Source organism: Paenibacillus sp. FSL P2-0322, assembly GCF_037975315.1.
GTDB classification, from domain to species: Bacteria; Bacillota; Bacilli; order Paenibacillales; family Paenibacillaceae; genus Paenibacillus; species Paenibacillus polymyxa_B.
Genome location: NZ_CP150243.1, coordinates 1373186 through 1430856 on the forward strand (window position 1 = coordinate 1373186; position 57671 = coordinate 1430856).

General features: G+C 48.4%; 32 protein-coding genes (1 of these 32 cut by a window edge). 31 read left to right on the forward strand and 1 reads right to left on the reverse strand.

What is annotated here, in order from left to right; genetic code table 11:
* The 10 genes from MKY24_RS06115 to MKY24_RS06160 all read left to right on the forward strand — a co-directional run.
* A protein-coding gene (locus MKY24_RS06115; RefSeq protein WP_339201617.1) for an amino acid adenylation domain-containing protein crosses the window boundary here: on the forward strand, positions 1-6741 show its 3' portion. 393 nt of this gene lie to the left of the window's left edge; the window shows 6741 of its 7134 coding nt (coding positions 394-7134); the start codon falls outside the window, past its left edge; its stop codon occupies positions 6739-6741.
* Positions 6742-6754: 13 nt separating this feature from the next.
* Positions 6755-8002, forward strand: a complete 1248-nt coding sequence (gene fabD / locus MKY24_RS06120) for an ACP S-malonyltransferase (RefSeq protein ID WP_339201618.1) — start codon at positions 6755-6757, stop codon at positions 8000-8002.
* 33 nt (positions 8003-8035) lie between these two features.
* Positions 8036-19348, forward strand: coding sequence for an amino acid adenylation domain-containing protein (locus tag MKY24_RS06125; protein WP_339201619.1), 11313 nt, complete (start codon positions 8036-8038; stop codon positions 19346-19348).
* A gap of 4 nt (positions 19349-19352) precedes the next feature.
* The gene (locus MKY24_RS06130; RefSeq protein WP_339201620.1) at positions 19353-23222 is read left to right on the forward strand and encodes an amino acid adenylation domain-containing protein; all 3870 of its coding nucleotides are present in this window, start codon (positions 19353-19355) and stop codon (positions 23220-23222) included.
* A 452-nt stretch (positions 23223-23674) separates the two neighbouring features.
* On the forward strand, positions 23675-25330 hold the full coding sequence (locus MKY24_RS06135; protein WP_023987405.1) for an ABC transporter substrate-binding protein: 1656 nt from the start codon (positions 23675-23677) through the stop codon (positions 25328-25330).
* A 29-nt stretch (positions 25331-25359) separates the two neighbouring features.
* Entirely contained in the window at positions 25360-26364 is a 1005-nt protein-coding gene (locus MKY24_RS06140; protein WP_023987406.1) for an ABC transporter permease, read from the forward strand.
* Between the two features lie 35 nt (positions 26365-26399).
* Positions 26400-27311 (forward strand): nickel transporter permease, encoded by a 912-nt coding sequence (gene nikC / locus MKY24_RS06145; RefSeq protein WP_023987407.1) that lies wholly within the window; start codon positions 26400-26402, stop codon positions 27309-27311.
* A 242-nt stretch (positions 27312-27553) separates the two neighbouring features.
* Positions 27554-28969 carry a dGTP triphosphohydrolase gene (gene dgt, locus MKY24_RS06150; RefSeq protein ID WP_028543119.1) on the forward strand — a complete coding sequence of 472 codons (1416 nt, stop codon included), beginning with the start codon at positions 27554-27556 and terminating at the stop codon, positions 28967-28969.
* A gap of 69 nt (positions 28970-29038) precedes the next feature.
* Positions 29039-29983, forward strand: a complete 945-nt coding sequence (locus MKY24_RS06155) for an MsnO8 family LLM class oxidoreductase (RefSeq protein WP_339202277.1) — start codon at positions 29039-29041, stop codon at positions 29981-29983.
* Between the two features lie 13 nt (positions 29984-29996).
* Positions 29997-30983, forward strand: coding sequence for a methyltransferase domain-containing protein (locus MKY24_RS06160; protein ID WP_028543117.1), 987 nt, complete (start codon positions 29997-29999; stop codon positions 30981-30983).
* A 4-nt stretch (positions 30984-30987) separates the two neighbouring features.
* Here the strand turns inward: MKY24_RS06160 and MKY24_RS06165 are convergent, their stop codons facing one another.
* Positions 30988-31944: a D-2-hydroxyacid dehydrogenase gene (locus MKY24_RS06165; RefSeq protein WP_339201621.1), complete on the reverse strand. Its 957-nt coding sequence runs from the start codon at positions 31942-31944 to the stop codon at positions 30988-30990.
* A 217-nt stretch (positions 31945-32161) separates the two neighbouring features.
* Here MKY24_RS06165 and thpR point away from each other — a divergent pair, with 217 nt between their 5' ends.
* The 21 genes from thpR to MKY24_RS06270 all read left to right on the forward strand — a co-directional run bounded on the left by thpR (position 32162) and on the right by MKY24_RS06270 (position 57569).
* The gene (gene thpR, locus MKY24_RS06170) at positions 32162-32728 is read left to right on the forward strand and encodes an RNA 2',3'-cyclic phosphodiesterase (RefSeq protein WP_075153885.1); all 567 of its coding nucleotides are present in this window, start codon (positions 32162-32164) and stop codon (positions 32726-32728) included.
* Positions 32729-32839: 111 nt separating this feature from the next.
* Positions 32840-33652 (forward strand): cell wall hydrolase, encoded by an 813-nt coding sequence (locus MKY24_RS06175; protein WP_053324848.1) that lies wholly within the window; start codon positions 32840-32842, stop codon positions 33650-33652.
* A gap of 217 nt (positions 33653-33869) precedes the next feature.
* Positions 33870-34553 (forward strand): metal-dependent hydrolase, encoded by a 684-nt coding sequence (locus MKY24_RS06180; RefSeq protein ID WP_339201622.1) that lies wholly within the window; start codon positions 33870-33872, stop codon positions 34551-34553.
* Positions 34554-35016: 463 nt separating this feature from the next.
* A complete protein-coding gene (gltB, locus tag MKY24_RS06185) occupies positions 35017-39615 on the forward strand; it encodes a glutamate synthase large subunit (RefSeq protein ID WP_339201623.1) in 4599 nt (1532 codons plus the stop codon).
* Between the two features lie 321 nt (positions 39616-39936).
* Positions 39937-41574: an ATP-binding protein gene (locus tag MKY24_RS06190; protein WP_028543112.1), complete on the forward strand. Its 1638-nt coding sequence runs from the start codon at positions 39937-39939 to the stop codon at positions 41572-41574.
* 116 nt (positions 41575-41690) lie between these two features.
* A complete protein-coding gene (locus MKY24_RS06195) occupies positions 41691-42329 on the forward strand; it encodes a response regulator transcription factor (protein WP_013309148.1) in 639 nt (212 codons plus the stop codon).
* Between the two features lie 281 nt (positions 42330-42610).
* Positions 42611-43354, forward strand: a complete 744-nt coding sequence (locus MKY24_RS06200; protein ID WP_023987416.1) for a Wzz/FepE/Etk N-terminal domain-containing protein — start codon at positions 42611-42613, stop codon at positions 43352-43354.
* A complete protein-coding gene (locus MKY24_RS06205; protein WP_028543111.1) occupies positions 43338-43976 on the forward strand; it encodes a CpsD/CapB family tyrosine-protein kinase in 639 nt (212 codons plus the stop codon). Before MKY24_RS06200 ends, MKY24_RS06205 begins: the two co-directional genes overlap by 17 nt.
* A gap of 39 nt (positions 43977-44015) precedes the next feature.
* Positions 44016-44909 carry a UTP--glucose-1-phosphate uridylyltransferase GalU gene (gene galU / locus MKY24_RS06210; RefSeq protein WP_013309151.1) on the forward strand — a complete coding sequence of 298 codons (894 nt, stop codon included), beginning with the start codon at positions 44016-44018 and terminating at the stop codon, positions 44907-44909.
* Between the two features lie 16 nt (positions 44910-44925).
* On the forward strand, positions 44926-45624 hold the full coding sequence (locus tag MKY24_RS06215) for a sugar transferase (RefSeq protein ID WP_013309152.1): 699 nt from the start codon (positions 44926-44928) through the stop codon (positions 45622-45624).
* Positions 45624-46559, forward strand: a complete 936-nt coding sequence (locus tag MKY24_RS06220; RefSeq protein WP_013309153.1) for a glycosyltransferase — start codon at positions 45624-45626, stop codon at positions 46557-46559. Before MKY24_RS06215 ends, MKY24_RS06220 begins: the two co-directional genes overlap by 1 nt.
* A 10-nt stretch (positions 46560-46569) precedes the next feature.
* Positions 46570-47907, forward strand: a complete 1338-nt coding sequence (locus MKY24_RS06225) for an O-antigen ligase family protein (RefSeq protein ID WP_023987419.1) — start codon at positions 46570-46572, stop codon at positions 47905-47907.
* A 4-nt stretch (positions 47908-47911) separates the two neighbouring features.
* Positions 47912-48682, forward strand: coding sequence for a WecB/TagA/CpsF family glycosyltransferase (locus MKY24_RS06230; RefSeq protein ID WP_028543109.1), 771 nt, complete (start codon positions 47912-47914; stop codon positions 48680-48682).
* A 5-nt stretch (positions 48683-48687) separates the two neighbouring features.
* Entirely contained in the window at positions 48688-50130 is a 1443-nt protein-coding gene (locus tag MKY24_RS06235) for an O-antigen ligase family protein (protein WP_023987420.1), read from the forward strand.
* 5 nt (positions 50131-50135) lie between these two features.
* Positions 50136-51515 carry an oligosaccharide flippase family protein gene (locus MKY24_RS06240; RefSeq protein WP_013309157.1) on the forward strand — a complete coding sequence of 460 codons (1380 nt, stop codon included), beginning with the start codon at positions 50136-50138 and terminating at the stop codon, positions 51513-51515.
* Positions 51516-51537: 22 nt separating this feature from the next.
* Positions 51538-52377 carry a glycosyltransferase family 2 protein gene (locus MKY24_RS06245; protein WP_023987421.1) on the forward strand — a complete coding sequence of 280 codons (840 nt, stop codon included), beginning with the start codon at positions 51538-51540 and terminating at the stop codon, positions 52375-52377.
* Positions 52364-53551 (forward strand): glycosyltransferase family 4 protein, encoded by a 1188-nt coding sequence (locus tag MKY24_RS06250; protein ID WP_023987422.1) that lies wholly within the window; start codon positions 52364-52366, stop codon positions 53549-53551. Before MKY24_RS06245 ends, MKY24_RS06250 begins: the two co-directional genes overlap by 14 nt.
* The gene (locus MKY24_RS06255) at positions 53548-54696 is read left to right on the forward strand and encodes a glycosyltransferase family 4 protein (RefSeq protein WP_028543108.1); all 1149 of its coding nucleotides are present in this window, start codon (positions 53548-53550) and stop codon (positions 54694-54696) included. Before MKY24_RS06250 ends, MKY24_RS06255 begins: the two co-directional genes overlap by 4 nt.
* A 28-nt stretch (positions 54697-54724) precedes the next feature.
* Entirely contained in the window at positions 54725-55825 is a 1101-nt protein-coding gene (locus MKY24_RS06260; protein ID WP_023987424.1) for a glycosyltransferase, read from the forward strand.
* A gap of 5 nt (positions 55826-55830) precedes the next feature.
* On the forward strand, positions 55831-57159 hold the full coding sequence (locus MKY24_RS06265) for a UDP-glucose/GDP-mannose dehydrogenase family protein (RefSeq protein WP_028543107.1): 1329 nt from the start codon (positions 55831-55833) through the stop codon (positions 57157-57159).
* A gap of 263 nt (positions 57160-57422) precedes the next feature.
* Positions 57423-57569, forward strand: coding sequence for a hypothetical protein (locus tag MKY24_RS06270; protein WP_155613653.1), 147 nt, complete (start codon positions 57423-57425; stop codon positions 57567-57569).
* Positions 57570-57671: the final 102 nt, after the last annotated feature.

Consider the following 57671-nt stretch of genomic DNA (forward strand, 5'->3'; position numbering starts at 1 on the left):
TATGTTTTTCATATTTGTATGCACCACATCATTGAAGATGGTTGGTCTATGGATCTGTTTTTTCAAGAACTGTTTCATATTTATCAGGCGTTGGAGCAAGGAACAAGCCCCCATTTGCCAGAATTGCCGATCCAGTATATTGATTATGCACATTGGCAAAATCAGCAGGTGCTTACTGGAAAACTAAGCTCGCAGGAGCAATACTGGAAATCCCGATTGGATGGTGAATTGCCAAGTCTTCAATTGCCTTTGGATTTTCCGCGTCCGACCATCCGAAATGCTCCGGCGGCGGTGGAAAAGGTCATTCTGGATGCGGAATTATGCGCGGGCTTGGAGCGGTTGAACCGCACGTACGGAACCACCATGTTCATGTCGATCGTTGCCAGTCTAAATGTGTTATTAGCCCGGCTTACTCAGCAAGAGGACATTATTATTGGTACTCCTGTGGCGGGACGGAATCAAAAGCAGGTTCGAAACCTGATGGGTTTTTTTGTGAATACTCTCGTGCTGCGGAATCGACTTTCCCGAGACATTTCTTTTTCCCGATTGTTACAACAAGTTAAAGATGAGTGCGCAGGAGCATACGCCCATCAGGACTATCCTTTTGACAAGCTATTGCAGGTATTGAACCGTCCACGCCGCCTAAATCGTGCCCCACTGTTTGACGTTCTAATTAATTTTGCAGCCGGCTCCAAAAATGAGGAGAACTTCGGGGGAATCCCGATGGAAAGAATCAAGCTGGGAAATGGTGCCGACGCGAACGAGTTTGACTTGACCGTAATTGTGGAATCCGTAAATGACGAATTGGTCATATCGCTTAGCTATGGAACAGATTTGTTTACAGCCTTAACGATGTCCAGGATCGGAGCGTATTTCCGTAACATTATTGCGGGTGCCATTCAGGACCCGGAGCAGTCTGTGTGGAAAATGGATTACATGGGGGCAGAGGAACGCGCGGTCATCCATCGTGTTAATGATACGCAGAAGGTTTATCCGGCTGGAGTCACAATTACGTCTCGTATTCAGGAGCAGACGCTCCGTACCCCTGATGCAGTGGGGGTTCTGGACGGCGACATGGCTGTCACCTATAAGGAGCTGCACCTTCGCTCCAACCAATTGGGACAGCTTTTCAGTCGCTATGGAGTTCGTCCGAACTCGCTGGTTGCCATTATGGGGGATAGGAATGTCCCATTGCTTACCGCTATTTTAGGGATTATGAAGGCTGGTGGTGCCTATGTACCGATTGATCCTGATTATCCGCAATCCCGAATCCAATATATGCTTGACGACAGTTCGTGCCGCGTGCTTGTTACGAATTTACGTTATTTCGGACGGACGTTAGATCATTTGCCAGACTGTATTGAAACTGTCATTTGTCTGGATGAAACGGTATGGGGAGAGTCGGAATGGATCGTTAGACTGCGGGAGATGCGAGGGGATGAGTCTTATTTTATTCCTGTCAAAGCACATGGGATGTCTACGGATGAGCTGAGTCTGCAAAATATTCCCAATGAAAAAGATCTGGCGTATATCATGTACACATCTGGCTCCACGGGACAGCCCAAAGGGGTGATGATGACCCATAAGGCTGTGCTGAATACGTTATTTTGGTTGCAGGATACCTTTGCTCTGGGAGCAGACGATGTCATCGCGCAGAAGACGTCTACCAGCTTTACAGACTCGGTGTGGGAATGGTTCTGGCCGCTGATGGAGGGAGCCAAATTAACGATTGTACCTGCGGATATCGTCAAAGACCCTGCACAGCTATACCCATTTATGGAGCGGGAAAAAGTGACGGTTACTCAATTTGTTCCTGCGCTCATGAATGTTTTCCTAAGTGCTGTACGAAATGCGGGGGAATCTCATCCATTGCCTGATCTAAAGTGGATTTTTAACGGGGGCGAAGCGCTTCCGGTGAATATCGTGCAGGAATGGTACACTCTTTTTCGCACAGCGAAAATCGCCAATCTATACGGCATGACCGAATCGGCCATCTATGCGACCCAGCATATCATTCAGCACAAGCCGGATGCAGGAACGTTACGTATTCCTCTGGGGCTGCCGATTGCGAATACTCATGTGTATGTGCTGGATCAGGATGGACAGCTTGCCGGATTCCAAGTGCAAGGCGAAATTTGTATCGGCGGGACAGGACTGGCGAGCGGATATTGGGCCAAGCCGGATTTGACAGCCAGAGCCTTCACTACGCATCCGTTGACTGGAGAAAGGCTTTATCGAACGGGAGACTTAGGCTGTCAGACCCCGGATGGGCAATTTCAGTATCTTGGGCGAAAGGACGATCAGGTTCAGGTGCGGGGATTTCGCGTCGAAATGAAGGAAGTTGAGCAGGCGCTGGTCAGTCTTCCATCTATTCGTGAGGCAGCGGTGATTGCACATATCGAGGCAACGGGATTAACCGGGCTGATCGGCTACTACACATTGCAGTCGCCGGAAATGACGTCAGAAGGGGTACGCGAACATCTAAAAGAACGGCTTCCCGACTATATGGTTCCCGGTCTGTTGGTCCCTCTCGAAGCCATGCCTTTGACCCCACACGGTAAAATCGACCGTAAACATATGCCAAAACCTGAGGGAAGAAGTCTTGCAGGAACAGAATATGTACCTCCAAGGGACGGTATGGAGCAGGAGCTATCGACTATTTGGGCAGAAATTTTGGATATAGCGCAAGTGGGTGTACAGGACCCCTTTTTTGCATTGGGTGGACATTCACTCAAGATGGCAAAAATGATTTACCGGATTCAGGAGCGCTTGCAGGTGAAAGTGACGTTCAAAGAACTTTTTGATCATCAAACCATTCGTGAGCTGGCAGATTTGCTTCGTCAAAAGACCTCTGTTCATGCAGCTTCTATCGAACCGTTGCCTGAGCAGGAGTATTACCCAGTTTCCGCCGCTCAAAGACGATTATTTGTTTTGCATCAATTGGAAGGAGAAAGCCTGAGCAATCACGTGTTCACTGCATGGCATTTGGAAGGCAGTATCCAACGAGAGCAGCTTGAACGTCTGTTTCGAACATTACTGCTCCGGCATGAAGTATTTCGAACGGGCTTTACCCTGCTGGAGGATGAGGTAGTACAGCAGATTCATTCGGATGTAGCTTGGAAAATGGAATATACCGAAGGGACGGCGGCCGATATGCCGCAGATTCAGCAATCATTTTTGCGTCCTTTTGATTTGCAACAGCCCCCGCTTTTACGGGTAATGCTGGTTCGATTAGCGGAGCAGAGCCATGTTCTACTGCTGGATGTGCATCATATTATTTTTGATGGAATTTCTGCGACAGTGCTTATTGATGAGTTTATCTCCCTAATGGAAGGAAGCGCTTTGGAAAAGCCGCACATTCAGTATAAAGACTTTGCTGCCTGGCAGCATACACAGCTCAGCGGGGAACATCTGAAAGAACAGGAAGCGTTCTGGCTGAAGATGTTCGACGAACAGCACACTGGAAAGGAAATTCCGCTTCTGAATCTGCCGGGAGATTATCCAAGACCAAGACAACGGAGCTTTGCCGGGGGCTCGCTGGAATTTAGTCTGTCGTCAGACTGTGCAACAAGTTTGCGGAAGCTGGCAACGGAGAGTGGTGCCACGTTATTCATGGTTTTGCTTGCAGCATACAATGTATTCTTGTCACGCTACAGTGGGCAGGAGGACATCGTGGTGGGTACGCCAGTAGCCGGAAGATCGCATGCTCAGCTGGAGCGGATGCTCGGTATGTTCGTAAATACACTTACGTTACGAAATGCTCCCGTACAGGAGAAGACCTTCCGACAGTTTCTGGACGAGGTCAAAGACAATGCGTTGAATGCGTTTGAGCATCAGGATTACCCCTTTGATATGCTCGTTAATCGCTTGCATCTCCAGCGGGATTTGAGTCGTAATCCGCTGTTTGACACGATGTTTCGGCTGCAAAATTTTATGGATGGCAGCAGGGAAGTGCCGGGTTTACAGGTGAAGCCTTATCCGTTGGAAAGCCCTTTTGCTTCATTTGATTTGATGCTGACCGTGGTTGAGATGCCGACTGAGAAAGGTGCAAGTAATATTAGCCGTAATGGGCTGCATTGTACCTTTGAATACAGCACGGAACTGTTCCGCGAGCATACGGTTCGCCAGATGGCGCAGCATTTCATAGAGCTGGTGGCCCAACTGGCTTCACAGCCAGATCGTCCCCTGTATGCTGCCAGCCTGCTGACTCCTGCGGAGCAATCACGCATCCTTGTCGACCGCAATGTGACTGAGCTTGCGCTTCCGGCTGACAAGCTGATGCACCACCTGTTCGAAGAACAGGCTGCACGGATGCCGGACGCCATAGCGGTAGAATGTGGGAGCCAGTGTTTGACCTATGGCGAGCTGGATGTCCTGTCCAATCGGGTGGCGAGAACATTGCGCAGCAAAGGAGCGGACGTGAATACGGTGGTTGCCTTGCTGCTGGAACGGTCGGTAGATTTGCTGACGGCGATGCTCGGCATTTTAAAGGCAGGTGCTGCCTATTTGCCGATCGACCCCGACTATCCTGCGGCGCGTATTTCCTACATGCTGGAAGAGAGTGAAGCGCAATGGCTTATTAGTCGGGACACACTGCTGGATGGACTGGATTTTAGAGGCGAAGTCATTTCGTTGAATGACGCGAGTATATACCGTCAGGATGGAAAAAGGCTGGAGATCACACAGCCGGGACCCCATGATTTGGCGTATATGATTTTCACCTCAGGCTCGACCGGACATCCGAAAGGCGTGATGATCCGTCAGGAAGCCATCGTTAACCTGATCTACGGGATTACCGAGCGAATACCGTTTCCTGAAGGTCAAACCTTCTTCTCAGTAACTACTGCCGCATTTGATATTTTTGTATTGGAAACGCTACTGCCTTTGGCGAAGGGGCTACGGGTAGTGTTATCTACGGGAGAAGAGCAGGCGAATGCTGAACTGCTGTTGGAGGCAATTCACCGAACAGGTCCGCACTTGCTGCAAATGACGCCCTCGCGGCTTCAGCTTTTGCTTATGCACCCGGAAGCAAAAGAGAGTATGCGCACGTTGCAGGTCGTGATGGTGGGAGGCGAGGCTTTACCAGAACCATTGCTTCGTCAGACGCAGGAGATGACCACTGCGCGTATTTTTAATATGTACGGCCCAACCGAAACTACAGTCTGGTCAACTGTGCAGGAGCTTACCCAGCACGAGCGGGTGACAGTAGGTACGCCGATAGCGAATACACAAGTATATATTCTGGATGGGCAGCTCCAGCCTGTACCGGATCTTGTAGCGGGTGATCTCTGGATTGGAGGCAAGGGACTTGCATCCGGTTATGACAAGCGCCCTGAGCTAACATCCGAGAAGTTCAAAGCCAATCCGTTCCGGTCCGGTGAGCGAATGTTTAAGACCGGAGATTTGGCACGGTGGCTGCATAACGGCGAGATTGAAGTGTTGGGCCGGATGGATGATCAGATCAAGGTCCGTGGCTATCGGGTGGAACTGGGGGAAATTGAACAGGCGCTGCTGGCTCATCCTGCCATTCGGGAAGCTGTGGTGGTACAGGACCGATCAGATGAACAGGAGAACCACTCCCTTTGCGCTTATTGGGTAGGCCAGCAGACTTTATCAGTGAGTGAGCTACGTAATCATTTGCTTGCCCGACTGCCAGAATATATGGTTCCCTCGCATTTTATTACCTTGTCGGAGATGCCCTTAACGCCGAACGGAAAAGTAAACCGTCGAATGCTGCCCAAGCCGGATCATAGTCGTCCTCTTCTTGGAGTGGAGTATACAGCACCTGCTACAGAGGTGGAAATGCAGGTCAGCCAAATTTGGGAAGAGGTATTGCACAGAAGTGAGCTTGGCATTCACGATAATTTCTTTGAGCTGGGGGGCAATTCGGTTCTGCTCATTCAAATGAATGTTCGTCTTCAGCAAATCTTTCCAGGGAAAATCAGCGTTGCAGACTGCTTTGCCTATCCGACGATTGCGAGACTTTCCGGTTTTCTGGAGCAGCAGCAAGGAGAACAAGCATGGACGGATGCGGAACAGGAACGATATGAGCGTCAGGAGCAATACTGGCGTCTTTACTTGGCTGAACCGCTATCTTTTATTCCGTGGAATGAGGCGATGCGGACAGATGGAGGAGCCGAAGGGCAGGCTACGTTCACCTTTACCTTACCTGCGGACCTGCTGACCACGTTACAGAAAGCAGTCTGGAGTCAGGATTTTGCCCTAACAGACTTGTTACTAGCCGTTTATACGTATGTTTTGTCACAAATGACAGGTCAGTCCGAACTGGTATTGCTCATCGGTGAAGGACACCCATTACCACATAAACAGTTCATACACCATGGACAGTCCTCTTTCCTCGCATCACAACTGACAGGGGAGAGCTTGTATCCGCTGCGTGTACGATTGACGGAAAATGATGATTTTAGCGCCCTGTGCATAGAGGTTGCTGGTCATCGTCAAAAAGCGAAAGAGACCGACCTTTACCCGATCCCAGTTATGTTGCCAAATGGGACAGGAAACGCCAATCCATCTGCTTTTCTCCCTTGTGTGTTTTTGAATCATACGCCGGCGGGACATGAGGTGACCCGACAATTTGACTGGGTGCTTCATATGGATGTGCGCGCGGAGCAGGTACGGTTCCTATGCGAATATCAAGCTGGAAAACTGAAGAAGACTTGGGCGGAACAGATGATGAAGGCCTATGTCCACGTACTGCACAAGATTGCAGACCTACTATAAGGAGGATGGAACGATGAAAAAATTAGGATTTTTATTCCCGGGGCAAGGCTCTCAATATGTAGGCATGGGTCAAAGCTTATACGATGAATATTCAGTAGCAAGAGAAACCTTTGAAGAGGCCGAGGATGCGCTAGGGTTTGATCTAAAGACGCTTTGTTTCACAGGTTCCATGGATGAGCTGACTCTGACCGCTAATGCCCAGCCTGCCATTTTGACCGTGAGCATCGCAGCTTTTCGTGTGCTGATGCAGGAATTGAAGCTTGCTCCATCTCTGGTAGCGGGTCACAGTCTGGGAGAATTCTCGGCATTGGTCAGTACAGGAGCGCTTGCTTTTTCGGATGCGGTGAAAATAGTACGTCAGCGGGGCATTCTGATGCAGGAAGCTGTTGCTCCCGGTACAGGAGCGATGCTGGCGGTAGTCGGGAGTCATGAGCGTGAGGTGGATGAGGTGTGCCAGAAAGCCTCGACAGCCGGCGTATCGGTCGGCATTGCGAATTATAATTCCTCTGAGCAGCTCGTCATTTCGGGTCATACTCCTGCACTGGAGAAGGCAGAAGAGGAACTGAACCATAGAGGAATCAAGACGATTCGCCTCAAGGTGGGCTTTCCGTTCCATACGAATTTAATGCGGAGCGCTGCGGGCAAATTTCGGGAGGAGCTGGAGAAATATGATTATGGCCGTTTTCAATGGCCTGTGCTCTCTAATGTTACAGCGACACCCTATGCGGATCGTCGTTATATCCTATTTAACCTGACGTCCCAGATGGCACGGCCTGTGCAATGGCACAGAAGCGTTCAATACATGCTGAATCAGGGTGTGAATCATTTTATAGAAATCGGCCCCAAAACCGTATTGAGAAATTTAATGGCTGGTATCACCTCTACGGCTCATTCCTTTGCTTTTGAGCATCCCTCCACTCTGGAATTGCTGCGGAATGCTGATATCGAGAGCAAACCAGATGGTTTGGGTCTGGTGACCTCCTGTATTGCGATTGCGGTTTCAACCCAGAACCGGAACTGGAATAACGATGAGTATGAGCAGGGTGTAGTCGTTCCATACAAAGAATTGCAAAACCTGCGCGAACAATTGATCACAACCGGAACAGAACCAACGTTGGAACAAATGCAGCAAGCTCTGGACAAGCTAAAGTCCATTTTTGCAACCAAATTAACACCAACGGAACTACGGGCTGAACGGTTTGAGCAGATTTTCAGCAATACGCATACACGCGAATTATTTCCCGCGTTTCAGGTCAGCTAATCGCAGCGAACACGAGGAACGGAAGGGAGTACGATGATGACAAAAACAGGATTCAATCTGGCGGCTCTTCAATTCAATGAACAGGATTTTCAGGACGCGGGTCCGATCGCGGTTAATGAGCTGCGAGATTCGGATATTGCAGTCATCGGGATTAGCTGTGAAATTGCCGAAAGTGAAAATGCGGCTCAGTTTTGGGATCTTCTGCGGGCGGGGCAGGACGCTATACGCCCTTTTCCTGCCCGACGAAAAAGGGAGCTGGAGAGCCTCTTCCAAGCCGGGCTGTTGAATGAACAAACGGCATTAAATGAAGGTGGATTTCTAGAAGAAATTGATAAGTTCGACTATCCCTTTTTTCAACTTTCTCCGGCTGAAGCGCGATTGATGGACCCAAACCAGCGACTGTTTTTGGAGTCTGCCTGGGCGGCAGTTGAAGATGCGGGGTACGGTGGTAAAAAGCTTTCCGGTAGTCGGACAGGAGTCTATGTCGGCTACAGCAGTGATTTTGGTGAGGAGTACAAGCGGTTTATAGCAGAAATGGCTCCTTCATCAGCTTCTTCGGCGATTCCAGGTAATATTCATTCCATGATTGCCAGTCGGATCGCCTATCTGCTGGATTTAAAAGGGCCCAGTCTGTTGGTGGATACCGCATGTTCTTCATCTTTGGTGGCCATTCACCTGGCCTGCCGGGATTTGCGGCACGGCGATTGCGATACGGCGATTGCCGGCGGGGTAAAGGTCACACTCGTACCTATAAAAGAGGGAAAGGGCGGGGGGCTGGGTGTAGGCTCCTCGGATGACCGGACGAGAACGTTCGATAGCGTTTCAGATGGCACAGGCGGAGGAGAAGGTGTAGCCGCTGTTCTGCTCAAACCCTTGAAGCGGGCCATTCAGGATCAGGACCATATTTATGCTGTCATTAAAGGCAGTGCTGTGAACAATGACGGGACTTCAGCCGGGATTACGGCTCCCAATTCGCTGGCAGGAGAGGATGTCATTGTACGGGCCTGGAAGGATGCTGGGATTGACCCGGATACCATTACATATATTGAAGCTCATGGGACAGGCACCAAGCTGGGTGATCCAGTGGAGATTGATGGTATACGGAGAGCCTTTCGGCAGTATACCGACCGGAATCAATTTTGTGCCATAGGCTCGGTCAAAACCAATGTAGGTCACCTGGATAACAGTGCGGGAATCACGGGCTTTTTAAAGGCAGTGCTCGCTTTGGAGCATGCAGAAATTCCGGCGAGCCTACATTTTACCTGCCCAAACCCGGATATTAGCTTTATTGATTCGCCTGTATATGTGAATGACAAGCTGCAGCCTTGGCCCAAGGAGGATTTTCCGCGACGCTGCGGAGTCAGTTCCTTCGGGCTCAGCGGTACGAACTGCCATGTCGTTCTGGAAGAGGCCCCGGTGTGGGCCGAAATGCAGGATGGTGGCCAGTTGGAGCAGGAAACACCGGAAACGGTTCAGCTTTTTACGTTATCTGCTAAAAATGAAACAGTGCTTGCAGCCTATGTGAAGCAATATCAGCAATATGTCATGGAACCCAAAACCTATCCGTTACGCGATCTTTGTTATACCGCCAATACCGGACGAGGGCAGTACGGCTTTCGTCTAGCGATTTTGTGCCGGGATTGGGATGATCTAGGAGCAAAGCTGACTCAAATTCAGACCTCAGGCTTCAGCGGACAAGCGAAACAAGAAGAGTTCATACCGGGTGTGTATTTTGGATGTCATAAGGTTGTATCTGCACAGAAGGAAAAAGAAGCAGGGGAGCTTACGCTGGAGGAATCCAGAAGACTGACAGCATCAGCCAAAGAGAAACTGACCCAGTCTTCATTCGAGTTCGATACGCTGGATTCTCTGTGCCGTATGTATGTTGAGGGAGCAGATGTGGAATGGGAGAGCTTGTATGAAGGCAAAGCGTGCCGCAGACGAAGCCTTCCCACCTATCCTTTTGAGCCTAAGCGATGCTGGGTGGAGGTAGAGGAGAAGGCAGTCGTTTCTCAGGCTTCCCATGTTCGAAAATTCACAGAGATGGAAACAACACATCCGCTTTTGGACTATTGTTTGGCAGAAACCGAGGATCAGGATATTTACCTGACCCGTTTCTCTGTTGGGCGTCATTGGGTACTAAGCGAGCATAAGATTATGGAAAACTGTATTGTACCAGGAACCACTTATCTGGAAATGGTTAGGGCAGGGTTGGAAAAATACAAGCGTCCAGGCAAGGTGCTGGAGCTATATGATATCCAGTTTATTTCTCCGCTCATCGTGGATGCAGAGGAAGAAAGAGAAGTACACACCGTTTTGCAACGGGAGGGTGAGACGTTTTCGTTTAAGGTATTAAGCCGGACGGGACCCTCAGTTCAGCCGTGGGAGCAGAATTGGGTAAGGCATGCACAGGGGCGCGCGGTATTTGTAAAGGCAGCCCATCCTGTTATGAGTCTGGGCGATATTCGGACTGAGTGCAACGATCAGGAAGTAGTAGTCGGTGAGAATCATGCCGAAGCTGCTCCTGCATTTTCATTCGGGCCGCGGTGGGAGACGCTACGGACGATTGCGATTGGAACAGATCAAGTGCTGGCTAAGCTGGAGTTGCCTGCAGCCTATCATATGGATGTAAGCCAATATGTGCTTCATCCCGCTTTATTGGATGTGGCCGTCGGGGTAGCAAGCCAGAGTTTGGGAAATGGCCTGTTCCTGCCATTTTCATATCACAAGCTGCGCATTTACGACTCCCTCCCACGGCTTTGCTACAGCTATCTGCGCAAAAAAAACAAGGTCAGGGAAAGTGGAGAAATTTTAACGGTAGATGTGCTCATTCTGGGTGCCGAAGGTCAGGTACTGGTAGAAATTGAAGATTATGCAGTCAAACGTGTACACGAGGCGGATCTTAAACGAACCCGCTATACAGAACATCATAAATATCATCAGATTGTATGGAAAAAGCAAGAACAAGCACCCTCCGAATATGAAGAAGATACAGTAACCCGGACCGCAAATGATTCAGTGTTATCCACACCGCTGGAAACAGTTTTATTATTCACAGATAACCGTCCGATCGGTGTAACGCTGCGTGGATTGTTAGCGCACGAAGGGTATGATGTGGTTGAAGTGAAGCGGGGAGTCACCTTTACTAAAATGTCAGCCCATGCTTACTTCTCTACGGGTTCCGAGGAAGATCATAGACGCTTGTTGACAGAGATGCAATGTCAGAATGCTAAGAAACTGATATACCTCTGGAACGGGCAGTCTATGGTTCAGCTATTTCATCTGGCTAAGGCAATCGCAGAGACCAAGTCAGCTGTTAAGGAACTGACGGTGATCGCTGAGCAGGCTTATAAAGTGAATGAATTGGAAAATGAATTAAAACCAGAACATGCGGGCTTGTTTGGGCTGGCCCGGGTCATCGGTCAGGAATACCCTGATCTGAGCTGCCGTTGTCTCGATATAGATACAAGCACCCAGCCTTCAGGACTCATTCATTCCCTACGGCACGATGATGATACATTTCTGGTCGCTTGGCGTAACGGCGAACGTTATGTAGAGCAGATTGAACCTGTGGATCTGACGGAAAGCGAAGTTGACCCGATTACGATCAGACCGCAGGGAACCTATGTCATAACTGGTGGTACTGGCGGGCTGGGATTGGCAATCGGTAAATGGCTTGCTTCTAAAGGTCAGGTCACACTGGGATTGATAGGTCGCAAGCCTTTGCCACCCAAGGAGCAATGGGAGGCCATTGCAAACGCTGATTCGAACGGAAGCCGTAACGTAAGACAGAACTTAAAGCCAGATATGAATACAAGGATGCTGAATATGGTTACCGCCTTACTGGAATTGGAGCAGCAGGGAGCGCAGGTAGAATATTATGCTGTCGATGTAGCTGACGAGACCGCTATGAAGCAAGCCTTGAATGAACTTCGCCACAAGTATGGGGCTATTCACGGTATCATCCATGCTGCGGGTGTGGCTGGAGACGGTTTTATGGCTCTCAAGAGCCAGGACCGCTTTACCGAGGTACTGGCTCCGAAGGTAACAGGCACACATGTGCTTGACCGAATCACCACTGCGGATACACTGGACTTTTTTATTCTTTTTTCATCTGTGACTTCACTGATGGGTGGACCAGGCCAAAGCGACTACACGGCAGCCAACGCCTATCTGGATGCCTTTGCCGAGTGGCGGAATCACTCCGGCCGACGTACGCTTGCCATCAACTGGGCTCCTTGGCAGGAAGTTGGGATGGCTTTTGAGCATGAGGTTGATTTCCAAGAGAGCTTATTTCAGGCTCTGTCCACACAAGAGGGACTGGCCGCTCTTGAACAATTATTGCTTCATCCCGTTCCGCGTGTCATTGTGGGTGGCTTGAATTACGCTCAGGTGGCCGCGCTGGATTCCGCTGCCATTCCTTTCGGATTTTCTCATGAAATGCGGGCTATTCTGGACCGTCATCGTCGGCTTCTGCATGACCATGCGGTCACGTCATCTGCTGCCGTGCGCCGTCCTGTGCAGTTGCGTGGTCGGGCAACAGAACAATATAGCTCATCTGAAAAGGTGATCGCAAGCATATGGGCGGAAGTGCTGGGGCTTGATGAGCTGAACATCTATGACAGTTTTTATGAGCTGGGAGGAGACTCCCTGATTGCTAGTAAAATGGTGGGGCAGATGAATCAAAGCTTGTCCAAAAAAGTGGATATGAGCGATATTTTCAACTATATGACGGTCAGCGAATTAGCCCTGTATACGGATGGAGAAGCGAAGCAGCCTCTTCTGACGGAAACGGAGCTGCCTGCACCCCAATCAGCTGACAAAAATCTGATCATTCATCCGGTGGAACAACGTGAGGTGTACCCAGCTTCCTCGACGCAGCGTCGATTTTATATGATGCGTCAAATGGCAGGACATAGCACCTTGAACAATCTATGCAGTGCGATGACCATCACTGGTAATCTGGATCATCATCGGTTGGAGAAAGCCATATATGCGGTAATTCGTCGTCATAGCTCGCTGCGCACCGCTTTTGAGTTGCGGGATAACGAACTGGTACAGAGAGTGTACCCGGAGGTAGATTTTTCGCTGGAATATAGCGAAGGGGACGAGCGCGAGCTCGAAGCGTATGTGAATGAATTTATCCGTCCTTTTGACCTGAATCGTGCCCCGCTGTTAAAGGCGAAGCTGATCCGGCTGAAGGATGATTCCCACCTCTTTCTGTGCGATGTTGACCATATTGCAGCCGATGGAGCCTCGATTGGTATTTTATTAAGTGAAATGATACAGGGCTATTCTGGACAGGATCTACCGCAACTGCCTATGCAATATACCGATTTTACATTGTGGCAAAATCAGCGTCTGGACAGTGCCGAAATGAAAAAGCAGGAGGCATACTGGCTGGACGTATTTAAGGGGACGCTGCCTGTACTTGATTTGCCTACAGATGAGCCGCGGGCAGCGCAAATGAGCAATGCCGGGGATGTCTATACATTTGATCTGAGTGAGGAATTAACAGCTTTGGCTAAAAAAACAGCGGTACAGCATGGGGTTACGCTCTTTATGCTTCTGTACGCTGTCTATAGCACTTTATTGGCCAAATATGCGAATCAGGAAGAGATCATTATTGGCATTCCAAGCGCAGGTCGCCAGTCGGAAGAGGTCCAGCACATGATTGGGCTGTTCATCAATACGCTGGCCCTACGAACTGCGCCAGCTGAAGATAAGCCTTTCGCAGCATATTTGCAGGAGGTTAAGAAGCACGCGCTTGAAGCCTATAAGCATGAGGATTATCCCTTTGAAATGCTGCTGAATCAGCTTGACGTACCGAGAGACCGGAGCCGGAACCCACTTTTTGATGTTCAGTTTATTTCCCAGAACTTTCGGGGGGAGCCGATGAGCATCAACGGGCTTCGCTTTACTCCGTTGGAAGCTAAGATGGAGGCTGTACAAGTCGATCTGACAGTCATATGGGTTGAAAATGAAGGCAAGCTGCGTTTTCACTTTGAGTATGCGACCCAACTGTTCAAGGGAGAGACCATACGTCGGCTTGCGAGCTATTACAAGAATCTTTTACAAGAAGTTTGTGCTGATGCTTCGCGGCCGATTGGCCTCATTTCCATGAATCAGGCGGAAGAACAGCAGCGAACCCTGTACGAGTGGAATGAAACCCGGGTGAATTACCCACAGGAAAAGCTGGTTCACCAGTGGTTTGAAGAGCAGGCTGAACAGCATCCTGAGCGGATTGCTGCCGTCTACGGAGAGCATTCGCTGACTTACAGCCAATTGAATATCAGAGCTAATCAGCTTGCCCGGCACTTGCTAACTTATCATTTGGTACCGGACCAAGCTGTCGGTATCCTGGTTCCCCGTTCGCTGGATATGCTGACCAGCATGCTTGCCGTACTCAAAGTAGGAGCAGCCTATGTCCCTATGGACCCGGAACATCCGACGGAGCGGGTGGCCTACATGCTGGAGGACAGCGGCGTGTCTCTGCTCCTAACTTCTGCGGGTACCGTCAGCATCGACACGCTTCGCTTTACAGGGTCTGTCATGGATGTAAGTGATCCGGCCTTGTACAGCGTAGATGCTGATAATCTAGCTTTTGCATTTGCAGGCAAGGAGTCTCTGGCATCTCACCATTTGGCTTATATTTTGTACACGTCAGGATCATCCGGTAAGCCCAAAGGAGTCATGGTTGAGCATAGAAATGTAACGAATTACATCACGGCTTTCCAGCATAAATTCCACTTAACGGCTGAGGACGTAGTGCTCCAGCAGGCAGCCATTACCTTTGATGCATCCGTGGAGGAAATATACCCTACATTGGCAGCAGGGGGAACGCTGGCTATGGTTTCACGGGATGAACTGAAGGACATTCAATGGCTGAACCAATTCATTCGCCAGCAGCAAGTGACCGTGGTCAGCGCCTCGCCGTTTATTTTAAATGAGCTAAATCAACTGCCCCCTTTCCCGCATATTCGCACTTACATTAGCGGGGGGGATGTGCTGAAAAGCGAATATGTCACCCAGTTGTTGCGTTCCGCAAAGGTCTACAATACGTACGGACCGACAGAAGCGACTGTCTGTGCTACCTATTATTGTGTGCCGGATATTCCAGCTGTCCATCCATTGCCTGTCGGACGGCCTGTAGCCAATGCTGAGGTATACATCATGAATCGCAGGGGTACGGATGTTATGCCTATCGGGGTACCCGGTGAAATATGCATTTCAGGCTGGGGTGTTGCACGCGGCTATATGAACCGCCCCGAACTGACGCAGCAGCAGTTTGTAGCAAATCCGTGGATACCGGGCGAGCGGATGTACAAAACGGGTGATCTGGGCAGATATCTTGAAGATGGGCAAATTCAATTTTTAGGAAGAGTCGATCAGCAGGTTAAAGTGCGGGGTTACCGCATTGAGCCGGGCGAGGTTGAAAAATCGTTGCTCCAGCACCCACATATACAGGATGGAGTGGTGTTAGTTCAGGAAGTCCAGCCTGGTATGCATGAGCTATGCGCCTATATCGTTACAGATCAGGAATTGTCGGTGGCAGAACTGAAGACCCATCTGTCGGTAACCTTGCCTGAATATATGATTCCGTCTTACTTTGTTCGAGTCGATGAGATCCCGTTAACACATCACGGAAAAATCGACCGTCATGCTTTACCGCAGGTTAATGAAAGTATCAAGGTCGGTACGGCCTATGTACATCCAGCTTCACCCCTGGAAGAGCGCTTGGTTGAGCTTTGGTCGGAAATCCTGCACCGGGAGCAGATTGGCACACAGGATGACTTCTTCCTGCTGGGAGGGCAATCCTTGCTGGCAACCAAGCTGGTCTACCTTATTAACAAGGAATGGAATGTAAATCTGACACTGCGCGATTTCTTCCGGGCAGGGACGGTTCAAGGGTTAGCGACATGGATAGAAGAAATTCAATCGGGCCGTGAACGTGGAATATTAGTGGAACAGGAGGGATTAATCAAGCCCTTTAATCTCCGGCAAAAGCCATTGTTCCGCGTTCAGGTTATTCATCAGCCTGCCAACCGTCATTTGCTGTTCATTGATATGCATCATATTATTACGGACGGTCTTTCCCAGGAGATAATCGTCGAGGAATTTGCTCGTTTATACGGGGGCATGAACTTACCGGAATTGACGATCCAGTATAAAGACTATGCCGTGTGGCAGCGTGAGTTTTTGAACAGTGTGGAATTCCGTCAGCAGGAGCAGTTTTGGCTGGAGCTTTTTCAAGGGGAAATTACAGAGCTGGAATTGCCTACGGATTTTTCACGCCCCGATGTGAGAAGAGGTGAAGGGCAAGCCATTCATTTTGAGCTGGATCAGGAATGGACGTGGAAGTTAAAACGCTTTGCCCTGCAACAAAATGTCACGGTATTTATGGTTCTATTGGCGGCCTATAACCTATTGCTGGCCAAAGCCAGTGGGCAGGAAGATATTATCGTCGGCATTCCGGTATCCGGCAGAACTCATGCGAGCCTGAGTCCTCTTGTCGGCATGTTCGTCAATACGTTGGCCCTTCGCAACACACCGGAGAAGGACATGACTGTACACGAATTTTTAATGCAGGTAAAGGAACGTTCTTTTCAGGCTTTTGAGCATCAGGACTATCCGTTTGAGCAACTGGTTGAGAAGTTGAATTTGGCTGGCAAAACAAGTCGCAATCCGCTGTTCGATACCATGTTTGCATTATTGAACGAGTCTTCCCGTACCATCGTAGAATTACCCGGTCTGAAACTGACTCCATGTGATGAAGCGGAGTATACAGGAGCACAATTCGATTTAACATTTACTGCAGCCATGACCGACGAGCATATCGAATGTATCCTTCAATACGATGTAGATCTCTTTACCGGGGAGACGGTGGAACGCTTGAGCCGGGAATTCCTTCAAATCTTACACACTGTCCTTGTCAATCCACAGCAAAAGATTGGAGAGCTTCGGATAGAAAAGGTGGCAGTTGACCCGAATCAGCGGGACAGAGAGGAAATACTTGAGTCAGCAAGCGTCCACAAGGAAGAGGACTGGGTGAGTGAGCTTGCCATAGCGGCTTCGGAATCGGTGAGCGAGGCGGAATGGAAGACACTTGTCCATGATTTCAATCAGACAGACATGGGTCCGGGGTCCGTAAAGCTGTTACATCAATATTTCGAGGGTCAAGCAAGCCGAAACCCTGAGCATATCGCTCTCATTTCCGGTCAACAGGAGATCAGCTACGGAGAAGTAAATCGAAGGGCGAATCTGGTCGCACATAGCCTACTGGACTCCGGTACCCGGCCAGAGCAAGTAGTAGCTATTGTCATGGAGCGCTCACCGGAAATGATTGTTGCTTTATTGGGTGTGTTAAAAGCAGGGGCGGCGTACCTCCCCATTCATCCAGCCGATCCAAAGGAACGGATTCGCTACATCCTGGCAGACGCTGGGGCCGAATGGATTCTGACCCATCAGCAATGCCACGCCAACTGGATAGATGAAGAAATCCAGCAGGTCATCGACGTCGACTTACTGTGTCAGGATCAGCAAGAACGAGACAATCCAGAGCTTGTCATCCAGCCTGATCATCTGGCTTATGTCATCTTCACCTCCGGCTCAACCGGGCAGCCCAAAGGGGTGATGGTGGAGCATCACGCCTTTAGTGCGCGAGTGGTATGGCTGGCACAACAGCTTGGTTTAAGGGAGCAGGATACGGTGCTGCAAAAAGCATCCTATACCTTTGATGGTTCCATCGTCGAGCTTTTCAGCTGGTTCATGGGCGGAGGACGATTGGTGTTATTGGAGGCAGGTGCAGAAACGGATACCCGTCAAATGCTGGATACCATTCACAGGCATCAGGTTACAGTGGCTTTCTTCATTCCTACCGTGCTGCAAATGTTTTTGTCAGAGCTTTCAGTCGAGGATACGATCCAAGCAGCCACTTTGCGTTGGGTCATGTCGGGTGGCGAACAGATAGGCCAGGAGCAGGTGCGAAGTTTTAATCTGAAGTTCCCGGAAGCGAGATTACTTAATCTGTATGGGCCTACTGAAGCCAGTGTGTTTGCAACAGCCTATACGTGTACGTCTGTATCTTCCGAAGGTCCGATTCCGATCGGACGGCCTGTGGGCAACACCCGGGCGTATATTTTAAATCAGGAGCTGGCGTTGGTTGGTTTGGGGCAGGTAGGAGAGCTTTGTCTGGGAGGGTGCCATCTGGCACGCGGGTATGTACATCTGGATGGACTTACGGCAGAGCGTTTTATCCCCAATCCTTTTGTACCAGGTGAGCGAATCTATCGGACAGGCGATCTTGCCCGGATGTTGCCTAGCGGCGAGATTGTTTACTTGGGACGGTTGGATCAAATGGTGAAAATCGGGGGCTACCGAATTGAGATAGGTGAAATTGAAACAGCCCTCTTGCAAAATAACGACATACAGCAGGCGGCTGTACTTGATTTGACAGATGAGCAGGGCAACAAGTATTTGTGTGCTTATCTGGTTGTGCAAACCGACTGTACAGTTCGAGAACTGCGGGCATTTTTGCTGGAACGATTACCGGAATATATGATTCCTTTACGTTTTGTGAAGGTGGAGACGATGCCTCTAGGTTCAAGCGGAAAGCTGGACCGTAAGGCGTTAAATACCTTGGGGGTAGAGTTGCCTTCCGGCAAAGAACATACACCGCCCCGCAACGAAATGGAACAGCAACTGCTCCTGTTGTGGGCGGACATTTTCAAAACAGGCGCAGTAGGTATAGATGATCATTTCTTTGAGTTTGGCGGAGATTCGTTGCTCGCTTACCAGTTCATTTTGCGTGTGCGTCAAATGTTGGCCATCGAGATTACTTTAAAGGAACTTTTTGCAGCTCCGACTATTCGACAACTTTCAGATCACATAAGCTCCAGAAGAGTTGAGTGTCATCACGAGGATGAAGCGACAGTCCGTTCCTTGATCCCTGCTGCGACTCCAAGCGCCCATTATCCGGCCTCGTCTGCTCAAATGCGTCTTTTTATGATGCACGAGCTGAATCCAGAGGATCTAAGCTATAATCTACCGGGCGCCATGATGCTGGAAGGAGAACTGGACCTGGCCAGACTTGAGGGAGCCTTCCAAGCGCTTATTCAGCGTCACGACGCTTTTAGGACCACATTTGATGTGATCAACGGCGAGATTGTTCAGCTTATTCATGATTCTGTTCCGTTTGCCATTGAGTTTTTCAGAACAGAGGAAACCGAGATTAGCAACATACTTCGGGGCGATGGAAAGCTTATGAGAGAAGTCATCCCAGTTCAGCAGCATGCACTGTCATCAGTAAAAGTAGAGAAAAAAGAACGCCGACGGAGGGAGATTTAGCATCATGCATTATGAAGGATATGAAACATCTTCGGCGCAAAAACGGCTATATCTGATTCATGATCTTCTCGGACCTAACATCATCTATAACATGCCCAGCATTCGAATCATCAAAGGAGCGCTGGAGCCAGAGCGGCTGTACAGAGCATGGTGTAGGCTGACAGAACGTCATGAGGGCTTGCGAACGTCCTTTATTCAAAAGGACGGCGAGGTTTTACAACTCGTCCATGAATCCATCGATGTATCGATTCCCTATAGAGAACTTTCGGATCAGAGTACGGATAAGCTTGTTAACGAGTTTATCCGTCCGTTCAATCTGAACGAGGCCCCTCTATGGCGGGCTGAGCTTGTACCTTTGGTTGATGGGGAGATTCTGTTCCTGTTTGATATCCACCATATCATCGCGGATGCGGTAACCATCAACATTATATTTGAAGAGCTGATGGCTCTATATCAGGGACAGGAGCTTGCTCCATTAGAGTTTCAGTATGTCGATTATACGATCTGGCAAAACGATCAATTAAGCGATATTCATATTCAGAAACAGGGTGAATTTTGGCTGAACCAATTTACAGAGGATGTTCCTCTGCTGTCGTTGCCTACGGATGAAAAAGGCTTAAGGTCTGATTACAGCGGTGGGATCGTATCGTACTCGATTGAAGCTAACACGGCTCACTCCTTGCGTGCATTATGCTTGCAGCACAATGTTACGTTGTATATGGTTCTACTCGCCGCGTACAGCATCCTTCTGTCCAAATATGCCGGACAGGAGGATCTGGTCATCGGAACACCTGTCGCCGGAAGGACTCATTCCGAGTTTGAAGGGATTGTGGGCATGTTCGTGAACACGCTCGCCTTGCGTCAGAAACCGCAGAGAACCAAGCGGTTCTCTGATTTTCTGGAAGAAGTGGCAGACCGAACTTTTGCTGCGTTTGAGCATCAGGACTACCCCTTTGATATGCTGGTGGAGCAGGTCAATCCTGAACGAATCAGTGGTCGTAATCCCTTATTTGATGCTTGCTTTGTATTGGAAAATGTACCGCAGCCTGTCGTGCAGGCAACAGAGGTCACGTTTTCTCCTTATACTTTTGAACATAAAATCGCTAAATTTGATATCACCTTGTATGCATACGAAATGCAGGAGGGTATCGGGCTGGAACTGGAATATCGCAAAGCGTTGTTTACGGAGGAAAGCGCCCGCCGGATGCTACGACATTTTGCCAGAATTGTCGAAATCATTGGCGAACAACCCGATATTCGGATTGAAGACATTGATATGGTTACAGAAGAAGAGCGCACCGTTTTACTTCATACTTTTAATCAGACCCACAGCAAAAATGCATACGAAAAAAATTCGCATGGGGTAACCATCCATCGACTGTTCGAACAGCAAGTGATACGGACGCCTGACCATCCAGCCGTGAGGTGGAAAGAAAAGCAACTAACGTATGATGAATTAAATGAACGTGCCAATCAATTGGCGCGGGTTTTACGGCAAAAGGGAGTTCAGGCAGAAGATGTCGTCGGTATTTTAGCTACGCCTGCGTTGGAGATGATTGTTGGTATTTTAGCTATTTTGAAGGCCGGGGCCGCTTATTTACCGATTGATCCGCTCTACCCAGATGAACGGATTCAATATCTATTACAGGATAGTCAGGCGAAAATATGCCTTCTACCGACTGCCAGCACTAGACGCTTTCCTGGAGTGGACATGTTACTGCTCACAGACCCGAGTCTCTATACGGGAGAACCCCGTAATCTGGAGGACAGCAATCAGGCGCACAATGTGATGTACATTATTTATACTTCAGGGTCTACAGGACAACCAAAGGGTGTAATGATTGAGCATCAATCCTTTGCTCGCCTAGTGTTAGAGCCAGGGCCGTTGGCTATTACGCAAGAGGATCGAATATTGCAGACGTGTTCCCTGGCCTTTGATGTGTCGGTTTTTGAACTGTGGGGAACACTGCTGAGCGGGGCAACCTTGTATCTCATTGAAAAAGAAGAGCTTTTATCTGCCGACATACTCGGCAAGAGGATGGCACAGTATGGAATCACGATGGCATGGTTCACGGCTCCTTTGCTAAATCAGCTGATTGATGAGAAACCTTCCATCTTTACTGGACTTCGATTGATCATGACCGGGGGAGACGCCTTGTCTCCGCAGCATATGAAGCTCCTTCGCGCCGCCCAGCCGGATTTAACGATTGTCAATGCCTACGGTCCTTCGGAGAATACTATTTTTACGTCGTTCCATACGATTCAGGAGGACTATGACCATAACGTGCCGATTGGCAAGCCTGTCGCCAATACACAGGTCTATATCCTGAGCGCGTCCAATCAACTTCAGCCCATTGGAGTACCGGGTGAGCTGTGCATTGGAGGTGAAGGATTGGCGCGTGGCTATTTGGCTCGGGAGGAATTAACGGCAGCCAAATTTGTTTCTCATCCCTGGCTCCCAGAAGAGCGTATGTACCGTTCTGGAGATTGTGCCCGATGGCTGGCTGACGGAACGCTTGAATTTTTGGGTCGCATGGATCACCAGGTCAAAATTCGGGGCTTTCGTATTGAAACCGGCGAAATTGAGGCTCGGCTTGCACATATAGAGGGGATTCAGGAAGCAGTCGTGCTTGTTCGTCAGCACAGCGACGGGATCAAATACCTCTGTGCTTACTTTGTTTCCGACGTAGAAATGTCACAGGCAGAAGTCCGGCTGGAGCTGGCTACATATTTGCCGGATTATATGATTCCTGCCTGTCTGATCCGACTTCCGCGTTTGCCACTGAATGTGAATGGCAAAGTTGATCGGAACGCGTTGCCAGAGCCTGATCTTGAAGCACTGCGGGAGAATGAATATGTCCCTCCTTGCAATGAACTGGAACAGGAGCTGGTTCGCATCTGGTCGATGGTTCTGCCCACGAACCTGCCGACGGATCGCATTGGTGTAACGGACAATTTTTTCACCCTGGGAGGAAGCTCGCTCAAGGCTACCAAGCTGGTTTCACTAGTTTTGCGTGAGTTAGGGATAGACCTACCGCTTACCAAATTATTTACTTTTCCTACTATCCGCCTACTGGCAAGTGCATTGCAGGGAAAGGAAAGAAGTGTGTTTCCAGCCAGAGCAGACACGCTTGTTCTCTTAAAGCCCGGCACAGCGCAGGATAAGCACCTTTTTTTCATCCATGATGGAAGCTTGGATGTCAGTTGCTACATGGAATTGGTCAACGGACTTACAGCTACTTGGAATTATTGGGGCATAAAAATGGATGCTTCGATTCTTGCTGAAAATAAAACAGCCGGGATGAAGGAAGCGGCACACCGATATGTGAATCAATTGAAAAGTATTCAGAAAACAGGCCCGTATTATGTTGCGGGGTGGAGTATGGGGGGAACGCTTGCTTTCGAAATGACCCGACAATTGGAAGAACAAGAAGAACGTGTCGAACTTTTGGCCATTCTGGACACACTGCCACCTTTGAAGTATGGCAAGGAAGATCACTGGGACCACCATATTCAGGAACTGGAGAGGATGGAAGAAACGTTGGATTTTTCGCAGTGGAAGCGAGCATTTCCAGCCAGTGTACTCCCCTTGCTACCAGAATTTAATGAGTTGGGACGAAGTGAATTACTAGAACGCTTTAAAAGTGTGAATCATTGGGTGAAAATGCAGCATGTCTACCAGCCCGATCGAGCTGTAAAGGCCCCTGTATGTTTGTTTATTTCAGAACATACCTGGGAATTAGGATATAAAGGATGGGAATTGTATTGTAAGGGGGAAATGTTCACGCATAAAGTGCCTGGCGATCATTTCTCTATCGTAAAAGGAGCCCAAGCCGTGTCTGTAGGTTTGGTGCTGAATACATTTTTGAGGTAAGATTATGCTCCTGCTTGGAGGTTGAAGACCCCAAGCAGGAGTATTTATTTGATATGATCGTGTAAGTTGGTTTGTAATATTAATTGACATGATGTATAAAAACATATCGTAATGTATGAAAAACCCCCTTGTATGCTTCCAGATTTTATAGTAAAGTATCCAATAATCAACTTTGTTTGAACATAATATTCACTGTTTGTGAGTATATATCACACTTTCATCACGACCTCACATACTCCTCTTTCTATTTATTACATCACATCTATTCATTACCCTACAGCATCTCTTACACCACTAGATTATGAACACTTCTGTCCTACTACACCTATTTGATGAACTCGGAACCTGAGACCACAGCTTGAGGACAAGCTTGTCATGTCAATCCAAAGGAATTGGCATTCATCCGGTATCAACGAATTAACAATATATAAGGTGTGAAAGGGGTTTGCTGCATGAGCAAAAAGTATGCAAAACACAAAATCTGGACCGTTCTGCTGGTGCTTGCGCTAGGAGCTGTTTTGGCGCTTTCCGGTTGTGGGGGATCAGGTGAAGGAGCAAAGCCAGAGGCAGGGAAAACACCAAGCGGAGCAGGAGAGGGCGTGCAGGACACACTCATTTATGGACGCGGCGGAGATTCCGTGGCGCTAGATCCTGCCATTGTGACTGAAAGCGAGTCGCTAAAAATCGGAATGCAAGTGTTCGACACACTGCTGGAATATAAGCAAAACACAACGGAGATCCAACCGGGGCTTGCAGAGAGCTGGGAAGTATCACCAGATGGACTGGTCTATACGTTCAAGCTGCGTCAGGGTGTAAAATTCCATGACGGAAGTGATTTTAACGCAGAAGCGGTTGTGTTTAACTTTGACCGCTGGGCTGATCCGAAAAGTCCATACAAATTTGAAGGTGACTCGTTTGACTATTATGATTCTATGTTCGGTCCTGAAGGAAGTAGGGTGATTAAGGAGGTTAAAGCGGTAGATGCGAACAGCGTCCAGTTTACACTAAACAAGCCGCAGGCGCCGTTTTTACAAAATATCGCTATGCCATCCTTTAGTATTTCAAGTCCCAAGGCTATTCAGGAGAAAAAGGCTGATTTCAAGAGTAATCCGGTCGGCACGGGTCCTTTTGTATTTAAGGAATGGAAACGGAACGATACCATCACGCTGGAGAAGAATCCAAACTATTGGAAAGAGGGGCAGCCGAAGCTGGCTAAGATCATTGTTCGTTCCATACCCGACAATACCGCGAGATTTAATGCTCTGCAAAACGGGGAAATTGACCTGATGGAGGATTTGAACCCGGATGATGCAAAGCAGTTAGACGGTAATAGCGAGTTGGTGAAAATTGAACGTCCCTCCTTTAATGTGGCGTACATTGGCTTTAATTTAAAGAAAAAAACCTTCAATAATCCCAAGGTGCGGCAGGCACTGAATCATGCAGTGAACAAGCAGGCCATTATTGATGCATTGTTTGCAGGGCAGGCTAAGCCTGCGGTCAATCCGATGCCACCTACGTTATGGGGGTACAACGATAGTATTCAGGACTACGCCTATGATCTGGATAAGGCTAAATCTTTGCTAGCGGAAGCGGGCTTTCCTAACGGGCTTCCCGAGCCGTTAACCTTCTATGCAATGCCCGTATCTCGTCCTTATATGCCTGACGGCAAAAAGGTGGCAGAGGCCATTCAAGCCGATTTTGAAAAAATAGGCGTCAAAGTAAACATCCAATCCCCGGAATGGGCTACGTATCTGGATGATGTTAAGGCGGGGGAAAAGGATGATCTGTATATGCTGGGATGGAACGGGGACAATGGTGACCCGGATAATTTTCTTTATACATTGCTGGACAAGGATACGATTCCAGGCAATAACCGCAGTTTTTATGTGAATGAGGAACTTCATAAAATATTGGTGAAGGCTCAGGTTGAGGTCGACCAGAACAAGCGTGGGGAACTGTATAAACAAGCACAAGTGATTATTAAACAGGATGCGCCGTGGATTCCATTGGTTCATAGCACACCGCTGATGGCAGGTAAAGCGAACCTCAAGGGTTTTGTACCTTCTCCGGCAGGTATTGAAGCGTACGGAAATATTTATTTTGAATAGCCCAAACGCAAGCAGGCGGTGAATAGGATATGAACTCATATATTGTAAAAAGACTGGCTATATTGATTCCTGTATTACTGGGCATGACGCTCATCGTTTTTTCCATTATTCATGCCATTCCGGGAGATCCGGCGGAAACCATACTGGGAGATAAGGCTACGGAACAGTCCAAGCAGGCGCTACGTGAGCAATTGGGGCTGGATAAGCCGTGGTTACAGCAATATGGGACCTATTTAGGTGAGCTGGCACAAGGGGACTTGGGCGATTCCATTCGCACCAGGCAGCCGATTGCCCGGGAAATGCTTCCTTATCTGGCGGCTACGCTGGAGTTGACAGTAGCAAGCATGTTTTTTGCTGTAGTAGTCGGAATGAACGCCGGCATCGTGAGTGCCTGGAAACGAAATTCCTGGTTTGACTATGTCAGTATGGTCATTGCCCTGGTCGGAGTATCGATGCCGATTTTTTGGCTGGGCTTGATGGAGCAATGGATCTTTGCAAATAAACTGCATTGGCTTCCTTCCATCGGACGCATGAATTCTCGTGATCCGGTGGAAGCTGTGACACATTTAGCCGTGATTGATGCGATCATAGGTGGACGTATGGATCAGGTGTGGACCGTCATCAAGCATTTGATCCTGCCCAGTATCGCACTGGGAACGATTCCAATGGCGGTCATTGCGCGCATTACCCGTTCCAGCATGCTGGAGGTTATGGATGCGGACTATATCCGTACAGCTCGGGCGAAGGGGCTGGCATCTTTTCAAGTCGTATACAAACATGCGCTTAAAAATGCTGCGATCCCCGTACTTACTGTCATCGGTCTTCAGACTGGCTCACTACTGGGAGGCGCGGTACTGACAGAAACCATTTTTGCCTGGCCTGGCATCGGACGGTACATTTTTGAAGCGATCAGCTCGCGTGACTATCCGGTTATTCAAAGCGGAATTCTGATCATTGCGTTCCTGTTCGTCATCATTAATCTGATTGTCGATTTGCTGTACGCGGTGCTCGACCGGCGTATCCGTTATCAGTAATCAAGTCGCCAATTGTTCAAGGGGGAGCTTGTCCGATGTCACAATTTTCAATGGAACCCAACAACATACCGACGACACGCAGCACATTGGCTCATTTGCCTGTCGTGACTGGCCCTTGGAGAGACGCATGGAGGGCTTTTCGTCACAATAAAATGGCGTTCGTCGGCCTGAGCATTATTATCTTCTTTGTCATCATTGCTTTGATCGCGCCGTGGATTGCTCCTTTTGACTATAAAGAGCAAAATTTGGTGAGCCGTTTGCAGCCTCCTTCTGCGGAGCATTGGTTCGGTACGGATGATCTCGGTCGAGATTTACTGACTCGCACGCTGTATGGAGCCAGAATCTCGTTGTGGGTCGGTTTCTTGTCTGTTATTGGTTCAATGATTGTAGGAACAGCCTTAGGTTTAATCGCAGGATTTTACGGAAAATGGGCAGATATGGTCATCTCGCGGCTATTCGACATTTTACTGGCATTTCCGGGGATTTTGCTGGCCATTGCCATTGTGGCCATTCTAGGACCTTCATTGGAAAATGCGTTGTATGCCATTGCCATTGTCAATGTGCCAACATATGGACGGTTGGTTCGATCTAAGGTGCTGAGTGTCAAAACGGAGGAGTATATCACTTCTGCCAGAGCGCTTGGAGCCAATAATACACGAATCATCCTCCGTTATATTTTGCCTAACAGCCTGACACCGATCATCGTACAGGGAACGTTGGGGATCGGAACGGCCATTATTGAAGCGGCAGCGCTTGGATTTCTGGGCTTGGGTGCACAACCTCCTGAGCCAGAGTGGGGTAAAATGTTGTCCGATTCGCGGCAATATATCCAGAACGCGCCGTGGACAGTTATTTTTCCGGGGGTATCTATCATGCTGACCGTATTGGGCTTTAACCTAATGGGGGACGGCCTGCGGGATGTGCTTGACCCGAGGGCGAAGCGTTAGAGCAAAAGTGGTGAGGTATATAAAGTTGAGTAAAGGGGTGTTCTCTGGCCTGAATCAAATGGCTGGGGAACACCTTTTTTATATGACATTAAGAGCTTTCCGTAGGATACTCGCTTCGAAAGCACAATCCGACTGCGCAGTGACGCTAAAAGTAACTTTTACAGCTGAAAGTCATGTGAACTTTCCTGAGGCGCGAAAAAAATGTATAATCACTCCAATTGAGTACGTAGGGAGTGGGCTTTATGACATGGCAGGACAAGAGAGAGCATCGGCAATTTGCGGAACAGACACGAAGCGACGCTTCACGGGCCGCATATGAGCGGGACTACTCCCGTTTAATCCATTCACCGACTTTCCGTCGGTTGCAGGGTAAATCACAGGTATTTGGCGCAGGCACGGGCGATTATTACCGCACACGACTGACGCATTCTTTGGAGGTAGCGCAAATTGCACGTGAAGCATCCCGAAGCTTGCTGCGCCGCCATCCCGAAGTAGAGCTGGAACAGGCAGATAACGCAGGACTGATCATTGACCCTGAGGTGGTAGAATGTGCTTCCATTGCACATGACTTTGGGCATCCCCCGTTCGGACACAAGGGAGAAGAGGTGCTGGACGGGATTTTGGATCAACTGATTGAAACAAAGGTAGAAAAGATATCCTCTGCCGGAGGCTTCACACCGGAGTCTAAGCGTGGACAGGAGGCCTATGCGCGTGAGCGACGAATTTATGAGCATTTTGAAGGGAACGCGCACAATTTCCGGCTGATTATGTTTTTGGAGAAGCGTGAGAACGTGGATGGTTTGAATTTGTCGGACGCTGTGTTACTCGGGATCAACAAATACCCGTACCCGGGGATTCTGAACAAAAAAGGGTTGTACCTGCATGAGTGGGAATACATACGTTCCATCCGCGAGGATTGGGGTATCCCTGATGGTAAAAAAACGTTGGAAGCCCAGCTTATGGACCTGTGCGACGATATCGCTTATTCTGCGCATGATCTGGAGGACGGGATTAAGGCTGGGAAAATCGAGGTACATGAGCACTTCTTATATGATCCGTATTTAATTCGTCTGATTACGGAGAAAATCACCACGTTGGAGGATAGCTTCTGGCAAGGCTGGCAACTGGCTCAGATTGAGCAGAAGGTAGCGGCTGTGCTGAGCGAATTTTTGAAGGTGTGGAACGGCAAGATGCCGATGTGTGAACACGATTATTCCCGTACCCGCCGTGAAGTGAAGGCATACTGGGTCAGCCTGTTTGTCAGCAGCTTGGGTGTAATTGAGGATGGAAATTGGAAAAAGGTGACCTTCGTACGGGATGGAAGCGAAGATTTGGATATGCTGCGCACTGTGAGTGTGTTGAAAAGCTTTGCTTGGGTTACGATGATCCGCGATCTGCGCGTACAGCGACTGCAAAAACGGAGTGAGTGGATGCTCAGACGGCTGTGGTTAGCTTTTCTAGACCCGGAAACGTCCAAATCTATTATTCCAAGCGACTGGCTCCAGCGCTATGAGCGCGACCAAGCCAAGGCGAAACCGATCTGGACATGGGAGCATATGGTCATAGACTATATTGCAGGCATGACCGATGCTTTTGCTGAAAAAATCTATAATGAGTTATACGGCCTGAAGGTGGGTTCGATTTATGATCTGGATTGACCTTTAAATTACCCCTATATAGTAGAAGGAACTGGTTTGTAATGGATAGCAGGAGGGAGGAATGTGTCTATGCAATCTCAGTCTTTATCTATAAAAAGGTTGAATCTCGGTGTGCTCGATATGGTGCCGTTGCTGCCCAGTAACCGTCCGGAGCAGGCGGTTCAACGAGCTGGTGAACTAGCAAGACAGGCAGAAGCATGGGGATATACACGCTACTGGACCTCGGAGCACCATGATATGGAGGGGCTGGCTTCCTCCAGCCCGGAAGTGCTGCTGTCTCATATCGGGGCGGTGACGAAGACAATCAAACTGGGTGCGGGTGCTATTTTGCTCCCGCATTATAGTCCAGTCAAGGTCGCGGAATGGTTTCATTTGCTGGCTGCTCTATATCCTGGCAGAGTCGAATTGGGCCTGGGGAGAGCACCTGGTGGTGGACCTCATGCTTCAATGGCACTGAGCGGTAATTTTCTTCAACATGTGACGGAGCTGCCACAGACGATGGAAGCTCTATTGGCTTTGCTGGAAGGTACATACGAATATGAACAGGTGCCTGTGTTTGCCCGGCCGATGCCTGAACAGCCGCCAGCAGTGTGGATGCTGGGTACAAACCGAAAAAGTGCCGAATATGCCGCCCAGTATTCAACAGGCTATGTATTCGGTCAGTTTATGAGTGAACAGCAAACGGAAGAAATGCTAAGCATTTACCGCTCCAGCTTTCAGCCATCCAACCGGATGGACAAGCCACGTACCATGGTTGCTGTAGGAGCAGTATGTGCCTTGACGAATGAACTGGCGCAGCAATGGGCTGGTCAGATTTCATTGGGCGACCCGGCAATGCGAGCCAGCTGGCTGGTGGGAACGCCGTCGGATATTGCCGAACGGTTACGCGGCTTGCAGATTAAATATGATAATGATGAGTTTCTGTTGGTCACACCGATTCCCGATTATGAGCAGCGGCTTCACTCCTACCGTCTAATAGCGGAGGCTGTAAATTCTAGCCTTGATTCCAAATGAAAAGAGATATGACATGAATAAACAGAAAACGAATATCGAAGAAATGAAACCAAGCTACATATATACCTATGCGTGTCATGAAACAGAGCGTGAGTTGTGTTTTTTGGAATTAAAATGCTTGTTCGGTCAGCCGCCCGTGCAGGACTCCATCCTATTGTCCCATCGGCGTCTGGAGCCGGGGACGAGCCCGTTTATTCATCTTAGGCTGGATGTAATGACAGATGCGGGAACGCTGGAAGAGCTATGCGAAGCAGCTTCTATGTTACAACTTGAGGAAGGAAAGACTTTCAAGGTGTTGTGCCTTAAAGAAGGTGACCATGAGGCTGACTATGACGAGCGGCGCGGGATCGAACGCCGAATGGGTGCACGCATTCATGGGCAGGCGCAAATGAAGACACCGGATATCACCCTTGGTGTTATTCGGATAGGAGAACGGTGGCTACTGGGCACGTGTCAGTATAGCGACAGATCGTGGCAGGAGCGTCGTCAGAAGCCGCAAAATTATTCTACTGGACTACCCGTTCTGGTTGCCAGAGCACTTGTGAATTTGGCAGCAACTGATCTAACAGCAGCAAAGGGAGAGTCAGGCTCATTGAAGCTGCTAGACCCGTGTTGTGGTATGGGCAATGTAATGATTGAGGCATTGAGTATGGGAAAGGATATTCGCGGTTGTGATATCAACCCGTTGGCGGTGCGTGGGGCACGAGTGAATTTGCGTCATTTTGGATATGAAGAAGATCTAGTGAAGCTCGGGGATATGAATATGCTCGAAGGCACATACGATGCAGCCATATTGGATATGCCCTATAACCTGTGCTCCGTGCTCCCGGCTGATGAACAAAAGAAGATGCTGCGCAGTCTGAGACGCTTGGCCGCGCGGGCAGTGGTCGTGAGCACGGAGCCGATGGAAACATTGTTATCCGACTCAGATTGGACCCTTACGGAGCAATGCCGCATACATAAGACAGGTATGAGTCGGGAAATTTGGATCTGTAAGTAGTGTGTTAATACTGAGTTTTGTAGTTAACCAAATTCAGCGGCAGTTCCTGATCAGCGGCATAGGCATTCAAATTAGTAAGAAAAATATCTACTGCCCGTTCGGCATATCGGTCCGTATCGCCTGCAATATGCGGTGTGATCAAGACATGGTCCAGACTCCATAGCGGATGTGAAGCAGGTAGCGGTTCTTCCTCGAATACATCCAGTCCGGCAAAGGCAATATGCTTTTGCTCCAAAGAGCGTACAAGCGCATCCGTATGAACGGTGCCACCGCGGCCTACATTAATGAAGAAGGCTCCCTTACGCATAGCTGCAAATGCTTTTTCGTCAAAGAAGTGATGGGTTTCCTTGGTGAATGGTAATATATTTACCACGATATCCGCCGCTCCCAATGCTTCGTGTAGTTGTTCGTTAGTATACATATGCTCTACATGGGGAGCTTCCTTGCCAGAACGACGGACTCCGATCACCCGCATACCAAAGGCTTCTGCAATCCGCGCTGTTTCGCGGCCGATTTCGCCAACGCCTGTAATCAACAGCGTCTTGCCACGTAATTCCGTCAGTTGGCCTTTCGGTGGCTGCCATGTTTTCTGACGTTGCAAGAGAGCTGCTTGCTGTAAATAACGTGTATGCGATAGCAGCATGCCAAAGATCTGCTCTGTAATTGGAATTGCATGCACACCACTCGTATTCGTGAGTAAAATGTTACGCTTTTCCAATTCGGTAAGCGGTAGCTTGTCAATTCCAGCCGACCAGGTTTGTATCCACTTCAGTTTGCTGTCTGGGTGTAACGCCTCTTCGGCAATATGCTTGGACCAGCCTAGAATAACCTCGGCCTCCCGGATTTGTTTAGGCTCCAATTCCTGAGCTTTGCCAATAATCAACTCGTAGCCCGGAGCCGTTGCACGAACTTGTTTTTTTTGCACTTCCGTAAGTTGATGTAAGCTTAAAATGTTTCCCATAGTTCATAGCCTCCTCGATTTGGAGTTTCCAATATATTCTGGCGAACCATCCTTTCAAGAATAACAGATTGCCGAAAAAATTGCATAATTAGGGTAAAAGCGAGCTCGCGGTGTCACTATATATAACAACAAATGGCTTTACCCTGATTAGGGACAATCCAAACAGCTACTCTTTGAGATATCCACCAAGATCTATTAGGAAAGGAGGTATAGATTGATGAAAAATGAATCGCAAAGACTTTTTACAGCTATTGCTCTCCCAAATGAGCATAAGAAGAAATTACATGATTGGGTGGAGCAGGATTTAAAAGACCTGACTTTTCGCAAATGGAGTGATTTTAGAGATTACCACGTGACACTTCAGTTTTTGGGTGATGTGGAGACCTCGGTTATACCGAAACTTGAGCAGGTTTTAGTTCAAGCTGCAGCTGAGCATGGCCCGTTCACACTCGGCATTGGAGAAGCAGGTTTTTTTGGCCGTGAAGAATTTCCGCGTGTACTGTGGAGGGGAGTGACTGGGCAGCGTGAGTCACTGGATCAATTGTACCAGTCCATACTCCAGGCTACGGAACCGCTGGGTTTTAAACCCGAGGAACGACCTTATCGACCTCATATCACCCTAGCACGCTCGTACACAGGAGAACAGCCTATTCCACCGTCTATTTGGCAGTCAAATGACCGATGCAGCGAGCCGTGGGAAGTGGGAGAATTTGTTTTATATGCAACCCGAATGGGTCAAAAACCAATGTACCAAATAATTCAAACATTCCCATTAATGAGGTGAAAGCCTTGATCTATCAGCGAATTTAGTGATATAGTGTTTCAGCGTTATTCAAAAGGCGCATTTTGGGTTACATATCTGAGGAATGTGCTTAAAGTTAACGGGAGGAACATTATGGAAATCGTTAAAGAACATCGTTGGTTTGCACCTCTTTTGAGTGTGCTGCTTGTTTGTATATTGGGGATAGGCCTCTACGCTGAGGTTCAGCAAACACAGAAAAATCATAAAAATACACCTATGCAATCTCTGAGCTGGTCAGGGAACTCTTCGGCTCCTTCATATGGCGACAGGATGGGGACCCATAACGGGTCAAACAGGACAAGCCCCATCTTTGTGGCTGCTCATGGGCAGCCAAGCTGGAAAGAAATCATGCCGACACCGTTACCCGCTTCCCAGATGAAGCAGGCGGAACAAGCTCGGAATAACGTTGCTACAGGCAAGAAAAAGCCTGAGGTCCAGCATAGCAAGTCCGCAATCCTAACCCCTCCTACAACCATCTACTTTACGAAGACAAAAATGCTCACTCAGGATGACAAGGCGTTGTCTACCTGGAGCTATCCTGTCTCCGCTAAAGAACTGCTCCTGCTGCAAAAAATAGTGATGGCAGAAGCAGAAGGCGAACCGTACGAAGGCAAAGTGGCAGTTGCCAACGTTGTCTTAAACCGGCTGCGGTCAGCCCCATTTCCCGATACAATTCAGGCAGTGATTTATCAAAAAGCGCAATTTAGTCCGGTCGCGAACGGGCGTCTTCGTCGTGTTCAGCCCAACCAGGACAGCATCCGTGCGGTTACTGCTGCTTTGAACGGCCATAAAGCCGTGCCTGATAACACCTGTTTTTTCCTGTCGCTTACGTTAGCCCAGGACCTTACGGTTCATCATTCGCGTACTAAGGTGAAAACTATCGGTCATCATACCTTTTATAAATGAGCATTTGGCATAAAACCCATGAGCGTTTCAAATCAGTAATGTATAGATTGAAACGGTTTAGTTGGCAGCCTTCTACAAATAACAGCCCTTTCTAAACAATAGGGTTCAGCTTTGTGAACGGATTTTGTGGTACAGGTGAAGCCAGTATGCAAAAGAGTTATAATAGGTAAAGGAAAGTAACCAAAATAATGAAAGTGACAAAGGAGGCGTAGATGATATGAAAATCACATATTATGGACATTCAGTTGTACTGGTAGAGACAGAGGGGAAACGGATTATTATTGATCCTTTTTTGACGGGAAATCCTAAGGCAACCGTAAAAGCTGAGGATATTCAGGTGGATGCCGTGTTGTTGACACACGGTCATGCTGATCATTTTGGAGATGCTGTTGAAATTGCCAAGCGCAATGATTGTCCAGTAATCGCGGTCGCGGAACTGGCTGAATATTGTTCATCCTTGGGAGCCAAAGCTCACGGTATGAATCTGGGTGGGGGTCACCACTTTGACGGTTTCCATGTGAAATTCACACTTGCATTCCACAGCTCATCTTTGACGGTGGACGGACAAACCATTTACATGGGAGAGCCTGCGGGGATTTTATTGACCATGGGAGGCCAAACCTTTTTCCATGCAGGGGATACTGGCTTGTTTGGCGACATGCGTCTCATTGGGGAAACTAACTCCATCGATGCTGCGGTATTGCCGATCGGAGATGGTTATACGATGGGACCGGAGGATGCATTGCTGGCAGCAAAATGGCTGCGTGCAAGCCGCGTAATACCGGTGCATTACAATACGTTCCCGGGTATTGAGCAGGACGGAGACGGCTTCTGTGATCGTCTACACAAAGAAGGCATTGAAGGGAAAGCATTGAAGCCCGGCGAAAGTCTCGAATTTTAATACGGATATCTGATTTGCGGGAATACACTTGATGGTCTATAAACTCATCAAATCTCCTTTGTCAGCCTTTTCTGTTCCTTAGAGGAATAGGAAAGGCTGTTTTTTAAAAGTGAATATTTATACATAAAAATGAGATATTTTTGCATTGATACGTTGAAGCTGTAATGTAAAAGATTTATTATCACAATCATAAAAACTTTGAATTGCTAACATGATAGGTCAATGATAAAATGATAGAACTAATTAGATTCATCAGTGGAATCGACGTATTTTTCAAGTCAAGCCATTGCATAATTATTGAAAAACATACGCATTCAGCGGACCGTACCGCCTTGAATACGTCACATGTTTTGTCCCCCATTCCTCGTAGTTGTTCTTTGAGTTACCTCTTGTTGCCACTGTCTTCTATTCGGCCGCCTGTATTTCAGGCCAGCATGACTTTATAACAGAAAGGTTGCGTTCCATGAGACAGACAGGTTTACCACCCAAACAGGGACTATATGATCCCCAATTCGAAAAAGACGCCTGCGGCATGGGCTTTGTTGCCCACATCAAGGGAAAACCATCGCACGATATTGTAAGTCAGGCTTTGACCATGCTCGTGAATATGGAGCATCGGGGCGGTCAGGGAAGTGAACCAAACTCCGGTGACGGAGCAGGGATTATGATTCAGGTCCCTCATCTGTTTTTTCAAGAGGAAGCGGAGCGATTGGGTTTCAAATTGCCAAAGGCCGGACATTATGGCGTTGGTATGCTTTTTGTATCCAATGATCCCAGAGTTCGTGAGGTACATGAGCAGAAGCTAAGAGATATCATCGTGGACGAAGGTCAAAATTGTTTGGGTTTTCGCGATGTTCCAACTTATGACGAAATGCTGGGGAAATCGGCAAAAGCAGCTAAACCGGGCGTGCGTCAGGTATTCATCGGTCGCAGTAGCGATCTGAAGGAAGAGCTGGACTTCGAACGGAAACTGTATGTCATTCGCAAACGTGCAGAGCTTGCTATTCGCTATAACCAAGAGGATGAGAACGGTGAGTCGTTCTATATTCCAAGTTTGTCATGTCGCAAGGTTGTATACAAAGGAATGCTGACAACCGAGCAGGTAGGCAAATTTTATCTGGATTTGCAGGATGAGCGGGTGACATCGGCGATCGCGCTGGTCCATTCCCGTTTTAGCACGAATACGTTCCCGAGCTGGGACCGTGCGCATCCTTATCGTTTTATGATTCACAACGGTGAAATCAATACTATGCGCGGCAACGTGAACTGGATGCATGCTCGCCAGGCGCAGTTTGAAAGCGAAGCGTTTGGTGGAGATATCAAGAAGGTAAAACCAGTCATTAACCCAGATGGCTCCGATACAGCCATGTTTGATAATACGCTGGAGTTTCTGTATCTGAGCGGACGTTCCCTTCCTCATGTAGCCATGATGATGGTGCCGGAGCCTTGGAACAAGCATGAAACCATGGACCCGAAGAAGCGAGCATTTTATGAATATCACAGCACCATGATGGAACCGTGGGACGGACCTGCTGCGATGGCGTTTACAGACGGTATCCAAATCGGAGCCATTCTCGACCGCAACGGTCTGCGTCCTGCACGTTACTATGTGACCAAGGACGATCTGATCGCACTGTCTTCAGAGGCGGGTGTATTGGATATTGCTCCTGAAAATGTGCTCTATAAGGATCGTCTCCGTCCGGGTCGTATGCTGTTGGTTGATACCCAAGAAGGCCGTATCGTTTCTGACGAAGAGTTAAAGGAACGTATCGCTTCCGAGGAACCTTATCAGCAATGGCTGGATGAGCACTTGGTTGATCTGGATGAGCTGCCAGAAGCACTAGAACAGCCGGAGCCTAAACATGAAAATGTAAATCAGCTTCAGCTCGCTTTTGGATATACGTTTGAAGAACTGCGCAAAATTCTGGAGCCGATGGCACTTACAGGTGCAGAACCGATTGGCTCAATGGGGTACGACGCACCATTGGCGGTGCTGTCTGATCGTCCGCAACGTTTGTACAATTACTTTAAACAAATGTTTGCTCAAGTCACGAACCCGCCGATTGACGCCATTCGTGAAGAGATTGTAACATCAACCGCAACTACGATTGGGCCAGAGCGCAATTTACTGCATCCAGAACCAGAAAGCTGTCGTCAGATTCGTTTGGATTCGCCGGTGTTGTCGAATGAGGAGTTTGCCAAAATTCGCCACGTACACCGTCCGGGCTTCAAATCAATGACAATTCCGATCTTCTTTGAAGCGAAGGAAGGTGCTGAGGGCTTACGCAAGGCGCTGGAAGGATTGTTTGAGGCGGCTGACCGTGTCATTGACAAAGGTCATAACATCCTGATTTTGTCCGACCGTGGAGTGGATGCGGAAAATGCGGCCATTCCGGCGTTGCTAGCTGTTTCCAGCCTGCATCACCATCTGATTAAGCAGGGTACACGTACACGTGTGAGCATTTTGCTGGAGTCCGGGGAGCCAAGGGATATTCACCATTATGCGGTGCTGCTTGGATACGGTGTGAGCGCGGTTAATCCTTATCTGGCTTTTGAAACGCTGGATGTCATGATTCAGCAGGGCTTGCTGCGCGGCATCTCGCACGAAAAGGCAGTTAAAAATTATATTAAAGCGGCAACAAAGGGTGTCGTTAAAATATTGTCCAAAATGGGTATTTCCACGATTCAGTCGTACCGTGGAGCACAAATTTTTGAGGCTGTAGGTCTGAAACAGGATTTTGTTGACCGTTATTTCACCTGGACACCTTCCCGCATTGGCGGTATCGGTCTGGAGGAAGTGACTACGGAAGCGCTGGTTCATCATAACCGTGCTTTCACCGACAAGGACGGCAACGACAAAGTGCTGGATTCGGGCGGCGACTATCAATGGCGTAACGACGGGGAAGAGCATTTGTTTAACCCGCAAACGGTGCATTTGCTCCAGCAGTCGGTTCGCTCTGGAGACTACAAGTTATACAAGAAATACGCCAAGCTGGTGCAGGGCGAAACGGAACAGCATTTAACGATCCGCTCGATGCTTCAGTTGAAGCCTACGGGTGAGCCTGTGCCGCTGGAAGAAGTGGAATCCGCTGCATCCATTATGCGTCGCTTCAAGACAGGAGCCATGTCCTTTGGCTCGATCAGTCAGGAAGCGCATGAAGATATGGCGATTGCGATGAATCGGATCGGTGGCAAGAGCAATACGGGTGAAGGTGGGGAGAACCCTGCACGTTTCATTCCGGATGCCAATGGCGATTCTCGTCGCAGTTCGATTAAGCAGGTAGCGTCAGGCCGATTCGGTGTAACATCGAATTACTTGGTGAATGCCGACGAAATTCAGATCAAAATGGCGCAAGGCGCGAAGCCGGGTGAAGGTGGACAACTGCCAGGACGTAAGGTATACCCTTGGGTTGCTGAGGTACGTGGTTCTACGCCAGGAGTAGGTTTGATTTCACCACCGCCGCATCACGATATTTATTCTATCGAGGATTTGGCAGAGCTCATCTATGATCTCAAAAACGCCAATCCGCGTGCTGACATTAACGTGAAACTGGTGTCAGAAGTAGGCGTAGGCACGATTGCTACAGGGGTAGCAAAAGGCCGTGCTGACATTATTCTGGTCAGCGGTTACGACGGTGGTACAGGCGCTTCCCCGCAAGGCTCCATTCGCCATGCAGGTATGCCTTGGGAGCTGGGTCTGGCGGAGACGCATCAGACGCTGATGTTGAACAACCTGCGCGACCGCGTGGTATTGGAGACAGACGGCAAGATGCTGTCTGGCCGCGATTTGGTAGTAGCTGCCCTGTTGGGCGCGGAAGAATACGGCTTCTCTACAGCGCCGCTCGTGGCGTTGGGCTGTATTATGATGCGGGTATGCCAAATGGATACATGTCCGGTTGGTGTGGCTACGCAGAATCCGGAGCTGCGCAAAAATTATATGGGCGATCCTGCCCATGTGGTGAATTTTATGCGTTTCATCGCAGAAGATGTCCGTGAAATTATGGCGGAATTGGGCTTCCGTACAATTCAGGAAATGATTGGACGTACGGATTGTCTGGATACCGTGAACGCCGATTCGCATTGGAAGAAGAAGGGCGTAGACCTGAGCTTGCTGTTGCATGTTCCTGAGTTGGAAGAAGGTAGTGTACGTTACCGCGTACAACGCCAAAATCACGGTCTGGAAGAAACACTCGACATGCAGCAGCTCGTACCGATGGCTGCGGAAGCGCTGGAGAACGGAACGCCTGTTGAGGGTACCTTACCTATTACAAACGTAAATCGGGCGGTAGGAACGATTCTGGGCAGCGAGGTCACCCGTAAGTATGGAGCGGCGGGTCTGCCAGAGGATACGATTCGCTTTAACTTTATTGGATCGGCAGGTCAGAGCTTCGGGGCATTTATTCCGAAAGGCATCACGCTGAGCGTGGAAGGCGATAGCAATGACTATGTCGGTAAAGGGCTATCTGGCGGTAAGGTTATAGTGAAAAAGTCTCACAAAGCAACCTTTAAGGCAGAAGAGAACATTATTATCGGAAATACAGCCTTGTATGGAGCGACCAGCGGTGAAGCTTACATTAGCGGAATCGCAGGCGAGCGCTTTGCCGTTCGGAACTCCGGCGCACGTATTGTAGTTGAGGGCGTTGGGGATCATGGTTGCGAATATATGACGGGCGGACGTGTAGCGGTATTGGGTGGAACCGGACGGAATTTTGGAGCCGGAATGTCCGGAGGTATTGCATATGTCTATGACCCTGAGGGGACTTTCCTGAGCCGTTGTAATCTGGAAATGGTGTTGCTGGAAGGTGTGGAAGAACCTGCAGAAGCAGCGGATTTGCGCGGCTTGATTCAACGCCATGTCACTTACACGGGTAGTGAAGCGGGACAACGTATTTTGGATGATTGGCAGACTGCGATTCAGCAGTTTGTACGGGTGATTCCAAAGGATTACAAGCGTATGGTTGAACAGATCCAAAAAGAAGAGGCAACTGGTTTGAGCGGAGATGAAGCTCTGTTGGCAGCATTTGAAGCCAATATGCGTGAATTGGCGCGTGCCGGGGGCTAAAATGTAGACTACCAAATTTACTAAAAAAGGACTCGCTGAATACCGCTGTTATAATCACGGTGGTACCAGCAAGTCTTTTTTAGGTTGCTAAAAATGTGATTCATTTCCTTGACAAACGTCATAAATTCTGACATTACCCCCAAAATGTTTTCCTGAAACGGTAAATATGTTATAAAAAGTACCAAATTTTTTGGAATGTAACCGTTTACGTAAGAGTTTATGTCTTGTTATTTATTTTTGGATTGGTTATGATTTTTTTAGAGTACACAAACAAACCTAATATGCCCATCGTCCCTTCAAAACACAGAATAGGGTGACAGGATGAAGTTGAGGAAGTCAGCAGAAGACAAAATGATTTTTTTATACCGTTATGTATCACTATCTCTAACGTCACTTGTTTTTCTGTTCGAATCATCTAGGTTAATCGTGTGGCAGAAGCTATTACTGATTGGTTTTCTATTTTTATCCGTTACAGCATTTACTTGGATTTACCGTAAATACAGACTTCATGATATGGTATTGAAATGCAGCATTGCACTAGAAACAGCAGGGATCATTTTGTTGTTATTCCCAACCGGAGGGATGGATAGCCCGTTCAAATGGTATGTGATTACCCCCATGCTGGTGGCTTGTGCTCATCTGTCTATGAGATACAGTTGGACACTCCTCCTTTCTTATATCGGCTTGGTGCTTACATTTTGTTATATCTTTTTTACACCAGGTCAATATTTTTTGTGGGATCTTATATTGCAGAATATCAATTTGTTTCTGGTACTGATCGTAACTACGATGGCAATGCAGGTTATCGGCGTCATGAAGGACGAACTGAAGGTGGCTAAAGAACAAGCCAATGAGACGATGGATCATATCAAGTCGATTTACCACATCATGGAGACGACCAGCCACAATGAGGCTTTAAATCTCGGCCAGGTCATCTCAGACTATACTGTCAAGCTAACAAAGCAGAGCCGTGCATTTTTCTGGCTGGATAGTCAGGAGGAGGATGCACCGGAAAGTAGCCAGACAGGCTGGACGGTAGAGGAGGAGGAGCAGCTATTTGAGGAGCTGGGGAATTATCGGGAGGAATTCAGGGAAGAGCGTGAACCATTTTTCAGACATCTGCCAGAATGGGGCGATTTCCTCATGATCACAGTACCGATGACGACCCGTTTTGTAGCGACGATTGGCCTCAAGCTGGGCCCGGATCAAAGTCTGACAGGAAGACGCTGGCTCGTGCAACAACTGATATTCTTGGCTGAGCTGAGCGCTGTGTTCTTGGAGCGCTATGAGCTGGAGCGTATTGAAAATCAGCTGATTGTGACGAATGAGCAGAACCGAATTGCAAATGAAATGCATGACAATGTTTCTCAAAGTCTTTTTGGTATTGTGTACGCAACGCATTCTCTCCGGCAAACCTGGTGTCATCAGCCAAAGGAGCAGGTGGAGGAGCAAATTGATCTAATTCAGCAATCTGCTAACCAAGCGGTTAGAGAGCTGAAAGGGGCGATTCATAGTCTAAGCTCGAAAAAAAGCGGAGGCTCAACTTGGTTAGGGACGGTGAAAAGTCATCTCCATACACTCTCCAAGCTGAACCATGTACAAATTGATTTTGACATTCATGGTGATCATTATTCACTTCCGTATTTGTACCAAAAAGCTTTGTTCCGCATCATTTCCGAAGCGGCGGGGAACGCAATCCGTCATGGATTGGCCAAGCGAATTGATGTGAAGTTAAAATTGACGCCCCAAGTGATTAGACTGTCTATTCATGACGACGGAGTAGGGTTTGAGACGGCGAGAATGGTAGCAGGAGGTGAGGCGGTCAGTGCAGGCGGGGGCCTGGGCATGATGAATATGGAATATTTAGCTCAATCGATGGGAGGCGAATTTGATATTTCAAGTCGAATCGGAGAGGGAACACAGATCCGATTGTCCATTCCGGTAAATGCTTATGAATGAGGATTTTGCAAAATCCTCGAATAAAATGCGTGAACATTCTGCAATACAAAATCTGCGGTAACAATCGGATACATAGGGATTATGCAAATCCTGAACTGTAGACAGGAGGCCGAATCATGAAAATTGTCATTGTCGATGATCATCCTTTAGTACGGAAAGGACTCGCTGCGGTTATATCCATGCAGCCCAATGTTCAGTTTGCGGGAGAGGCCCAGAATCAACAGGAAGCACTTGTGGTGATCGAGGAAACAGATCCGGATCTGGTGCTGCTGGATTTGAAACTAGCTGATGAATCGGGGCTGGATATTATCAAGATAGCGCGCGGACGTGGTTTCAGAAGCAAATTTATTTTGCTGACCTCTTCCGCAACACGTGAAGATTTTCTGAAAGCAGAGGAAGCTTCCGTGGATGGTTATGTGCTTAAGGAAGCATTGCCTGAGGAATTAATTTACGCGATTCATCTTGTCAACAAAGGACGCAAATATTATGATCCGGCTATTCTCGAAAACAAGCTGCGTGAAGATGCGGGCAATCTGTCGGACGACCTGACGCCAAAGGAAAAGGAAGTGCTGGTCGAGCTGGGACAAGGAGCCTGCAATCGTGAAATTGCATCGCGGTTATTTATCAGTGAGTTCACAGTCAAAAAGCATGTCAGTCAGATCTTGGCCAAGCTGCGGCTGGCGGATCGTACGCAGGCAGCATTGTATGCCAATGCCATTGGTCTGGCGAAGTACGAGCCAACAAACATGGTATGATGCGCTGACTCTATAAGCTGCGCTGCACTTTTATATGCGAGTGGAAAGAAAAGCCTCAAAATCACCAAGCTTTGTGATTTTGAGGCTTTTTTCGATTTCTTTTTCCATAATCGACAAAGCATGGTACAAAAGTATACCATGCCGTATCCGAAAGTATACATTTCCCTCCCCCCATAGTGAGGGAGAAAGTGCCATTCGGTTCCATGTCGTTCACAGAGCCAATTGTTACAATAAAGTCATACTTAAATATGAAGAGAAATTGTATAGGAGGGAGGATTTTTGTGGAGAAAACCATTTTGGATTATCTAGTCCTGATCAAAAGAAGATTGTGGCTGATCGCAATTTTTGTCATTCTCTCATGTGTAACAACATACTTTGTGAGCGACAATGTTGTGAAGCCAGTCTATTCCGCTTCAAGCCAACTGCTGGTTAATCATATTTCCGCCAAGCAGGGGAGTAACAATCTGAACGACGTCAACACAAGTCTTAATTTGGTGGAAAGCTACAAGCAAATTCTCACTTCACCTAAAATTATGGACGCTGTTGTAGCGGCTCATCCCGAGTTCGGTTTGACGCAGCAGAAGTTGGCAGAGAAGCTGCAGATTAAATCCTCGGATAAAAGTCAGGTTATCGGTTTGACGTTTGAGGCAGGGAGCTATCCACAGGCCGCAGCGGTTGTAAACGCGGTAACCCAGAAATTCGTACAGACAGTTCCGGGATTGATGGAATTGAATAATGTGAAAATTTTAAATGAAGCGGACCCTCAGGCCAATCCTGACCCGATTAATGGGAACCCGCTCATGAATATTGCGATTAGTTTTCTCGTATCGCTGATGATTGCATTGGGCACGATTGTGTTCCTGGAAAGCATTAACGGCACGCTGCGCTCGGAGAAAGAAGCGGACGCGGACATCGGTATTCCGGTAATCGCATCGATTCCAGTCATTCGCAAGAAAGACGTCGATGGAGCAGCCGGAAATTCCAAAGAACGGGTAGGGGAGCGTAAATATGCTGCGATTGAATGACATGTTGATTACAGAAAGTAATCCATCATCGTATATCTCGGAATCATTTCGATCCCTCCGTACATACATCCGGCAGCAGGTGATTGGGCAAAAGGACCGTGGCACGGTTCTATTGTTGACCTCGCCGGAAAGCGGAGCGGGTAAAACTACACTGCTCGCCAACATCGGAGTTTCCTTTGCACAAGAAGGCAAGAAGGTGGCTCTGGTGGATTGCAATCTGCATAAACCAGCGCTGCACGAAATATTCGGAATGGAGAATACCGCAGGTCTATCGGCTTATTTGCGCGGTGGGGCTTCTTCCAAGTCTATCGTTAGGCATGGTGGGCTGGAGCTATCGGTTGTTCCCGGTGGAGACACCCTGTACAACGCAGCAGATCTGCTCGGTAGCGAACGTATGGCTGAGCTGCTGGAAGAGCTCAAACGTGAATATGACATCATCTTGCTTGATTCGGCTCCGGCGTTGAATTATACGGATGCTCGCTTGATTGCAGGCTTGACGGATGGTGTGATTCTCGTTGCTAGACATGGTCGTACCAAACGGGAAGATCTACGCAAAACAAAGCAACTCATGGAGCAGGCCAGTGCGACGCTGGTTGGAATTGTGATGAATCAGGTGAAGTAAGCAACACCAAAATTCGATGAAGCAAGGAGAATGAGTGCGATGACGAAAAGAGTGAAAAAGGCCATTATTCCAGCAGCAGGGTTAGGTACGCGCTTCCTCCCTGCCACAAAAGCGATGCCTAAGGAAATGCTTCCAATTATCAATAAGCCTACGATTCAATATATCGTGGAAGAAGCGATTGCTTCGGGTATTGAGGACATTATTATCGTTACGGGTAAAGGCAAACGTGCCATTGAGGACCACTTTGACAACGCATTTGAGCTGGAATCCAAACTGCTCGAGGACGGTAAGCTGAAACTTCTGGAGGAAGTACAGCGTTCTTCGGGAGTGGAAATTCACTACATTCGCCAAAAAGAACCCAAAGGTCTTGGACATGCGGTATGGTGCGCAAGACGCTTTATCGGGGACGAGCCGTTTGGTGTGCTGCTGGGCGATGATATCGTAACAGGTCAAAAACCTTGCCTGCGCCAGCTGATGGATCAGTATGAGGAAACTCAAAATTCGGTTATCGGTGTGCAGCGGGTACCGCAGGAATTTACGAACCGGTACGGCATCATTGAACCGGATCAGCAGGACGGACGCTTGTACCGAGTGAATAATTTTATAGAAAAACCGGCTCCAGGCACAGCGCCATCTGATTTGGCTATTATGGGTCGCTACGTGTTCTCGCCGAAAATTTTCAAATATCTTGATCTTCAGGAAAAAGGAGCTGGCGGCGAAATTCAGTTGACGGATGCGATCCAAAAGCTGAATCAGAGTGAGCGTGTGTACGCCTATGATTTTGAAGGCACTCGTTATGACGTGGGTGAGCGTCTTGGATATATTTTAACCACACTTGAATTTGCACTTGCCAGCGATGATTTGAAGTATCCGGTTATGGAGGCCATGAATGAATGGTTGAAAAAGACCGAGAAAGCAACCACGGCAGGTTGAGAGGGGGTACGTCAGCATGAGCATGGAAAATTTACCGGAGGACGGCGAGGCTGTCATGTCAGGTAAAGCGTTTTACATGCCATACGGAAATACACAAATTCAGGATAAAACGTCCTACCTGGTCACAAAACGCCTCCTTGATATGCTGCTGTCGTTCGTGGGCTTGATCGTCTTGCTTCCGCTTTTTGTAGTGGTAGGCGTTTTGATTAAGCTCGAAGACCCAAAGGGAAGCGTGTTTTTCAAGCAAACTCGGGTGGGCAAGAATGAGAAGTTATTCGATATGTATAAATTCCGTTCAATGGTGTCCAATGCAGAGGAACTGAAAAAGGACTTGATGGAGCTGAATGAAGTGAGCGGCGCCATGTTTAAAATTAAAAACGATCCTCGGATCACGAAAATTGGCAGTTTTCTGCGCAAGACGAGTATTGATGAGATTCCGCAGCTGTGGAACGTGTTGGTCGGCGACATGACTTTAGTCGGTCCGCGTCCGCCGTTGCCCAGCGAGGTCGAGCAATATTCTGATTATGATAAGCAACGCCTGATTGTAACACCGGGATGTACGGGTTACTGGCAGGTGAGCGCACGTAACAGTGTAGGCTTCGAAGAAATGGTGCAAATGGATTTGAAGTATATTCATGTTCGCAATACGTGGCTCGATTTGAAAATCATCATGAAAACAGGCGTTAAAATGCTGTTCTCCAAGGATGCTTACTGATGGATGCATTCAAGCGATGTCCCGCAGTGTCCGTCGTTATTTGCACCTATAACCGGGCGGACCTGCTGGAGAAAACGTTAATGTCCCTGCTGGAGCTGGAAGACCTTGCACTGGCTGAGATCATTGTGGTCGATAACCGATCCACCGATCATACAGCAGCGACGATCAAAAGGTTCACCGTCGCCCATGGTCAGAATATCCATCTCCGATATCATTATGAGCGCGAACAAGGACTGTCTGCTGCTCGCAATGCAGGCATTACGTTATCAAGAGCGGAAGTCATTGCTTTTCTCGATGATGATGCAATTCCGTGTGTTACATGGTTGCAAACGATTATGTCAGCATTCGGGAACAATCCTGAGCTGACGGCTATGGGTGGGAAAATTGACCCTATGTTTGAGACGGAACGACCGGGTTGGCTAACAGGCCCGCTTGAACTGCCTTACACGATTATTGATCTGGGCAAAGCCGTTCGTGAATATCCGTCTGGACTGAATCCATTTGGAGCGAATATGGCGATGCGCAAAACGGCTTTTGCCGCCGTTATGTTCCCGCTTCATCTAGGCAGAAAGGGAGATATCCTTCTATCAGGTGAAGAATCGTGGGTATTCGAGCAAATCCGTAAAAATGGTGGAACGATTATGTATCATCCACACATGTCTGTGGAACATTTTGTGCCGGCTTCACGGTTAACGAAAGAATGGATCATGAACCGCTACTATTGTCAGGGCATGTCTAACGCTGCTCAGGCCGTAGGTCTGCGCGGCAACGCGATGCTGATGGCGAAGACGGCAGCCAAAGTGTTATACATCACTTTGGATTCCCTGCTGGCACGTAGTGAGGGCAGGAAGCTGTTGAACCGGTGCAGGCTTGAAAGTATCCGTGGGACACTGGATACACTGCGCAACCGGAAAAGCGAGTCAGCTGCGGGGTGAAAGATGGAACATGAGTAACTATCCTTGGACTACTAGAATAAACACCATACAGCATGTTTTTATTTTTCTACTGGGCGCTCTTGCTGTAGGAATTGCGGCTACCTATCAGCCGGTGGTCAGTATTGCGGCGGTATGTTTACTGCTCTTGCTGGCTGTTTCTATCCATCATCCAGAGCGCATCAGCTACGCTGTTTTGCTAAGTACAGCAGTCTCAGTCGATTCTCTGTATCAGGGTGGCGTGTTCGGTATTGAGATTTTGTCATTGTACAAATTGGGCATTTTGGCTCTGCTGGTGCCGTGCATGCTCGTGTATGGCATACGTCTCAAGTTCAGCTATCCGGTCTGGGCATTGGTGATCATGCTGGGGATCACATTTGGATTTTCAGCATGGCTGCCTTTGTTAACGACCTCGATTGCCGTTAAGGCGTTCGTCGGTTTATCACTCCCTTTCTTTTTTTTACTGATCCAGTGGAAAAAGGATGTAGCAGAAAAGCATATCCGACTGATCAGTCTGTTGCCAATTATTAGTGTGGTCATTGGATTGGGTTTGCAGGTTCTAGGGCTGCATTCGTTTACGGATGTAGAATTTACGGGCGCAGTCAGAGTACAAGGAGCGAATATACCGCCGCATCTGGCAATGCTCTCCTTTCTCGGAATTGCCGTCTCTCTAATTGAGGTCAAGCGTAAACCCAAGCAAGCCGCATTTTATTACACTGTGTTGGCACTGAACTTTCTGATTCTGATCGCCACCGGTACACGTGGACCGATTCTGGCATTGTTATTAATGTTTGCTGTGTATCTGTTTGATATTGCCCGTCAGTACCTCAAGGGGAAAGTCAATTATTTGCTACCGCTGGCCGGATCGTTTTTGGTTGCTCTGGGGGCGGTGGCCCTGCAATGGAACAATTTAAAAAAACGCTCCTTCGAACGGGAGACCGATACAGGCATTGACCTGTCGGGACGCTCGGAGGCATGGGAATATTTTTTGAACAGAGTACATGATTACCCTTGGTCAGGGAGAGGTCTTGGCGCGGTAACGGTCGCGAACGATGGGACATTATTCAATGGCTTTGTTGTACCGCATAACGAGTATATACGCTTTTATTTTGACACGGGATATATCGGTTGCGGGCTATTAATGCTTTCATTGCTGATCGTGTTCGCTCTCATTTACCGGTCGCTTGCCAAGTCTATCAAACCTTATTTTGTAAGCTTAATTGCAGGCTTTCTGATCTACTCGTTTTCAGATAATACGTTGTCGACGGTTCAGATGATTATTCCATTTTGCTGGTATTTGAACGCGTTATACCAGACATCTACTCAAACCGATTTTCGCAAAGAGAAGTGATACGATGAGCAGAGTGAACATGTTCGATGTCAACTTTGATAATTACGATTTTAATGATCTACTCGAATTTATAGATACCTCTATTGAACATCAGCGTCATTCCTACATTTTGACCTGTAATGTCGATCATGTGATCAAGCTTCGCAAGGATGATGAATTCCGCAAGGTGTATTCGGATGCCGGAGCTGTAGTGGCCGATGGGATGCCTATCATATGGGCGTCCAAGTTACTGAAAAAACCCCTCAAACAAAAGGTCTCCGGGTCAGATTTGTTCACTCGGTTGGGAGAGGCTTTTGAGGATCGAGGCTATCGTTTATTTTTTCTGGGTGCAGCTGACGGTATTCCTGAGAAGGCTATGCTCAATCTCCAGGAATCTTATCCGAACATGAATGTGGTGGGCTGTTACTCTCCTTCTTATGGTTTTGAGAAAAACGAGGAGGAGAATAGGCACATTATCCAACTGCTTCAAGAGGCTCGCCCGGACATCGTTTTTGTAGGTGTAGGCGCCCCTAAACAGGAAAAATGGATCTACAGATATTACGAGACTTACCGCGCTCCGATTTCGATTGGGGTGGGAGCGACCTTTGATTTCCTGTCGGGAAATGTGAAAAGAGCACCGGAGCTGATGCAGAAGACGGGATTTGAATGGTTCTGGAGGTTGTCTCAGGAGCCTAAACGATTGTGGAAAAGATATTTGATTGAGGATTCCCAATTTCTCGTTCTGCTGTTTAAGGAGATGTTCAAGCGGAAGCGGATGAAGGGAGGTCAGGGGTGAGAAACATGAGTCGGTTGGCAGATCAGCAGATTTCCGTTTGGCTAGGAAATCGGCGTGGAATCAGCATGATCGGCATGGGGTTGCTGGCTTGTATGTTGCCACTCGCCATCGGATTTGTCAGCGCCAAGATGAATCCCACCATGAGCCAGCAGGGAGCCATATTGCTGGCGCTCGTTTTTCCGGCCTTCCTGCTGGCGATCTTGCAATCGCGGCTACTGATTCCTTACACACTGGCAGTGTGGGCAGTAGGCCCGGAAATCCGCCGCATTGCGGATTGGATGGAGGGAACGTATCACTCGGTTTCCTTGTTGAGCGTGGCACCGCTGCTGGTAAGCAGTATGTTGATTATTCCTGTGTTGCGAGGCATTCATCAGGCGGAAAAACCCTTGACCCGAATTGCTGTATTTTTCGGCATAGAATTGGCCTACGGAAGTGTGGTCGGGTTATTCAAAAATGGTATTGTTTTTGCTTATGATTTAGCCAATTATGTGGTTCCTTTGATCCTGTTGCCTTATCTTGCGATTAAGCCCATGAAGGCGAAGGAGCTGGACCGACTGCTGTATTCATATGCCAACATTGCTGTTCTTGTGGCAATTTACGGCATTATTCAGTACTTGACGGTGCCTCCGTGGGATGCATTTTGGATGAATCATGTAGAAATGAATTCCATTGGTGTTCCAGAACCACTTCAAATCAGAGTATTTTCTTCCATGAACTCGCCCGGTCCCTGCGCTATTTTCCTGGCGATGGCACTTGTACCCATGCTAATGGAAAAACGTTGGCGTGGCACTTTGGGATGGATCGGAATCCTGCTGACGGTCGTTTGTCTCTTAATCACGCTGGTACGTTCAGCCTGGCTAATTGCATTCGTCATGTTACTGGCTTACATTCTCAGTTCATCTTCCAAGGGAAAGTGGAAAACCTTGTTTCAACTAGCTATAGTTGGCCTTCTTCTCTATATCATTGTTCCAAAACTTCCAGGGGCAGAAGGTTTGGTGGCTCGCATGCAGACGCTGACGGATATTCAGCAGGATCATTCGTACAATGAACGTTTGGATTTACTGCATACGATGCTTCCGGCGATTGCTGGCAATCCGGTCGGGCAGGGGATTGGGAGTGTAGGAATCGGAACCAAGCTTGATAACGGCGGCGATCTCGGCGAACTTGGGATTATGGATAATGGATATATCGCCATTTTCCTCACCTTCGGTATTTTCGGGGCATTCTTTTTCTTCGGTGGTCTCTTCGTTATCATCAAGCGCCTTCTCGCCCGTATTGCCGCACGAGATGCCAGTCAGCCTTATATCAGACTGGCGTTGGCTACGTGGGCCGGAGCTGTAGCCAGTCTCATATCAGATAATGGTTTCCCCGGTATGCGCGGCTATCTGATCTGGATGATGATCGGAATAGGACTATGGGCAAAAGATGTCATCGCGGAAAGAAGGTAAAGGCTGTGCAAAACTTACAAGCATTATCCGCACCTGTCCGGACACTATGGTCCACGGTGATTCGGTTTGCCAAAAGCAAGGATAACAGCTCTGCAGCAGTAAAAACGATGATATTCAGTATGCTGATTCTCGTCGTGAATATGCTGACTGGTGTGCTAACGGCACGATTCCTGGGTCCTACTGGACGCGGGGAACAGACAGCGATGGTGAACTGGTCCCAATTTCTCGCCTTCTGCATGAGCTTCGGTGTCCCATCTGCATTAATTTACAATGCGAAAAGGAAACCGGAGGAAACGGGCAAGCTGTATGGTCTGGCCTTGCTGCTGGCTACCATGTTCGGGGGCTTGGCGACACTCGTCGGAGTTTTTCTAATTCCTTATTGGCTGCGCTCTTTTTCTTCATCGGTCATACTTTTCGCGCAGTGCTCCATGATGATGTGTCCGCTCATAGCGATTTCACAGATCAATAATGCATTGCTTCAAGTTCGCTCGGAATATAAGCAGTACAATTTATTCCGGTATCTGGTACCGCTAAGTACACTGCTGGGTCTGGCGATTCTGATCTTAACCGGAAATATGAATCCGTACACCTCGGCATTGGCCTATTTACTGCCGGGCTTGCCGATTTATATTGGTGTCACGATACGAATGATTCGGCTGTACAAACCAAAGGTAAAGAACAGCTGGACGCAATTTAAAAATCTCTTTACCTACGGTATGGGTTCATACGGAAATGATCTCATGGGGCAGGTTTCCACTTATATTGATCAGATTTTGATTGCGGGTCTGCTCAGACCCGCTGATCTCGGTTTATATGCAGTAGCGGTCAGCTTGGCCAGGATGGTGAATGTATTTTCTACCTCGATCATTGTCGTGCTGTTTCCCAAAGCCTCCGGTCTGAATAAGGAAGAGGCGGTGGCCATAACATTTCGGGCATTTCGAGTGACATCAACGGCAACCTTTCTGGCTGCGGTGATGCTGATGCTGATTGCTCCGTTCGTATTTACATTGTTATATGGTCAAGAGTTTAAACAAGCGCTTACGGTATTCCGGTTCCTGGTGCTTGAGGTTGCTATCAGTGGGGGAACCATGGTGCTGGCACAACAATTTATGGCGTTGGGTAAGCCCAAACTGGTTACCATTCTACAGGGTGTCGGATTGGCGCTCGTCATTCCATTGCTGTCCATACTCGTACCGAAATATGGATTGACGGGTGCAGGGATAGCAATGCTGTCTTCGGGGATTCTACGGTTCATTTTCATTTTATGTAATGTTAAATTCGTTCTAAAAATGAAGATTCCAAGACTGCTTATTTCCAAACAAGATTTTCAATGGCTCCGATCAACGATGTCACACTACATCCGGAAAAAGCCAGTTAACGGTTAGATAAAGAAGGAGGCACCCGCTAATGAACCACATGTCTAGCGTTCCCGCGGACAACCGGATATCCGTAGTTATTATCGCTCAGGATGATGGCACTCGAATCACAGCCGCCATTAAATCCTGCAAGCCCTTTGCGGACGATATCGTCGTCATTGACGGAGGGAGCAAGGACAATACGATTCAGGTAGCTGAATCCTTGGGCTGTCGGGTGTTTTCCAACCCGTGGCCCGGTTATGCCAAACAGCGCATGTTTGGTGTTGAAAAAGCGGAATTTGATTGGATATTCCTGATTGATACGGACGAAGTAGTGGATGCAGAGTTGCTTGGAGACTTGTTGAAAGTAAAGGAAACGCTCCACGATCCGGCCAAAGCATATTCCGTATTCCGGATTGGAGATTTTCTCGGCAAATGGATGAACAAAGGCGAATACCTGGTTCGTTTGTACAATCGGCGTATTTATGGCATTACGAATAGTCTTGTTCATGAAATGCCGGATGTAGCCTCTTCCCAGATTGTCAATCTGGAGGGCGTGTTATGGCACTACGGCTTCCGCAGCATCAGTGATCATATGACCCGTTTTAACAAATATACAGATCTGGAAGCAGAGACGGCATTTAACAAAGGAAGATCCTTTCGGATTACCAGACTGTTGTGGCGGCCTCCTGCCCGCTTTGTGCAGAAGTATTTTGTCCAAGGCTTATACCGCAAGGGATTGGCGGGTTTTGCCGTAGCAGTATTCTGGGTGATGTATGAGTTTCTCGTCTGCTTCAAGCATTATGAGCTAACCAAGCGGCGAAAAAAGATAGAAATCGTGGATGACGGACATACCGAGCAGAAAGGAGAAACCAGCTATGTCGTACAATAACGGATTTCGTATTGCGGCAACGGGGCTTAGCTGGCCGTCCTTGCAGCCAGGAGGCCTCAACACATATTTCAAATCCATCTGTGAGCAGCTTACGTTAGAGCGCAATACGCTGGATGCTCTAATCTGTAGTGACGAGCAGCCGCAGGCGCCCGACCGTATTCGGATTCATTCGATTGGCAGCAAGCAGCAATCCATGTGGAAGCGTCGAGAGCTAATGCAAAAATATGCAGCAGAGCTGTTTGACAAGCAACCGACGGATGTACTGTATTCCCATTTTGCTCCCTATGGTGTCGGACCGGCGCTGGAGGCGAAAAAAAGAGGAATTCCGGTAGTTACCACCTTTCACGGACCGTGGACGGAGGAAATGAAGATTGAAGGACAGGGCATCAAGCATTTGCTAAAAACGACGTTGGCTAAATCCATTGAAATGAAGGCCTACGGATTGGCGGATAAATTTATAGTGCTAAGCGAAACCTTTCGGGATATTTTGCATGAGCACTATAAGGTTCCACTCAGCAAAATTCATGTTATTCCTGGTGCGGCGAATGTAGAAAGGTTCCACCCGGCAGAGGATCAAGAAGCGGTGCGGAAGCGCCTGAATTTGCCGCAAAATGCGACGATTGTGCTCACCGTTCGTCGTCTTGTTAATCGAATGGGACTGCTACAGCTACTGGAAGCATGGCGACGAGTAACCGAGCGTCATCCTGATCATGTGTTGCTGATTGGAGGGAAGGGCCCCTTGATGGAGGAATTGGCTTCCAAGGTGGCGGAATACAATCTTCATAACCATGTAAGGCTGCTCGGTTATGTGTCAGATGAGGAGCTTCCACTGTACCACCAAGCATCGAATTTGTTCGTTGTACCTACACAGGCACTGGAAGGTTTCGGTCTGATCACAGTGGAGGCGATGGCCTCGGGACTGCCGGTGCTGGCGACTCCTGTGGGTGGCAATAAGGAGATTTTAAGAGGATTCCGTCCCGAGCTTTTGTTCAAGGGAACGGATAGTGAAGCCATTGCTGAAGGGTTGCTGCGTGTGCTGGATCATCGTGAACTTCTACCGAATGCAAGGGAATGCCGGGACCATGTCCTGAGCAGATATACATGGGGACATGTAGCGGAGCAGGTGGAAGAGGTGTTCCGACAGGTCCTTGATAGAAAGGCGGCGGCGAAATGATGAGAGTAGCTTATATTGACCATACGGCAAGATGGAGCGGCGGCGAAGTCGCTTTGTATAACATACTGACGAATATCGGGGAACATATCGACCCGCTCGTTATTTTGGCAGAGGAGGGCGATTTAGCAGATCGGCTTCGGCAGCGTGATATTGATGTGCGCATCGTTCCATTGGACGATTCGATTCGCAATCGGGGACGGAATGCCGTGAATCTAGGTGCGCCTGCAGCAGCTTTTCGTTTGCTGGCTTACGGTAGAAAACTTGCGCCCTTGCTGCGTGAGGAAAAGGTCGTGTGCGTTCACACGAACTCGCTCAAGTCTGCACTGTATGGTACAGTAGCCGCCAAATCGGCGAAGCTGCCCTTGATCTGGCATATCCGTGACCACATCGGTCCGCCGTATCTGAAGCCGATTGTGGCCAAAGGGATTCGGCTGATGTCCCGCTTTTTGCCCAACGGAGTGATTGCAAATTCCAAATCCACGCTGAGTGCGTTGGAGTTACCCCCGGACAAAAAGACGCTCGTCGTTTACTCTGCTTTTGCCAAAGCAATTACAGCACGTGACACGGCTGCGGATTCACGTGGTGATGACTCGTTTAACGTCGTATTGGTCGGCAGATTGGCGGAATGGAAGGGACAGCATATTTTACTGGAAGCGGCACGCTCCTTTTTACCGGATCAGCGCGTGAAATTCTGGCTGGCTGGAGATGCGTTGTTCGGAGAAGAGGAATACAAGCAACGATTAGAGTCCACGATGCGCGAATACGGGTTGGCTAACGTCAATCTGCTGGGACACGTCGATGACATTCAAGGCCTGATGCAGCGTTGTGATTTGCTGATTCATACCTCTATTACACCAGAACCATTCGGTCAGGTCATTATTGAAGGCATGGCTGCGGGTCTCCCAGTGATTGCTTCCAATGAGGGTGGACCCAAGGAAACGGTGGTACCCCATGAAACCGGGCTGCTTATTGAACCGGGTGATCCGGCTAAGCTGGAAGAAGCCATCCGCTGGATGTTGGAGCATCCACAAGAACGTCAGCAGATGGGTGAGAGAGGGATGGAACGGGTCAAAAAGCATTTTGTCATCGAGAACACAGTTAAGGATATAGTTCATTACTATAAGGGTTTGTTGGCAGGAGTCTGACCGACATTCGCGTTAAAGGATGATTCAGATGAAAATAGCGATAGCACACGATTACTTAATCCAAATGGGCGGAGCGGAAAGGGTAGTAGAGGTATTCCACGATATGTATCCGGAGGCTCCTATCTTCACAACGGTGTTCAGCGACGACCGCCTGTCGCGTAACTTGAAGGATGCGGATATTAGAGCCACTTGGCTACAAAAAGTCCCAGGGGTGAAGGACAACTTCAAAGGAGTGCTGCCGCTGTATCCCATTGCTATCCGTGATTTTGATTTTAGGGATTTCGACATTGTTTTAAGCTCCAGTAGTGCATTTATGAAAAGCATCCAGGTACCCAAACATACGTTTCACATTTGTTATTGTCACACACCGATGCGGTTTGCCTGGGATTACGATACATATATGGCCCGGCAGTCCAAATCCAACCTGCTCAAAAACATGCTCAAGCTGTACATGAACCGGTTGAAAACATGGGATGCCAAAACTTCTCGCAACGTAGACCAGTTTGTTGCCAACTCTTCGGTTGTTAAACGAAGAATTTTGCACTATTACCAAAGGGATTCGGATGTGATTTTCCCACCTATTAATACATCCCGTTTTAAACGCGCTACAAACATCGGTGACTATTACCTGATCGTATCCCGATTGGTGTCCTACAAGCGCATCGATCTCGCGATCGAAGCATTCAAACGTAACGGTCTCAAGCTGCGCATTGTGGGTGAAGGACCGGACCGTAAACGACTCGAAGGTATGGCTGCTCCGAACATTGAGTTCCTCGGCAGGCTTGAGGATGAAGAGGTTAACAAGCTGATGGCAGAATGCCGAGCGCTCGTTTTTCCTGGTGAAGAGGACTTCGGTATTACGCCTTTGGAGGCGAATGCGGCCGGACGGCCTGTCATCGCTTTTCAGGGTGGGGGAGCGCTGGATACGATTGTTCCTCATGTGAACGGCGTATTTTTCCGCAAGCATCAAGTAGAGGATGTGCTGGAGGCCGTCGAAAAGGTTGAGCAACATGCATGGAATGTGGACGATATCATTACCCATGCCCGCAAATTTGATGAAGAAAACTTCAAGGATCAATTAAAAAAGTATGTAGAACAAGCCTATGTGAATTTTCTAAAAGGAGGATGAACGGAATGAAGCTGGCTGTAATCGGTACTGGATACGTTGGGCTCGTCTCGGGTGTATGTTTTGCGCAAAAAGGTAATGAGGTGATTTGTGTCGATCTGGAGCAGCACAAAATCGACATGTTGAACCGGGCAGAATCTCCGATTTATGAACCGGGTATTGAGGAATTGATCGCGTTGAATCTGGAAGCGGGCCGGTTGGAGTTCACCTCGGATTTGGCCGATGCGGTACGCCGCTCGGATATCGTAATTTTGGCGGTAGGTACGCCTTCTCTGGCTAACGGCGAGGCGAATTTGTCGTACATTGAACAGGCGGCCGCTGATGTTGGGAAAGCCATGAACGGGTATAAGATTATTATGACCAAGAGTACTGTACCTGTCGGAACGAACGAAAAGATTAAGGACGTGTTGGCTCGTCACACGAGTTTGTCTTTCGATATCGTCTCCGCGCCGGAGTTCTTGAGAGAAGGCTCAGCCATCAATGATACGCTTCATCCGGATCGCATCATTATTGGTTTGGACAATACAGGATTGCGTGAAACCATGGTCACTCTGCATCAGGTCTTCACGGATAAAATCTATGTGACGGATATCCGTAGTGCTGAAATGATCAAATACGCGTCCAATGCGTTTCTGGCAACTAAAATTTCGTTCATTAACGAAATCGCTAATATTTGCGAAAAGGTTGGCGCCGATGTAACCTGTGTGGCTGACGGTATGGGTATGGACAAACGGATTGGCTCCTCTTTTCTACAAGCAGGGATCGGGTATGGTGGCTCTTGCTTTCCAAAAGACACAAATGCGCTTATCCAAATTGCAGGTAATGTAGACTATGAATTTAAGTTGTTGAAATCGGTGGTCGAGGTGAATACCGACCAGCGCTTTATGATTGTATCCAAGCTGCGCGAATCGCTGGGTCAACTGAACGGTGTGTCCATTGGCATTTGGGGCCTCGCCTTCAAGCCCAATACAGATGACATCCGCGAAGCTCCAGCACTGGAAATCGTAGAAACGCTCATTCAGGCAGGCGCTATTGTCAAGCTGTATGATCCTATTGCGATGGATAAATTCAAGGAGCGCGTGGATCACCCGAATATTGTATGGTGCTTGTCCCCACAGCAAGCCGCTGAAGGTAGCGACGCTGTGTGCCTGTTGACCGATTGGGAAGAGTTCAAAAAGGTTGATCTCGTACAACTGGCCTCCATTCTGCACAAACCGGTTCTCATTGACGGTCGTAACGTATTCGGTGAGGAACAGATCCAAGGCTCCGGGCTGGAATACTACTCCGTGGGTCGTCCGCGGATGAGTGGGTGGAATCGGGATAAAGTGGAAGTTTAAAAGTGACAGATTAAAAAGTGACTGTGGCGGTGTTGGAGGCGCTGAAGGCGCTGCGCGTGCAGATTGTTCTTCCGATTGCTGTTACCCCCGGATTTTCTGGATTATATAAAACATTCAAAGGTTAAAATCCGGGGATAAAGGCAAACGCTGACGCTTCTTCAGAACAATTCTGCCCGCTCCGCTGCTTTTCGCCGTGGAGTCACAATTTTTAAACTCCCACCTTATGGGGGGAGTAGAAGGGCAGATCAGAAGGAGCGGCGCGGTTGATGCCGCTCCTTCCGATCAAGCGGCGCTGCGCCGCCCCTGTGGAGCAAGCACTACCATGCGGATACGCTATGCTGCTCCTGCGACGCAAAGACGCCATTGCTGTTGCCGAAGGCGTGAGATTTTTACAGGCTGACCGGACTTAATAATGTCCGGTCGTGCCTTTTGCACCACAAGGTATGATCGATATGATGCATTTTTTGAGTAGCGAAGGGTTGGATTTGAATCTGGAGAAGCGATAGTGTTCG

Bases quoted from the DNA above. Each gene is read 5' to 3' on its own strand.
- gltB (WP_339201623.1), top strand. From the start codon at position 35,017: ATGAGACAGACAGGTTTACCACCCAAACAGGGACTATATGATCCCCAA.
- MKY24_RS06215 (WP_013309152.1), top strand. From the start codon at position 44,926: ATGAGCATGGAAAATTTACCGGAGGACGGCGAGGCTGTCATGTCAGGT.
- MKY24_RS06160 (WP_028543117.1), top strand. From the start codon at position 29,997: ATGAATAAACAGAAAACGAATATCGAAGAAATGAAACCAAGCTACATA.
- fabD (WP_339201618.1), top strand. From the start codon at position 6,755: ATGAAAAAATTAGGATTTTTATTCCCGGGGCAAGGCTCTCAATATGTA.
- MKY24_RS06250 (WP_023987422.1), top strand. From the start codon at position 52,364: ATGTCGTACAATAACGGATTTCGTATTGCGGCAACGGGGCTTAGCTGG.
- MKY24_RS06205 (WP_028543111.1), top strand. From the start codon at position 43,338: ATGCTGCGATTGAATGACATGTTGATTACAGAAAGTAATCCATCATCG.
- MKY24_RS06260 (WP_023987424.1), top strand. From the start codon at position 54,725: ATGAAAATAGCGATAGCACACGATTACTTAATCCAAATGGGCGGAGCG.
- MKY24_RS06190 (WP_028543112.1), top strand. From the start codon at position 39,937: ATGAAGTTGAGGAAGTCAGCAGAAGACAAAATGATTTTTTTATACCGT.
- MKY24_RS06220 (WP_013309153.1), top strand. From the start codon at position 45,624: ATGGATGCATTCAAGCGATGTCCCGCAGTGTCCGTCGTTATTTGCACC.
- dgt (WP_028543119.1), top strand. From the start codon at position 27,554: ATGACATGGCAGGACAAGAGAGAGCATCGGCAATTTGCGGAACAGACA.
- nikC (WP_023987407.1), top strand. From the start codon at position 26,400: ATGTCACAATTTTCAATGGAACCCAACAACATACCGACGACACGCAGC.
- MKY24_RS06225 (WP_023987419.1), top strand. From the start codon at position 46,570: ATGAGTAACTATCCTTGGACTACTAGAATAAACACCATACAGCATGTT.
- MKY24_RS06230 (WP_028543109.1), top strand. From the start codon at position 47,912: ATGAGCAGAGTGAACATGTTCGATGTCAACTTTGATAATTACGATTTT.
- MKY24_RS06235 (WP_023987420.1), top strand. From the start codon at position 48,688: ATGAGTCGGTTGGCAGATCAGCAGATTTCCGTTTGGCTAGGAAATCGG.
- MKY24_RS06195 (WP_013309148.1), top strand. From the start codon at position 41,691: ATGAAAATTGTCATTGTCGATGATCATCCTTTAGTACGGAAAGGACTC.
- MKY24_RS06125 (WP_339201619.1), top strand. From the start codon at position 8,036: ATGATGACAAAAACAGGATTCAATCTGGCGGCTCTTCAATTCAATGAA.
- galU (WP_013309151.1), top strand. From the start codon at position 44,016: ATGACGAAAAGAGTGAAAAAGGCCATTATTCCAGCAGCAGGGTTAGGT.
- MKY24_RS06175 (WP_053324848.1), top strand. From the start codon at position 32,840: ATGGAAATCGTTAAAGAACATCGTTGGTTTGCACCTCTTTTGAGTGTG.
- MKY24_RS06155 (WP_339202277.1), top strand. From the start codon at position 29,039: ATGCAATCTCAGTCTTTATCTATAAAAAGGTTGAATCTCGGTGTGCTC.
- thpR (WP_075153885.1), top strand. From the start codon at position 32,162: ATGAAAAATGAATCGCAAAGACTTTTTACAGCTATTGCTCTCCCAAAT.
- MKY24_RS06135 (WP_023987405.1), top strand. From the start codon at position 23,675: ATGAGCAAAAAGTATGCAAAACACAAAATCTGGACCGTTCTGCTGGTG.
- MKY24_RS06245 (WP_023987421.1), top strand. From the start codon at position 51,538: ATGAACCACATGTCTAGCGTTCCCGCGGACAACCGGATATCCGTAGTT.
- MKY24_RS06165 (WP_339201621.1), bottom strand. From the start codon at position 31,944: ATGGGAAACATTTTAAGCTTACATCAACTTACGGAAGTGCAAAAAAAA.
- MKY24_RS06255 (WP_028543108.1), top strand. From the start codon at position 53,548: ATGATGAGAGTAGCTTATATTGACCATACGGCAAGATGGAGCGGCGGC.
- MKY24_RS06180 (WP_339201622.1), top strand. From the start codon at position 33,870: ATGAAAATCACATATTATGGACATTCAGTTGTACTGGTAGAGACAGAG.
- MKY24_RS06140 (WP_023987406.1), top strand. From the start codon at position 25,360: ATGAACTCATATATTGTAAAAAGACTGGCTATATTGATTCCTGTATTA.
- MKY24_RS06265 (WP_028543107.1), top strand. From the start codon at position 55,831: ATGAAGCTGGCTGTAATCGGTACTGGATACGTTGGGCTCGTCTCGGGT.
- MKY24_RS06130 (WP_339201620.1), top strand. From the start codon at position 19,353: ATGCATTATGAAGGATATGAAACATCTTCGGCGCAAAAACGGCTATAT.